Below are 41,461 nucleotides of genomic sequence, written 5' to 3' on the forward strand. Positions count from 1 at the left end.
GTCACCGGCACGAAGCGGCAACCGCGGCGCAGCATCGAGCAGGCAAAACCGACGAGATCGCCGATAACGCCGCCGCCCAGCGCTACAACGGCATCGCTGCGTTCCACCCCCAGTTCCAGCAGGCGTTCGACGACCAGTTGCAAATGGTGCCAATTCTTGCTGGCCTCGCCGGGCGGCAGCACGATGGTTTCAAGCCGGATGCCGGGCAGGCCGGCAGCCAGCGCGGCCAGATGCAGCGCCGCCACGGTTTCGTCGGTCACCACCACCAGGCGCGACCCGCGCGCGAACGGGGCCAGCACCGGGGCCGCCGCGCCGAGCAGGCCGGGCGCGATGTGGATCGGATAGGCACGGTCCCCCAGCGCGACATCGACGATCATGGCCATAACCGTCATGTTGGGGTTCCTTGCGCATTGGCGGCGGCGAGCGCGGCAACGATGGCCTCCACCGTTTCATGGTGGGGGCCGGGCTTGCTGGCGATGCGGATGCGGGCCTGGGCATAAACCGGGCCGCGCACTGCGGCGAGCGCGGTGAGCACTTCACCCGGGTCCTTGTCCTTGAGCAGGGGGCGGCTGCCGCGTCGGCGCACCCGGTCAACCAGCGTGGCGACATCGGCATCCAGCCACACACTCAATGTGCGTTCGCGGATGAGGGCGCGGGTTTCGTCGTTCATGAAGGCGCCGCCGCCGGTTGCGATCACCTTGGGGGTGCCGTCGATCAGGCGCGCAATCACCCGGCGTTCGCCATCGCGGAAATGCGCTTCGCCAAAGCGTTCGAACATTTCCGAGATGGTCATGCCGGCGGCGTCCTCGATTTCGGTGTCGGCATCGACGAAGGGCAAGGCAAGGCGCAGCGCAAGGCGTTTGCCGATGCTGGATTTGCCGCAGCCCATCAGGCCGACAAGCGTGACAGGCCGCTGCGCCGCCAAGGCCAGCAGATCAGCGGAACCCAAGGTTTTCTGGGTGGGGATTTTCGGGTCGCCGTCCATCGCCGCGAAGGCTATACACCCGCGCATGAGATGGGCAAGCAAACGCACGTTCGCCGCCGGTGTGGCCGGCTTGGCGCTGGCCGCGGGGCTGGGCTTGCCGGTGGTGGGGCAAGACCGTGAGGCCCCCAAATCGCTGCTGCCGCCGGGTTTTGACCCGCCAACTGCCACGCCTGCCGCTGGGCCGGCCAATGCGCCAGCGCCCTTGCTGCCCGGCGTTGCCGCAGACGCCCCCCCCGCCCGCACCAGCCAAGCGCCGTTGTTGCTGCCGCAGCAGGCCGGGGATACGCCGCCGCCCTTCATCGCGGAAACGGATGCTGCCGCGCTGCCGCCGGGCGCGCCGATCGGCATCATCGATGCGGCTGATGGCGGCTTTGGTGCAGACGCGTTCGGCGGCAGCAATGGCCGTTTTGTGGCCGGGCTGGCCAATCGCATTGCAGGCCCCGTCGCCTCACGCTGGGCAGCGATCACGCTGGGCCGGGCGCTGGCATCGCGGGTGCCGGGGCCGGCGGGGATTGGCGATGGCGATTGGGCGGCAGCGCGCGCCGGGCTGCTGCTGCGGCTGGGCGCGGTCGATCCGGCGCGGCGGCTGGTGGATGCGCTGCCGCTGGAACGCTTTACGCCCGCGGCCTACCGTGTTGCCGGCGACGTATCGCTGGCTGCTGCCGATCTGGCCGGCCTGTGCCCGATTGCGGCCACCGGGCGCGCGCTTTCGGATGATGTGATGTGGGATCTGGCGTGGGGCATGTGCGCCGCGATGGACGGGGATGATATCACCGCTGCCGGCGTGATCGATTCAGTGCGGGGCCAGCGTAACGGGGGGCGCGGTGCGGTACCGGCGTTTGATCTGCGGTTGGCGCAGCGCGTGGTGGTGCTGGCGGGCGGTGCCGGCCGCGCCGATGGCATCAACTGGGCCGAAGAAGAGGGATTGACCCCCTATCGCTATGGCGTCGCCAGCGCGGCGGGTGTGAGCGTGCCGGCCGATCGGTTGGCGGCGCTGGGCCCGGCGCATCCCGGCTGGGCGGTGCGCAATGCCGCGCTGCCGGCGGCCACGCGTTTTGCGCTGCTGCGCCAGGCCGCGGTACTGGGCACATTATCGGCGGAGGAACTGGCGAGCGGGGTCGCAGCGCTGGCGCAAGCCGATGCCAGCGGCGGTTTTGCGCCCGAAAGCCGCGCCGGGCGCCTGCGCGATGCCTTTACCGGCAGCCCGGCCGAACGCGGCGCCGCGATTGCTGCCATCACGCGCAGTACCGGCGGCGATCCCTATGGCGCGCTGCTGGAGGCTGCGACGGCTGCCGGTGCATTGAAGCCTTCTGCGGCACTGGCCGGGCAATCCGATGTGATCATCGCGGCGCTGCTGGCGGCGGGGAACACGGCGCGGGCGCGGGCGTGGGGGCGAACAGCGGCGGGCGCCGATGATGCGGTGCGTGCGCGTGCGCAGGCATTGCTGGCAGCCGGGGCCGGGACTGCGATGGGGCCGGCTGAATTTCGTGCGTGGCAAGCCGCCGCCAAGGCCAGCCCGCATGCTCAGGCCATATTGCTGGCTGTACTGTCGGGGCTGGGCCAGGCGCGCGGCAGCGAGTGGGACGGGTTGAAACAGGATATGATCCGCCCTGTTGCCAATCGCTGGACGGCAGCGATTGCCAGCGCGGCGCGGCGGCGCGCGGCGGGCGAGGTCGCGCTGTTGGCGGCGACCGGCCTGCAAGGCAGCTGGGCCGATGTGCCGCCCGCGCATGTGGAAGCCATCGTCGCGGCGCTGGCGGCCTGCGGTCGCGGGGCCGATGCCCGCCACATCGCCGCCGAAGCCGTGACGCGCACCGCTGCCAGCCCGGCATGACTCCGATCAGCGCCGGCCCCATCACTGATCAGCCGATACGTGATTCTGGCGCCATCGCGCTGTTTCTCGACAGCCTGGCCAGCGAACGCGGCGCGGCGCGCAACACCGTGCTGGCCTATGGCCGTGATTTGCGTCAGGCCAGCGAATGGTTGGAGGGCGGCAGCTTGGGGAACGGGCTGGCGGCGGCGGATGCGGCAGCGCTGGCGCGGCTGGCGCGGCACTGGGCACCCCTGGCGCGGGCGAGCGCAGCGCGCAAGGCATCGGCCGTGCGGCAGTTCCTTGCCTTTTTGATGGCCGAACATCTGCGCGCCGACGATCCCGGCCGCGACCTGGCGCTGCCCCGTTCGGCGCGGCCGCTGCCCAAAACGCTGGCCACCGGCGACGTTGAGCGGTTGTTTGCGGCGCTGGCGGAGCAGCTGGCGGCGCGGCCCGATGATCCTGCACGCAAGCGCACCGCTGCGCTGGTGGAACTGCTTTATGGGTCGGGTTTGCGCGCCAGCGAATTGGTGGCGCTGCCTCGCCACGCCTGCAAGGCCGGGCGCGGGCACATGGTGGTGCTGGGCAAGGGCAACAAGGAACGGCTGGTGCCGATCAGCCGCCGCGCCGAAGCCGCCGTACTGGCGTGGGAAGCGCATGTGCCGGCGGATGCGAAATTCCTGTTTCCCGCTGGCCACAATCGCAAGGATCCGGGGAAGGCCGGCTATCTGTCGCGCCTGCGGCTGTGGCAGTTGCTCAAGGCGCTTGCGGCCACTGCCGGCATCCCGCCCGCCCGCATTTCCCCGCACGTGCTGCGCCATGCCTTTGCCACGCATTTGCTGGAAGGCGGGGCGGATTTGCGCATCGTGCAGACGTTGCTGGGCCATGCCGACATCGCGACAACGCAGATTTACACGCACGTGGCGTCGGCGGCGCTGGTTGAACTTGTGAATACCCGCCATCCGCTTGCGGATCGCGGCGACCAGCAACGCCATCCGCTGGCGCATGGGTCAGATTGACAGGTGACTTTGCGCGGCCCGCCCGGCAAGGAAGCGGCCATGAGCACAAATCCCCTTTTCCGCCCCTTCCCCCTGAAGGGCATCACCTTGCCCAACCGCATCGTGATGGCGCCGATGACGCGCAGTTTCTCGCCCGCAGGCCAGCCAGGCGCGAACGTTGCTGAATATTACCGCAAGCGTGCCGCTGGCGGTGTGGGGCTGATCATCACCGAAGGCACAGCGGTTGAGCGCGCGGGCGCGGCCAACGATCCCAACGTGCCGCATTTCTTTGGTTCGGCGCTGGATGGCTGGGGCCAGGTGGTGCAGGCGGTGCACGGCGAAAGCGGCCTTATCGCGCCGCAATTGTGGCATGTCGGCGCGCTGCCCAACCGCCGCACGCCAAAGGATGAAACCGCAGAAAGCCCGTCGGGCGTGTACATGCCCGGCAAGACCAACGGCAACGCCATGAGCGATGCCGATGTCGCCGACGCCATCGCGGCGTTTGCGCGTGCGGCGGGTGATGCCAAGCGGCTGGGTTTTGACGCGGTCGAATTGCACGGCGCGCATGGTTATCTGATCGATCAGTTCTTCTGGGGCGCCACCAATGCGCGCGATGATCGCTGGGGCGGCGACACGCTGCCGCTGCGCGCGCGCTTTGCGGTGGAATTGCTGAAAGCCGTGCGGGTGGCCGTTGGGCCGGATTTCCCGGTGATCATCCGCCTGTCGCAGTGGAAGCAGCAGGATTTCGCGTTCCGCCTCGCGCCAACGCCGGATGAACTGGCGGCGTGGCTTGGCCCGCTGGCCGATGCCGGGGCCGATGTGTTCCATTGTTCGCAGCGGCGTTTCTGGGAGCCGGAGTTTCCCGAACTGGACGGCGATGAGGGCCTGAATTTCGCTGGCTGGGCCAGGAAATTGACCGGCAAGCCAACCATCACCGTGGGCAGCGTTGGCCTTACGGGTGAATTTGTGGCCGGCATGGGCGGCGAAGCGTCGAAGCCGGCCAGCCTGGATGGCCTGCTGGCGCGGCTGGAACGCGATGAATTTGATCTGGTCGGCGTGGGCCGGGCGCTGATCGTCGATCCCGATTGGGCGTTGAAAGTGGAGCAGGGCCGCCACGGTGAATTGACCGATTATACGGCGCAATCGCTGATGTCGTTGGTGTAAACCGCCGCTTGTGGCAGGAGAAGCCACATGCAGGTTGATGAAGACAATGTACCGATCCTGAAGGGCCGTTCGCTGCGGCCCAAGGATGCAGCGACCGTGCTGGTGATCCGGCGCGACGGGCCTGCTCCGCGCGTGCTGATGGGCCGGCGGGCCAAGGGCCATGTGTTCATGGCGCAAAAATGGGTGTTTCCCGGCGGGCGGCTGCATGCCAGCGATTTCCGCGTCGCCGCCGCCAGCGAATTGCACCCGGATGCCGCTGAGCCATTGTTGCGCACCGCGCCGCCCGCCCGCGCGCGGGCCTTGGCTGCCGCTGCCGTGCGCGAATTGTTCGAGGAAACCGGGCTGGTGCTGGGTGCGCCGGGCAGTGGCCGCACGAGGTCGCCGGAATGGCGCGATTTCCTGGCGACTGGCCACCTGCCGCATCTTTCGCCGCTGCGCTTTGTAGGCCGCGCCATCACCCCGCCGGTGCGGCCGCGGCGTTTCGATGCGCGGTTTTTCACGGTGGAGGCGGAGCATCTCGTCAGCCTCGATCCCGGCGCCGGCTGCGGCGAGCTTGATGAAATCGCGTGGTTCGATTGGGACGAAGCCGGCAAGCTCGACCTGCCCGGCATCACCCGCGCCATCCTGGCCGACGTTTCCGCGCGGCTGGACGATCCGGCGCGGCCCATCCCCTATCACCGTTTCGACAATGGCCGGCACCGGCTGCTGATGCTGTGACGGCGATCACCCGCCTGACGCTCACCGATTTTCGCAACCACAGCGCGGCCAGCATCGAAGCCGGCCGCGGTCTGGTGGTGATCACGGGGGACAATGGCGCCGGCAAGACCAACATACTGGACGCGATTTCGCTGCTGGCGCCTGGGCGTGGTTTGCGCGGCAGCCCGCTATCGGATGCGGCGCGCAGCGATGGCCCGGGCGGCTGGAGCGTGGCGGCCACGCTGGTTTCGCGCGAAGGCGAGGTACAGTTGGGCACCGGCACGATTGCGGCTGCACCCGAACGCCGGCTGGTGCGGGTGAACGGCGCGGCGGCCACGGCGGCGGCGCTGGCCGAATGGCTGGCGCTGGTGTGGCTCACCCCGGCGATGGACCGGTTGTTCAGCGAAAGCAGCGGCAGCCGGCGGCGGTTTCTGGACCGGCTGGTGCTGGCGCTGCACCCCGGCCACGGCCAGCGCGTAAGCCGATACGAAGCCGCGATGCGCGAACGCACCCGCCTGCTGACGGCCGACGGGCCGGCGGATCCGGTGTGGCTGGCCGGGCTGGAGGCGGATATGGCCGAACACGGCGCTGCGATTGCAGCGGCGAGGGCCGACACCGTGACGGCGCTCGCGGCTCAATTGGCCGATGCGCCCGACGGCGTGTTTGCCCGGCCGTTGATTGCGCTTTTGGGCAATGATGCGGGCGATCTGGCGGACCGGTTGGCGCGGGGGCGGGCGCGCGATGCGGCGGCGGCGCGCGCCATCGATGGCCCGCACCGGGCCGATCTGGCCGTTACCCACGCGGCAAAGGCGATGCCGGCCGCCGCTTGTTCGACGGGCGAACAAAAGGCGCTGCTGATAGCCATCGTGCTCGCTCACGCCGGGCTGGCGGCGCAGCGCAGCGGTCGGCCGCCGATTTTGCTGCTCGATGAAATTGCTGCACATCTTGATGCCAGCCGCCGCGCCGCGCTGTTCGATCGGCTGGCGGCGATGGGCGTGCAGGCGTGGATGACCGGCACCGACGCCGCGTTGTTTGCCGATCTGGCCAGCGGCGGCCCGCCCACGTGCTGGCTGGCGCTGCATGGCGGGCAGATCGTGCCCGGGTAAAGCCGTCTCCCGCTGCGCCGTTAGCGTCGTGGCGGGGCGAAGGTGGAGAGAGCATGCATGTCGGATAGCAGCTGGCCGCGCGGTGAGCGCCTGCGGTTTCCGCCTGTGCCAGTACGGGAACGCTCTCTCAGCCCGCGCCTGCTGGCGGCGGCCGAGCCGATCCTGGCCGTGGCCGGCATTGGCGCCTGGTATTACCGCGCCAACAATGACGGGGGCGGCGAATTGTGGTGGAGCGCGCAAACCCGCGTCATCCACGGCGTGGCCGATGATTCTCGCCCGGAACTGGCCAGTGCGATCGATTTCTATCTGCCCTAACACCGACCCATCATCAACCAGCGCCGTGGAGGACGCGATGCGCAAAGGCACGTCGTGGGATGTGGAACTGTGCATCTGCCGTCCCGATGCCTTGCGTCGTGCCATCGCCGGCCGCCGGCTGGTTGCCGCGCTGCAGCCGCAACAGCGCCTCGTGGATGGCAGCGTGTTGGGTTTAAAAGCGCTGGCGCGCTGGAAGCATGACGGCAAATGGGTGCCGCCAGCGGAGTTCGTGTCCATCGCCCAAGACGTTGGCCTTGCCCAGCCGTAAGTGATGGAGGCGGCGCTGGCCGGCTTTGGCACGATGCTCGATGCCGGTTCTGGCCAATGATTTTGTTGAAACGGTGAAGCGCAGCCTGGCCCGGCATCACGTTCCAGCCAAGCGGCTGGAGATCGAGGTGACGGAAACCGTGCTGTTCGATCGGTCAATCGCCGGCACCGGCCAAACGCTGGAGGCGCTGCGCGCCATGGGCTGCACGCTGGCGATGGATGATTTCGGCACCGGCTATGCCTCGCTTTCCCATCTCACCAGTTCCTGGTTGACCGCATCAAGATCGATCGCGGTTTCACCAGCGCCAGCGCCAGCGCCAGCGCCAGCGCGGCTTTCTGGTCGCCCATGGCTGCACTGCCGTGCAAGGCTATCTGTTCGCGCGCCCGATGCTGGCTGAAGAGGCGCTGCCGTGGCTGGTGCAGCACCAGCGCGCGATGGGCCGGCCGCGCGTTGGTGGCAGCGCGCGCGCCCGCTGACGATGACGCATTTTTCTCGCACGCGCGGGCGGCTGGCTCTATAGCCTGTGGGAACAGATCCGATCCCGAGGCTGACCCGTTGACCGACCCCACTCCATCCCAGATCAATGATTATGACGCCGACAGCATCAAGGTGCTGCGCGGGCTGGACGCGGTGCGCAAGCGGCCGGGCATGTATATTGGCGATACCGACGATGGTTCGGGCCTGCATCACATGGTGTTCGAAGTTTCGGACAACGCCATCGACGAGGCGCTGGCGGGCTATTGCGACCGTATCGACGTCGTGCTGAACGCCGATGGTTCGGTGAGCGTGACCGACAACGGCCGCGGTATTCCCACCGGCATCCATTCCGAAGAAGGCGTGTCGGCTGCGGAAGTGATCATGACCCAGCTGCACGCCGGCGGCAAATTCAACAACAGCGACGACAACGCCTACAAGGTGTCGGGCGGGCTGCACGGGGTGGGCGTGTCGGTGGTCAACGCGCTGTCGGAATGGCTGGAGCTGACGATCTGGCGCGACGGCGAAGAACATTGGATGCTCTTCCACCACGGCGATGCGCAGGCGCCGCTCAAGGTGGTTGGCCCGTCAAACGGCAAGCGCGGCACCCGCGTGACGTTTTTTCCGTCGCTGGGCACCTTCAAGTTCATCGATTTCGATTTTGCCAAGCTCGAACATCGGTTTCGTGAGCTGGCCTTCCTCAACAGCGGCGTGCGGCTGTTCCTCAATGATGCTCGCCATGCCGATGTGAAGCAGGTGGAGCTGTATTACGAAGGCGGCATCGCGGCGTTCGTGAAATATCTCGACAAATCCAAGGCGCCGTTGATCCCGCATCCCATCGCCATCACTGGACAGGCGGGTGATATCAGCATCGAAGTCGCGCTGGAATGGAACGACAGTTATTACGAACAGGTGTTGTGCTTCACCAACAATATTCCGCAGCGCGACGGCGGCACCCACATGGCCGCCTTCCGCGCCGCGCTCACCCGCACGCTTAATCAATATGCCGAACGTTCCGGCCTGCTGAAGAAGGAAAAGGTCAGCCTGACTGGCGACGACATGCGCGAGGGGCTGACCGCGATTGTATCGGTGAAGCTGCCCGATCCCAAATTTTCGAGCCAGACCAAGGACAAGCTGGTCAGTTCGGAAGTGCGCCAGCCGCTGGAAAGCCTGATGGCCGATCGGCTGGACGTGTGGTTGCAGGAAAATCCCGCGCACTCGCGCACCATCGTGGCCAAGATCATCGATGCGGCTGCTGCGCGTGAGGCTGCCAAAAAGGCGCGTGACCTGACGCGGCGCAAGGGCGCGCTCGATATTGCTTCGCTGCCCGGCAAGCTGGCCGATTGCCAGGAACGCGACCCGGTGAAATCCGAACTGTTCCTGGTCGAAGGCGACAGCGCCGGCGGCAGCGCCAAGAACGGCCGCAACCGCCAGAACCAGGCCATCCTGCCGCTGCGCGGCAAGATCCTGAACGTCGAACGTGCCCGGCTCGACCGGATGCTGGCCAGCCGCGAAATCGGCACGCTGATACAGGCGCTGGGCACCAGCATCGGGCCGGAGTTCAATCTGGAAAAGCTGCGGTATCACAAGGTCATCATCATGACCGATGCCGATGTCGACGGCGCCCATATCCGCACGCTGCTGCTGACGTTCTTCTTCCGCCACATGCCGACGCTGATCGACGGCGGCCACCTCTTCATCGCCCAGCCGCCGCTATACAAGGTCACGCGCGGGCGTTCGGAGGTGTATCTCAAGGACAATGCCGCGCTGGAGGATTATCTGGTCGAAGCCGGCGCCGGCAATCTGGTGCTTAGTACCGTCAGCGGCCCGCGCAGCGGTGCCGATCTGAAATCGTTGGTGGAACATGCCCGTCGCATGCGCGCGCTGATGGCCTATGTGCCGCGGCGCTATCCCACCGCCGTGGTCGATGCATTGGCCTTGAACGGTGCGCTGGCCCGGCCGGATGCTGCTGCTGCCGCCACAACCGCTGCCTGGCTGAACGCCGCCGACACCGATGGCGGCCGCTGGACTGTCTCGCTTACGGACGACGGCGGCTATCACGTGTCGCGCGAATGGCGCGGCGTGACGGATCATCATGTCATCGACGGTGCTTTCCTGTCGTCACCCGAAGCGCCGCGGCTGGCGGCCTTGGCTGCCCAGGAAGCTTCGGCTTATGCCGCGCCGTCGCAATTGGCCAGTTTCCGCATCACCAGCCCGGCCGATCTGCTCGCCGCCGCGCTCGATGCTGGCCGCAAGGGCCTCGCCATCGCGCGCTACAAGGGTCTCGGTGAAATGAACGCCGATCAACTGTGGGAAACCACGCTCGATCCCGCCGCGCGCACCCTGCTGCGCGTCGACGTCGATGAAGCCGCGGACGCCGACGACATCTTTGCCAAGCTGATGGGCGACGTGGTGGAAGAACGCCGCGCCTTCATCCAGGAAAACGCGCTCAACGTCGCCAATCTGGACGTTTAACGCCGGCCGAGCAGGCGTTTTACCAGCGCCGCATCCACCGCCAGCGCCTGCCGGGTGTCGCCGGTGGTCGTATCGCGGCTGCTGATGGTCTGCGCCGCCAGCAGGCTGTTCGCGATAGCTTCCTCCGTGGCATCGGCAGCCGCGATGAACAGCGGTGTCGTGTCTTCGTTGCCCAGTTCCGGATAGGCGGTAACGGTAGCGCGGCGTGCGGGAGTGCGGCGCACGGCTGCGCTGGTGGAAAAGGCGATGGCATAATCACCGGAGCCGTTGGAAAAGGCCGAGCCGGTGCGGGCCAACCCGGCCATCGCGCGCGCCGCCAGCCGCGTCAGGTTGCGATCGGACAGCGGCGCATCGGTGGCCACCACGATCATGATCGAACCGTCGGCAGAAACCTTTGCCGCCTGCTTGCCCAGAGTCTTGTCTCCTGGCGGCGGAATTGGCACGCCGGCCAGGATCAGCCGGCCGCCAAAATTGCTCTGCACCAGCACGCCCACCGTGAAGCCATCGGCCGTGCGCCGCGATGATGTGCCGATGCCGCCCTTGTATCCAAAGGCAATGGTGCCGCGCCCGGCGCCGACCGCGCCTTCCTGCACCGGGCCGGCTTTGGCCTCGGCAATGGCGCGGCGGGCGTCGGGAACCGTCACGGCGCGGGCGCGAATATCGTTGAGGCCGCCGTCGTTGGTTTCGCCCACCACGGCGTTGACCGAGCGCACCTGTTCGTTGCCGGGCTGACCAAGCGTGTGCTCGATTATGGCGGCGGCGGCTTCGGGCACATTCAAGGTGTTGGTGAGCAGGATGGGGGTCTCGATCTCACCCAGTTCCTTGACCTGGGTGATACCCATCAGCTTGCCGAAACCGTTGGCGACGACGATGCCGGCGGGCACTTTATCAGCAAAGATGTTGCCGGCGTGGGGCAGGATGGCAGTGACGCCGGTGCGGATGCTGTCGCCCCGATCGATCGTCACCTGGCCAACCAGAACGCCGGGCACATCGGTAATGGCGTTGAGTGGCCCGGTGGGCAGGGGGCCGGGCGCAATGCCCAGATCGCGGGCGCGGGCGGCAGCGGCGGGGTGGGCGGACATCAGGGCCACCATCAGGAAAAGCAGGCGCATGGTGTATCATGACGCAACGCCCGCAAAAGAAAAGTGCCGCCCGGCGCCGAGGGATGGGAAGCGCCGGGCGGCACCGCCGCGATGCGCCCCGAGAGGGGCAAGAGAGGCGCATTGCAAGGCTATTTTGGGGGCCGCATGTCCAGCCGGGGGCGGCAGGGGCGGGCGGTGTCACGCGATGGGGGGCAATCTGCGACACCGCCAGCCGGATCGGCGGGCAGGAGCGGCCCCTGCCCACACCCGCCGTATGCTCAGCTGGTCACCTTGTCGGCTGCGATGGCTGCCATGGTGCTGTTACGGGTTGCCTCCAGGGTATTGGCAAAGCACTTGTTTTCTTCGGTCTGAACCCAGGGGCCGACCGCGGTGCCGTGGCACACATTTCTAGAAGCGATGCGGAGGCGGGCTTCGAGGGCCTCGCGGCCGGCGGGCGAACCCAGGTTGAGATCGGCAGTGGACACATAGGCAACCTTGTGGCCGGTTTCGCTGATACCGTAGGCTGTCCGGGCGCCCGCCGGGGTGGTGGCGCCGGCAATGCACAGGCTGGCGAAAAACAGGGTGCCGGCGGCGCCGACGAGGTTGCGGGAGAAGCTCAGGGGTGAAGCGAACATGGGGGACCTCCTTCTTGGTTTTCAGCGGCCGGACTATCCGGCCGCCGATGCCAGCAGCTTTGCAACCAGCGTGCCAACTGCCCTGTAAAAATTACACCTTTTTAAATTCAATTAGTTAGCAGAAATTCTGTATTGCATGATCATGACAGTCAGGATTTACGCTGCGAATAAATGGTAGATTCAGCTATTATTCAGCATCATTTTTTGTAGCTTGGCTGGAGCCGGAGTGGGCATTTGGCTTGGCAGGAATTCCTTGCTGGTGCATAGGATATTGGTTCGTCATGCTTACCCAGCGTTCCCGATATGCGCTTCGCGCTCTGATTTTCATCGCACGGTCCGGCGGGGCCGCGCCAGTGCCGATTTCGGTGATTGCGGCCGATCAGAAACTGCCGCGCAAGTTCCTCGAAGCCATCCTGCTCGATCTCAAGAACGGCGGCCTGGTCAACAGCTATCGCGGCAAGATGGGCGGCTATCGCCTTGCCCGCCCGGCCAGCCAGATCAGTTTCGGGGAGATTATCCGCCTGATCGAAGGCCCGCTGGCGTTGGTGCCGTGCGTGTCGCTATCGGCGTATCAGCGCTGCGATGATTGTTTTGAAGAAGCCACCTGCGTGATCCGCAAGGTGATGCTGGTGGTGCGCGAGCAAACGGCGAGCATCCTGGACAATACCACGCTCGCCGATCTTTCCGTGGAACGCGAAGCCGCCTGATCAGTTGGCTGGCGGTCGCCGCAGTCGCAGCTTGCGGCCATCGCGCGCAGCCAGAAATGCCCCGCCATCCGCAGTGTAGGTGACACTGTTCACCGCTTCCAGCAATGCCAGCACGCGGCGCTCCACATCCATCACCGGCGGCGGGCAGGCCATTTTCGTGGCCGTGAACGGCCCCAGTTTCAGGTTGCCGCCATCCTGTTTCCAGCCGCCGTTGAAGCGGTTGCAGCCCGCGGTGCCGCCAACGCTGCCGTCACTGCCAGCAACGCCGAAGCGCAGGCTGCCGCCGGCCACCGCGCCGCCGCCATTGAGATCGGCCAGTTGCCATTCGCCCTCCAGGTTGCCGGCGATCACGGGCGGCTGGCCGGAAAGCGCCTGGCCCAGTTGCTGCCGCTGTTCACGGCAGCCGGCAAGAGCGAGCAGGGCAAGCGGGAGCAGGAGGCGGCGGCACATGGCGGCATCCTTGCCTTCAGTCGGCGGCCGGAGCAATCAAGTTTGGCCGCGATGGCGCCAGTTCGGCGATTATCCGCGGCTCTTGCGCAGCTCGTCACGGATTTCGGCAAGCAGTGTCTCGCTGGGCGTCGGGCCGGGCGGCAGCGCTGCGGCGGGCCGCGGCATCGCCTTGTTGGCGGCCTTCACCATCAGGAAGATCACAAACGCGATGATGACGAAGTTGATGAAGGCGGTGATGAACTTGCCATAGCCGAACAGCGCAACCCCGGCCTTTTTCAGCGCTTCATAATCGGTGGGACTGCCTGCGAAATCGGCCGGGATGTTCCCCAGCACCACGAACAGGCTGGTGAAATCGATACCGCCGGACGCGAGACCGATGAGGGGCATCACCATGTCTTCGGTGAAACTGGTGACAACGCCGCCAAAAGCCGCGCCGATGATCACCGCCACCGCCAGATCGAGCACATTGCCGCGCGCGATGAACGCCTTGAATTCCTGCAACATGGCTTCCCCCCCCTGTTGTAAATCCTGCGCGCGCACTATCTTGGGTCAAGCACTGCGCGAACGATTGCCCCTTTTTGCCACAAAATGCGGCCTGCGCAAGCCGCCGCCAACGGAGACATTTTCCATGCCTACCGCCATTCGTCGTCCCGCAGCGCTGGCAGCTTTGGCCGGCACCGCGCTGCTGCTGTCGGGCTGCGGCGTCAACACCATTCCCGCCAAGGAAGAAGCGGTGAAGGCCAAGTGGGCCGACGTGGAAAACCAGTATCAGCGCCGCGCCGATCTTATCCCCAATCTGGTGAGCACGGTGAAGGGCTATGCCGTTCAGGAAAAGGATGTGCTGGAAGCCGTGACCAAGGCCCGCGCCAGCGCCAGCCAGGTGACCGTGGATCCGACCAAACTGTCGGACCCGGCGCAGCTTGCGGCGTTTGACCAGGCCCAGGGCGCGCTTGGCCAGTCGCTCGGGCGATTGCTGGTGACGGTGGAAAAATATCCTGATCTGAAATCCAGCGAGCTGTTCCTGCAGTTGCAAAGCCAGCTGGAAGGCACCGAAAACCGCATCACGGTCGCACGCCGCGATTACAACTTGTCGGTGCAGGATTATAATACCGAAATCCGTACCTTCCCGTCGCTGATCACCGCCAAGGTGGTTTACGGCGCCAAGCCGATCGCGCCGTTCAAGGCCACAACCGTGAATGCCGAAAAGGCGCCCGAGGTGAAGTTCTGAAGCCCCGGGTTGGGGAGAGGCACGCATGACAATGCTGCGCCGGCGTAATTTTCCGGCTTTCGCTTTTCTGTTTGCGGCGCTGTGGGCCCTGTCCATTGCATTGTTCACGGCGATGCCGGCAGCGGCAGAGCCGGTGTTTCCCAAGCTCTCCGGCCGTGTCACCGATGCGGCCGGGGTGTTGCCGCCCGAAACGGTGGCGGCGCTGGAGGCCCGGCTGAAGACGCTGGAAGACACCACTGGCACCCAGCTGGTGGTGGCCACCGTGCCCGATCTGGGCGGTTATGAAATCGATGAATATGGCTATCAGCTTGGCCGCGCCTGGGGCATCGGCCAGAAAGGCACCAACAACGGCGCCATATTGCTGATCGCGCCGGCGCAGCGCAAATTACGCATCGAGGTGGGCTATGGCCTCGAAGGCGTGCTGACGGATGCCGTGTCCAGCCGCATTATCCGCCGAGCGGTTGTGCCGCGTTTCAAGGCGGGCGACATTGCCGGCGGCATCACGGCCGGAGCCGATCAACTGATCACCCTGTTGCAATTGCCGCCCGACCAGCAGGCGGCCTTTGCCGCCCAGGCCAAGGCCGCCAGCGGCGAAAAAGCTGACGGTCCGGGTTGGGGTGCCTTGGTGTGGCTGATCATCATCATCGTCTGGATGGTGATTTCGTCGCGCCGTGGGTCGCGCGGGCGGCGCAGCGGCTCAGCGATCCTGTGGGGCCCCGGCATCGGCGGCAACTGGAGCGGCGGCGGCGGCGGTGGCGGTAGCGGCGGCGGTTTTGGCGGCTTTTCGGGCGGCGGCGGCGGCTTTGGCGGCGGCGGCGCGTCTGGAGACTGGTGATGTTGTTCAACGACACTGACCGCGCCCGCATCGCGGCTGCCATCGCTGCGGCCGAAGCCACCACGGCCGGCGAGATCGTGGTGATCATCAGCACCAGGGCGCACCGGTATACCGCCACCATGCTCGCGGCTGCGGTGCTCGCGGCCTTTGTTTTGCCGTTCATCGCCGTGCTGGCCGGGTGGACGCCGTCGCTGCTGGTTCCCGATTGGGACGCGCTGGATGCTGCCACCCGCGAACGCCGCGGTATCGAAGGCTTTGCCGCGGTGCAGGCGCTGGTGTTTGTTGGCGCGCTGGCACTGGTGGCGGGCTTGCGGCTGGACCGCGCCCTCACCCCGCGCGGGCTGCGGCGCGACCGGGTTCACCATGCCGCCATCATGCAATTCCGGGCGCGCGGGCTTACCGCCACACAGGGCCGCACCGGCGTGCTGCTTTATCTCGACGAGGCCGAGCATGTCGCTGAAGTGATTGCCGATGAAGCCGTGTTTGCCCGCGTTGCGGCGGAGGATTGGGGCGAAACCATTGGTGCGTTGATCGCTGGCATCAAGGCCGGCCGTGCCGCGGATGGGCTGGTGGCGGCCATCGAACGCGCCGGCGCGGTGCTGGCCGCGCACCTGCCGCCGCGCGCTGACGATGTGAACGAGTTGCCCGACGCGCTTATCGAGCTGTAAAGGCGCGGCCGATCAGCAGGCGGGTTAGCCGCGCGCGGTGAAAACGAAGGCCGGCGGCCAGTTGCGCGGTTCAAACCGCACCGCGACGTGGGCAAAGGCAGTGCGCAGCTCCGCCAGCATGGCATGCGAATATTGATAGCCGATCAGCGGTGCTCCCGGTTTCAGCGCGCCAGCGGTGGCGGCCAGAATGCGGCCGCGCACGGCGCGCGGCATGATCGAGAACGGCAGGCTGGAGATGGCGACATCGCAGCCGCCCCCCGCCTGAATGTCCACATGATCGGCCACATGTTCGGCCGACATCGGCAACACCAGCAGCCGCGGATCATCGATGCTGCGCGCCAGGTAGCTGGCAAATTCCGGGTTGAGTTCAAAGGCGATCAGCCGCGCATCCGGACGCATCCGGGCCAGTAGTGCCCGGGTGACGACCCCGGTGCCGGGGCCGAATTCCACAGCGGTTTCCACCCGCGCCCATTCCACCCCGCCCAGCATGCGGCTGACCAGCTGGCGCGAGGAGGGGATGAGCGATCCGACCCGGCGCGGATGGGCCAGAAACTGGCGCGCGAAAAACAGCGCGGTGTTGGGGGTGGGCATGGCAGGCGGGGCGGGCGGGGCGGGATCAGGCAGCGGCTGAAGGCCGGGCGGCAACGCGCGCGCGCCATTCCGGCAGCCACGCGGTGCCGGCGGGCAGTGGCTGGCCCACCTGTGCGCCGAATTCCATAAAGCAGAACAGCAGGATATCGGCCAGGGTGAAGCGGCTGCCGCAGACGAAATCCCCAACGCCCCGGGCATTCATGTGCCCATCCAGCCACAGCAGTTTTTTCGCGGCCAGCACCTTCAGTTCCTCGCCGCCGCTTTGTGACATGACCGGGAAGCGTGGTTCGAACATCGGCCGGCCCTGCGTGGCGCGAAAGCCATTGGCCATGGTTTCGGCATAGCCCAGATCGATGATGCGCACCCACTTGCGGGTTTCGGCGCGCTCTTCGGGGGTGGTGCCGATGATTGGCGGCAGGGGCGCAATTTCCTCCAGATATTCGGCGATCACGGTGATTTCGGAAATGCAGCGGCCATCGTCCAGCTCAAGGGCAGGGGTGCCGCCAGCGGGCACCTTGGTGATGTAATCGCCGCTGCGGTTGGCGCCGGCCCTGATGTCGATGGTGACTGTGGGCAGGGTGATGCCCTTTTCGGCGAGGGCCATGCGCACCACGTGCGGGTTGGGGCCGATGCTGTCGTAAAGTTTCATGGAATGGTCTCCTGACTGAAAAAGGAAAGGCGGGGCGGCGGGTTTATTTGCCGTGCAACTGCGCGATGATGCGCTGCTGTTCTTCGCGGCCGATCGTCCAGCCGCGCGCCAGCCAGGCTGCACCGAGCGCGCTTACCACCGGCGGCACCAGGAACAACAATACCAGGCCATCGATGGCAAACGGCGTGTTGGCGCTGCCCAGTTTTGCATCAAAGCCCACCATGTCGAGCACGACGTATGCCAAACCAACGGGGATGGCATATCCGATCTTTTGCACCGCAACCAGCACTGCATAATAAAGCCCGGCGCTGCTGCGCCCGGTGGCGAGCGTTTCGGCATCGGTAACATCGGCCAGCATGGCGCGCACCAGAAACGGCGGCGCGACCGCCGGGATGCCAGCCAGCAACATGCCGGTTGCCGCCGCCCAGAAACCGGCGTTGGGGGCCAGCACGAGGCCCATGTGCAGCACGGCATAGCTGCCGATGGCCCATGCCACCGCCATGTGTTTGGATGTGCGCCGTGCCACCCAGCCCCACAAGGGCGCGCCGATCAGGCCGGATGCAAAATAGAACAGCAGCAGCAGCCGTGCTTCGTTTACCGAAAAGCCGCGCGCCGCTTCGAAGAAGAACACCAGCAGCGCACCGCCGAAGCCGGGCGGCAGGCTGGCGAGCAGATCGATCAGCATCAGCCGGCGCAGATTTGGCTGTTTCAGCGCCTGCCGGATATCACGCCAGCCGTGCGGGTGTTCGCTGGCGGCGCTGGCGGACCGGCGATCGGGCACCCCCAGTGTCACCGCCAGTAGCGCCGGCGTGAGCATCAGCGCCAGCACCAGCCCCATGGCATGCACGCCCAGCGACGCCGATGCAGCAAAGCCCAGCTGCGGCCCCAGCCAGTTGGCCAGCGGCGGCACAGCCAGCAAGGTGATCAAGGCGATCATGTTGGCGGTTTGCCACCAGCCAAAGATGCGGCTGCGTTCGTGATAATCGGTGGACAGCGCCTGGCCCCAGCTGGTGTGGGCGACCTGGGCCATCGAAAACCCGGTGTAAATCACCAGCAGGCCCGCAAAGGCGCGCAGTGGCGACAGGCCGGGCTGTGCAAAGAAGCAGAGATAAAGGCCTAGCAGCATGATCAGCCCGCCCGCCACCATCCACGGCCGAAACCGGCCAAAGCGCGTGTTGGTCCGGTCGATGCCGTGCCCGAACGCGATATCCAGCGGCAGATCAATCCAGCGCACGGCCGAAAACACAATGCCGGTGATGGCCAGATCAAGGCCCAGTGTGCTGGCATAATAAGGCGGCAGATAGATCACCATCGGCAGGCCGACGCCGGTGAGCGGCAGGCACGGCGCGGTAAAAGCGGCGAGCGTCCGGCGTTTCAACGGTCGTGATTGGGCTGCGCTGTCCATACCCCTCCCCGGGCCAGAGCGCCACAATGGGGCGGCGGCAAGCGCGGCGCAACCCTCGCGAATTCAGGCGGTCATTCCGCGCCGCCGGGCGGCAAACACGCGCAGGGCATGGTCCAGCCGGGCCAGCACCTCGCCGTGCAGGGCCGGCGTGGCAGCGGCCAGCCCGTGGATGAGTGGTTGCGGCTGGTTGAAGGTCAGCGCGGCGCCGCGGCGATCGGTGATCAGGCCGCCGGCTTCGGCAAGGATCAGGCTGGCGGCGGCGACATCCCATTCGCCAACGGTGCGCCCTTCCATCCAGGCATCAGCCTCGTTGGCGGCCAACATCGCCATGCGCAGTGCCAGGCTGTTGGGTTTGGCCACCGCCGTTCCCGGCCACGGCGACGGCCAGAACGAGGCGGTGAGATTGGCCTGATCGATGGGCAGGCGCACACCATCTAGGGTGGCGAGGCCCGACACGCGCAGCCGCTTGCCGTTGAGGATGGCACCGCGCCCGGCGCTGGCGGCATAGGTGCGCTGCTGCGCCGGGGCGTGCAGCACGGCGGCCACCACGGCACCATCTTCGACCAGCGCCACCGAAATCGCCCAGCCGGAGTGGCCGCGCAGGAAATCGCGGGTGCCATCGATGGGATCGACCACCCACACCCGGCGGCGTTCCAGCCGGGCGGCACTGTCGGCGCTTTCTTCCGAAAGCCAGCCATCATCGGGGCGGGCGGCGGCAATCACGCCGCGCAAATAATCGTTCACTGCCAGATCGGCGGCGCACACCGGGCTGCCATCATCCTTTTGCCATTTTGCCGGCAACTGGCCGAAATGCGCCATCGCGATGCGCCCGGCGTTGTCGGCGATTTCGGCGGCCAGCGCCAGATCGGCATCGCGCGGGGAAGGCGCGGGCGGGGTCAACTGCCCGCCACCATCATGCCGTCGATGCGCAGGGTGGGGGCGTTGCTGGCGTGGCGGAAGGTGAGATCGTTGGCGGCGATCATCCGCGCGTACATGTCTATCAGATTGCCGGCGATGGTGATCTCGGCCACCGGCCGGGTGATGACGCCGTTTTCAATCAGATAGCCGCTGGCGCCGCGGCTGTAATCGCCGGTGAGGCCATTCACCCCCATGCCGATCAGTTCGGTTACCAGCACGCCTTGCTTGATGTCGGCCATGAGTTCGGCCGGGGATACAGTGCCGCCTTCCAGATGCAGATTGGTGGTGCCGGCCCCCGGGGGGCCCGACGTGCCGCGGCTGGCGTGGCCGGTGGGCGCCAGGCCAAGCTGCCGGGCGCTGGCCGCGTCCATCAGCCAGCCATTAAGCACGCCGTTTTCGATGATGGCGGTGCGGGCGGCGGGCAGGCCCTCGCCGTCGAAGGCGCGGCTGCGCAGGCCGCGGCGGCGCAGCGGATCATCGATGATCGACAGCCCGGCGCTCAGGATCGCCTCGCCCAATTTATCCTTCAGGAAACTGGTGCCGCGGGCAATGGCGCTGCCGGTGATGGCGCCCACCAGATGGCCGATCAGCGAGGCGGAAACGCGTGGATAAAACAGGATCGGCATCTGGCCGCTGGGCAGCTTGATCGGGTGCAGGCGCTGCACGGCGCGGCGGCCGGCGCGGGCGCCGATGTCCTCGGGTGCTTCGATGTCGGCGAGATAACGCGCGCTGTGCCAGGCGTAATCGCGCTGCATGTCGCTGCCGGTGCCGGCCACCACACTGGCCGACAGGCCGTGGCTGGTTGAACGTTTGCCGCCGCGAAAGCCGGTGGAGGTGGCCAGCGCCATCACCACGGTGCCGGCCGACGCGCCGCCGCCTTCGCTGTTGGTGACGCCGGCGACGGCGCGGGCGGCGTCTTCGCAGGCCAGCGCGCGTTCTTTCAGGGTAGCGGCGCTGATTTGCGTTGGATCATCAACATCCAGTTCGGCCAGCGGGCCGCGCGCCAGCCGGTCTTCGGGCGCGAGGCCGGCATAAGGGTCTTCTGGTGCCAGCCGGGCCATGGCAACGGCGCGCTGTGCCGCTTCGCGCAGGGCGGCGCTAGTGAGATCGGACGAAGACACGCTGGCCGAGCGCTGGCCGACAAAGACGCGGATGCCGATTTCCTCGCCTTCGGCACGGCCGATATCTTCGAGCGTGCCTAGCCGCACGGAGATGGAGGTGGCACCGTCGCCGACATACAGCGCGTCGGCGGCATCGGCCCCGGCAGCGCGGGCGGCGGCAAGGGCGGCATCAAGGCGGGTGAGCGCATCAGCGGGAGTTAACATGACCTTGATGTAGGGGCGCAGGCGCGGCCTGTCACCTTCCGATCGCCGCGTCCTTTTGTCGAATATGTGCAATGCGGCGGACGCTGGGCATGACAGCCTGTGATCAGCACGACACGGGTGATGGGTGGGCCAGCCCTGAGTCGGCCTCTGACGAAGGCGCGCGGGCCTGTTCCCAATCCGGGACAGGCCCGCAGCTGCGCGCTAATGCGTTCAGGCCAATCCTACCGCCGCACAGGCCGCTGCCCACAGCGCGCCGGCCAAGCGATTGGAACGGAAAAGCAGCAGCGCATTGGCTGGGCGCATGTCGGCCAGCTTGACGACCTGCCAGCCCAGATGCGCCGCCAGCGGCACCAGCGCCAACACCGCCAGCGCCTGGCCCGACGACAGCCACAGCGCCGCCGCCCACAGGATCAGCGCCAGCGCGTAAAATACCGATACTCCGGCGCGGGCACGCGGCCCGAGCGCGCGGGCGGAGGATTTGATGCCGGCCAGCGCATCGTCCTCGATATCCTGCAGCGCATAGATGGTGTCGTACCCCAGCGTCCACGCGATGCCGCCGGCCCACAGCAGCCACATTTCGGGGGAATCGAACGGCGCCACTGCTGTCCAGCCAACAGCCAAGCCCCAGTTGAAGGTGAGGCCCAGCCAGGCTTGCGGCCACCAGGTTATGCGTTTCATGAAGGGATAGGCCGCCACCGGGATCAAGCTGGCGAGGGCCACGACCTGCGCCAGCCCGCGCAGTTGCAGCAGCACGGCGAGCCCGACCAGCGCCAGCGCCGCCGCAAACGCCAGCGCCGCCTTCACCGAAATGCGCCCCGATGCGACCGGGCGATCCCGCGTGCGCGCCACCTGAGCATCAAGATCGCGATCGACGATATCGTTCCAAACGCAGCCGGCACCGCGCATGGCAAGGCTGCCCAGGCCGAACCACGCGATCAGCCACGGCTGTTGCTGCAGGCCGCCGGCCAGCGCCAGCCCGGCGATGCACGGCCAGAACAACAGCCAGCTGCCCGCCGGCCGATCGAACCGGGCAAGGCGCGCATAGGCTTGGGCACCCGCCGGGAGCAGGTCGATCCAGCTTTTTACGGCATCTGGCGTAATGGGGGAAGGCGGCGTAACCACAGGCCCCATGAGCGAAGAAGACCGCAGCTTGTCAACCACACCGCGCCTGCATGTCACGGCTGCACTGGCGGCGGGCGTGCCGATCATGCTGGATCAGCCGCAATCACATTATCTCGGCAGCGTCATGCGCCGCCAGCCGGGCGACATGGTGCGGCTGTTCAACGGCCAAGATGGCGAATGGGCGGCGCGGGTGGCAAGCGTGGCCAGGAAAGTGGTGACGTTGGTTGCAGAGCGGCAGAGCGCGCCGCAGGAGCAGGTCGCCGATCTGTGGCTGTGTGCCGCGCCGCTGAAAAAGGGCCGCATCGACTGGCTGGTGGAAAAGGCCTGCGAACTCGGCGCGGCGCGGCTACAACTGGTCACCACCCAGCGCACGGTGGTGGACAAGCCCAACCTGGAGCGGTTGACCGCGCATCTGGTGGAGGCCGCCGAACAATCGGGCCGCACTGGTGTGCCGGACCTGCCCGATCCCGTCACGCTGGATCGGCTGCTGAAGGACTGGCCTGAGGGCCGCGCGCTAATTTTTGCCGATGAAACCGGCGGCGAGGCGATGGCCGCCGCGCTGGCGCGGGTGCCGGCGCCGGCGGCCATATTGATTGGCCCGGAAGGCGGCTTCACCGCGGCGGAGCGCGCCGCCATCCGCGCTCATCCGGCGGCTTTGCCGATCAGTCTGGGGCCGCGGATATTGCGCGCCGAAACCGCAGCGCTGGCGGCGGTGGCGGTGTGGCAGGCACTGCACGGTCATTGAGATGCGGGGAAGCGGTCGATGCGCTGGACAGGGACCAGATGGTCGCCGCCACTGCGTGGATGGCCGACGGGGCCAAGCCTTAAGGCGTGACCGTGATGATGCGTTCCGCCTCTTGCAGCACGCGGCTGCGCGACCAGACGAACGGCACATATTGCCCGGTGGCCCAGCGCGGGAACAGATCACGGTAATGCGGGCTGGCGGGGTCGCCGGATTGGCCGGGCGTGTTGATCGCCATGCTGTTGTCCCACGCGCCCACGTCCATCACCAGCCGCACCGATGCGCCGGATTGAACGTGGAAATTGCCACTGCTGCCCCCGGAACTTCCCATCGCCATCGGGGTGGAGCCACTGCCGCCGATGGGCAGCGGGCCAACCCGGCGTTCGGCATCGCGGCCGGCAATGGCCAGCGCCGGCGTGAAATCCGCGACGTGCAGCGCGCCCCAGCGCCATGTGGCCGGATCGGGGCCAAGCAGGCGCGTGGTTTCGGCAAAGGCACTGCCCAGCGAATCCAGCAGGATGCCCTCCTGCACCGCGCGCGGATCAGCGCCGAGCAGTGCGCCATCCTCGAGCACGGGCAGCACATTGCCGATGCTGGTGCGGCCGAAATTGCGGCGCATGGCTTCGGGCACGATGGCCTTCACCGCGGCGGGCGGCAGATGCCGGCTGGCCCAGACTTCATAGAGCGCGGCCGGAGCCGAATCGGGGCCTTCGTGGCCATCCCAGTCTTCCAGCAACGCCAGCGCTGCGGATTGTGCCGCATCACGTCCGCGCAGGCCCTGTAGCATCGCTACCGCGCGCCGTGCCATCGCCGATGTAGCGTCGTTCTGCAGTGCCATTGCATCGGTCAGGCTGAACTTGGGCCCCGATACTCCTGCTGCGGCGATCACTTCGGAAATGCGGGTGATGCGGCTGCGGTCATTCCATTCCAGGCCCAAAAGGTGCGGATAGCCGGCCGGCACGTTGTTTTCGTTGGCGGTGGCAAACCAGCCTTGCGCCGGATTGTACACCACTGGCATCAGCCGGGCATCGAGCAGGCCTTTCCAGCCATGCGCCTTGCCGGCCGGCACTGGCAGCAGGCCGTCGCCGGCAGTGCGTACCGGCACAAATCCGCCCGGCGCCCAGCCGATATCGCCGGCGCGGCTGGCAAACAGCAGGTTGAGCGGCGGCGCCCCCCAATGGTTGCGGGCGATGAGGAATTCGTCCCAATTCTTGGCGGTGAACGCCCAGGTGGCATTGAAATAGGCCGATGCGCCCGGCTTGCTCCAGGTGGCGCGCAGGGCAAAACTGCGGCCTGACGCCGGGTCTTCGTGGATGATCGGGCCATCGGCGGTGAACTTCAGTACGACGCTGCGCGGGGCTTCGCCCTTCACCTCGATGCTGTCCGCCACGCTGGCGAGCGTAGTGCCAGCGGGGTTCACCACCAGATCCTGCTGATCGATGGCAAAAATGGTCAGCGCCCACGCCGCATCCTCGTTGTGGCCAAAGCTGACGCCGGGCAGCGACGGCTCGCCCGATCCGGCGATCTTGAGTTCCGGCGTGTCGATGTGCGACAGATAGCGCAGATTGGGCACGGCATGGGCGCGGTGCGGATCATTGGCCAATATCGGCCGCCCGGTGGCACTGCGGGCCGGCGCTATCGCCCAGTTGTTGGAGCCTTCCAGCGTATCGGGATCGGTCCGGCTGGCCACGACCGCCCTGCTGCCGTCAAAACGCACATCGCTGGTGCCGAGCAGGTAATCGGCGAGCATGTTTTCGGGAATGCTGCACGGATCGAGGCCCTTGGGGATGACGACGGGCCGTGCCGGTTCCAGCTGGCGGCGCAGCGGCTCAAAGCGCACATCGCCGCCGCACAGCGCGCGGGCGCGGAGCACTTCGGATGCCGCATTGCTGGCCAGCGCATTGGACCGGATGCTCACCACCTCGTCGGCGCTCCAGCGTTCGGGGCGGCTGGCGGTGGCAGTGAATTCCATAGGCAGTTTCTGGCGGCCGGCGTCCACATCCGCCACAAAGGCGTTGATCCCGGCGGCGAAAGCTTCGGTCCACACCCTGGCCTGCGCCGGATAGGCTGCCCATTCCGCTGCCATGTCGCCGCGATACAGCAGCAGGCGGGACGCGCGATCCTGCGCGACGAACTGCGGGCCGAAACTCGCCGAAAGCCGCCCCAGCCCGCGTTTGCGCCACAGATCGATCTGCCACAGCCGGTCGCGCGCCACGGCATAGCCCTGCAGGAAAAACCCGTCGCGGGCATTGGCAGCATAAATGTGCGGGATGCCGGCGCGGTCGATGACAATCTCGCCCGGCGCGGTGAGGCCGGGCAGTTGCCGGCTCTCGGTCATCACGCCCGGAGGAACCTCCTGTGCCTGCGCGGCGCCGGCCAGCAGCAGCGCCAGCAACCCGATGGTGCGCATCATTTGGCGGCCTGCGCAGCGGCGGCCAGCGCAGCAACGGCGGGCGCGGCCTGCGGTCCGCGAATCAGGCCGCCGGGCAGCGCGCCGGTCATGGCGCCGTCTCGGAACGTCACCTCGCCGTTCTTGATCGTGCACACATACCCTTCGGCCTTTTGCAGCAGGCGTTTGCCGCCGGCGGGCAGATCGAACGCCAGCCACGGCTTGCCGAGCTGCAGGCGTTCGAGGTCGATGATGTTGAAATCGGCGAGATAGCCCGGTGCGATGATGCCGCGATCATCGAGGCCATACAGTTTGGCGGTGTCGCGGCACTGGCGGCGGATGGCGTTTTCCAGGGTTACGGTGCCGCGCGTCCGGTCGCGTACCCAGTGTTGCAGCAGATAGGTCGGGCTGGCGGCATCGCAGATGGTGCCGCAGTGGGCGCCGCCGTCGGACAGGGAAATCACCGTGTCGTCGCGGTTCAGCAGGCCTTCGACGAAATCCAGATTGCCATCGGCATAGTTGAGGATGGGGAAATAGATGAAGCCGGTGCCACCGCCCGCCGACAGCAGATCATAGGCATATTCGGCCGGCGGCGTGCCGGCGGCAGCAGCACGCGCGGCAATGGTTTCGGCCTGTGTCGGCTCATAGTTGAAGCCGTCGCCCATTTCGTAATGCAGCCCAAAGCCTTGTGCGACTGCCATCAACAGCATCTGCACATCGGATTGCGGATAAACGTCGGGCTCGGCGAGCAACTTTGCTTTCCATGCCGGGTCGCTGATGCAGGCCCATTGTTCTTCCCATGGGGCGGTATCGATGGCCTGCCAGCTCGGCTTGAACTTGAACGGGTGGACGGTGCCGCGCCACGCCATGAGGATGCCGTTGCCGCGAATGGCGATCTGGGCGACGATGTTGGCGCCTGCCGCGTTGGCGCGCGCTGTTTCGGCCATCTGTACCTGCCAGGGCAGTTCCTTGGCGATGGATTGCAGCATGGCAAAGGTGACGGGCAGGCCGGTTTCGCGGCTCATTTGCGCCATCCAGCCAAATTCATCCCATTCGCGGCGCAGGTCGCTGGCCATTTCGAACACGCCGTGGCCCACCTTGCCCATGGCGCGGCCGATGGCGATCAGCTCGTCCTTTTCGGCGGTGGTGCCGGGCACCAGCTCGCCGTCGATCGATTTGTGCAGGATGGTGCGGCTGGTGGAAAAACCCAGCGCGCCAGCAGCAACGCCTTCCGCCACGATTTGCGTCATGGCGGCGATGTCGGCCGCGGTGGGTTTTTCGTTCTTTGCGCCGCGTTCACCCATCACATAGGCGCGCACGGCGCCGTGCGGCACATGGGTGGCAACATCGATGGTGCGCCGGCGCTTTTCCAGCGCATCCAGATATTGCGGGAAGGTCTCCCAATCCCAGGTCATGCCTTCGGCCAGCGCGGTGCCGGGGATATCTTCCACGCCTTCCATCAGGCCGATCAGCCATTGGTGCTTGTCGGGCTTGGCCGGCGCAAAACCGACGCCGCAATTGCCCATCACCACCGTGGTGACCCCGTGCCACGACGACGGCGCCATTTCCGAATCCCACGTCGCCTGCCCATCATAGTGAGTGTGGATATCGACAAAGCCCGGCGTGACGATCAGGCCGGCCGCATCAATGTCCTCGCGTCCGGGCGCGGTGACCGTTCCCACCGCCGTGATGCGCCCGCCATCGACTGCGATATCGCCGGTGAAACGAGGATTGCCGCTGCCATCAACGATGGTGCCGCCGCGAATGACGAGATCGTGCATGTTAAAGAACTCCCAAGATCGTGGGAGGATGCCACAGGGCAGCGCTGGTGCAACCCTGCCGGTTTGCAGCGGGGGGCTGGCTCAGCCCCGGCTGGCGGTGTCGTCGATGGCGCTTGACCGATCGGCTTGTTGCGGCCGCTGCGGATCGGGGGGAAGATGGCCCCAGCGCTCATCGGCGGTGACCGGGGCAGGCTGGGCCTGCTCCACGCCGCAAGCGGAGAGCGCCAACAGCAGAATCAAGAGGGTGACGAGCTTCATTGGGCCAATGTGGGCAAACATGACAAAATGGCAAGGGGCCGAAACCTGCAAGCGCGGTTCGCCATGAAATCGTAACAGGCCGGCTTCATTGCCTCGCCGAGGCAACATCGCTAAGGCGCAATTCATGAGCAACAAGGTGACTTCCGCCGGCGACGACGACATCATCGACACACGCGCCCATCTGGTTTGTGTGTTCGAGGACGGCGCCAAACCCGCTGCTGATTGGCGCATTGGCACGGAGCACGAGAAATTCGTGTTTCGCACCGAGGATCATCGCGCGCCGTCCTACGCCGAAACTGGCGGCATCCGCGATCTGTTGATGGCGATGACGCGATATGGCTGGGAGCCCATATTGGAACGCGGGCGAGATGGCTCTTCAAACGTCATTGCGCTGAAAGGTGCAGACGGCAACATCAGCCTCGAACCTGCCGGCCAGTTCGAATTGTCGGGCGCGCCGCTGGAAAATCTGCATCAGACCTGCGCCGAATCCAATCGCCACCTGAAACAGTGCCGCGAAATCGGGGCAGAACTGGGGCTGGGCTTTCTGGGCCTGGGGTTCTGGCCGGACAAGGCGCGCGCCGAGCTGCCGGTCATGCCCAAGGGCCGTTATGACATCATGCTGCGCCATATGCCGCGCGTCGGCAGCCTGGGCCTCGACATGATGCTGCGCACCTGCACCATCCAGACCAATCTGGATTACGGCAGCGAAGCCGACATGGCGAAGAAATTCCGGGTGAGCCTGGCGCTGCAGCCGATCGCCACCGCCTTGTTTGCCAATTCGCCGTTCACGGAAGGGCGGCCCAACGGCTTCAAATCGTTCCGCAGCCATATCTGGACCGACACCGATCCGGCGCGCACCGGCATCCTGCCCTTCGTGTTCGAAGACGGGTTTGGCTACGAACATTATGTCGATTACGCGCTCGATGTGCCGATGTATTTTGTGTACCGCGACGGCCGCTACATCGATGCCGCCGGGCACAGCTTCCGCGATTTTCTCGCCGGCAAGCTTGCGGTACTGCCCGGCGAAAAGCCGCGGCTGGGCGACTGGAAGGATCATCTTTCGACCGCGTTTCCGGAAGTGCGGATGAAGGGCTATCTGGAAATGCGCGGCGCCGATGGTGGCCGCTGGGACCGGATTTGCGCGCTGCCGGCGCTGTGGGTCGGCCTGCTTTATGATCAGACGGCACTGGATGCGGCGTGGGACCTGGTCAAGCATTGGACGCCGGAAGATCATGACCGCCTTCGCCGCGAAGTGCCGGCGCTGGCGCTGGGCGCGGCCAGCCCCAATGGCGGCACGCTGAAGGAATTGGCGGGCGAAGTGCTTAAGATCGCTGATGCCGGCCTTGCCGCACGCGCGCGGTTGAACAGCGCCGGCGACACCGAGCAGGGTTTCCTCAACCCGCTGCGCGCGATCGTCGCCAGCGGCATGACAACTGCCGATCGGTTGCTGGCGCTCTACAACGGCGCGTGGGGCGGCGATATCAGCCGTGTTTACGAAACCGAGGCCTATTGATCGCGGCCCAGATCGCGCCCCCTGCGGCGGCCTGTGTGGCCGACAAGACGCAGTGTAACGGAAATTTAATTTTCCGCTTGATTGCACCAATTATCGCACACACAGTCCGGAAATGACGATCAACGCCGGCCCGATTTGGGACACAGGCAGACGTCGGACATGGGGAGGTCGTACATGGCGGTATTTGGTCTGCGTTCCGGTTGCGCATTGGTGGCATTGGCGTGCGGCATGGCGGCGGGCAGCGCCGCATCGGCACAGACGGCAGCAGCGACCACCACGGCCGAAGACAGCGAAATCATCGTTACCGGCAGCTTCATTCGCGGCACCCGCGAAGATGCAGCCGTGCCGGTGGACGTGTATACCGCCGACGATCTCAACAAACAGGGTATCAGTTCCCCGCTTGAATTCATCAAGCAGTTGCCGGCCGTCGGCGCAGCGCTGGGCGATACCAACCAGTTTTCCACCGCGTCGCAAGGATTTCAGGGCAATGGCTCGCTGAACTTGCGCGCCCTCGGTCCCACCCGCACGCTGGTGCTGTTCAACGGTCGCCGCACGGTGCTGGCACCGGGTGACGGCTTTGCCGATACCAATCTCATTCCGATCTTTGCCTTGGAAAACATCGAAATCCTGAAAGACGGCGCGGCCGCTACTTATGGTTCCGATGCCATTGCCGGCGTGGCCAATTTCGTCACCCGCCGCAATTTCAACGGCGCCATCTTCCAGGGCGATTTCGATTCCATCGCCGGCTCGCGCGGCAACTGGACGAGCTCGGTGCTGGTCGGTCATACGTTCGGCAAGGTCAACCTTATGGCTGGCGGCGGCTGGCAGCATCGTTCGACTCTGGCCAGCTTCGAACGCGATGCCAGCCGGACGCCGTTTGCCGTGAACCCGTCGGCCTGGTCGGTGCTGAGCACGCCAGGCACTTATGGCGCGACCTATCTGAACGGCGGCGTGCCCGCCACCACCATCGTGCGCGACGGCGGCACCGCCGGTTGCGTCGGCGTCGGCGGCGTGAACGACACCACCGGGCCCAACAGTACCGGCTTGCCTATCTGCCGGTTCAGCTTCCTGCCGTGGAACAACATCATCGAAGAAGAAGACCGCTACCAGGGCTATTTTCAGGCCGATGCCGAACTGTCGGATCGCACCAAGCTGCGTTTCGAGTTCACTTATGCGCAGACCGACACGACGATTGGCCAATCGCCGTCGTTCCCGCCCACGCAAGGCCCGCGCGGCTCAGGTTCCACCAGCGCCTTCACCGTCAGCCCCAACAATCCGGGCGTGCCGGCCTTCCTCGCCCAGAACGGCCTGCTGCCTGGCACGACGGAACGGCCGCTTGCCGCAGTCACCGCCGTGCTGTGGCGGCCATTCGGCTGGCTGGGCAATCCGTCCGAGCCAGTGCGCGGCGCCGGCCTTGGCCGTGCCGAAAACAAGAGCTACCGGGTTTCAGGCGGGATCGATCACGAATTCACCGATAATTTCCGCGGGCAGTTTTTCGCCACGTGGTGGGGATCGGAGCGTGAAGCCTATTCACGCGATATGGTCGGGTCGCGTCTCCAGAATGCGCTCAACGGTCTTGGCGGGGCGAACTGCAATGTTGCTGCCAATACGCCTGGGCGGAACGGCTGCCAGTGGTTCAACCCGTTCATCAACGCCGGTCAACCGGTTTCGATCCAGAACCTGACCAACCCGCTTTATGTGCCCGGCACAGAAAACAAGCCGGAACTGATCAACTACATGCAGCAGAACAACGGCACGCGCCAGGTTGAAGAGCAGCTGGTGATCGATGCGATCTTCTCGGGCGAGACCGGGATCGATCTGGGCGGCGGGCCGATCGCCTACGCCTTTGGCGGCCAGTATCGCGGCAACCAGTGGACCACCAGCCCTCTGCTGCCGATATCTGATCTGAACATCAATCCGTGTTTCCGTGAAGGCGATCTCAGCTGTGTCGGCACGCCGACGCAAGGCGTCGGCTCCTTCATCTTCCTCGGCGGCTCGCGCGCCGAGCGGGTGACGCAGAACGTGAAGGCGATCTTTGCCGAAGTGAAGATCCCGATCAGCGAACGGCTGGAAATCACCGGCGCGGCCCGGTTTGAAGACTATGGCGGCTCGGTGGGTTCCACCTTCAATCCCAAGGGCTCGGTGCGCTGGAACCCGACCGATTGGCTGGTGCTGCGCGGTTCAGTAGGCACCACCTTCCGCGGGCCGTTGGCCAATCAGGTGACCAACAACCAGGTCACCTCGCTGGCCGGCATCCAGGCGGCGGCCAACCAGTTCAAGTCGGTCGATATCTTCGGCAACCCGAACGATCTGGGCCCGGAAACTGCCTTCACCTATAACGTTGGCGCGGTGGTCACCACCTCCGGCTTCACGGTGTCGGTCGATTACTGGGGCTTCGACGTCAAAGATCGGATCACCACCACGCCGGGTCAGGCCATCGCCTCTTCGGTCGTCGCCAGCGCGAGCGCGCTTGCCAACTGCAGCAGCGTTTTTGCCAACCTGATCACTTTCCAGGGCGGTTGCCGGCAGGGTATCACGGTCGGCAGTGACATCTCCCGCATCCGCACCGATTGGGTGAACGGCCCCGGCATCAAGACCAGCGGCATCGATGTGGCGTTCGACTACAAGACCGATCTGGCCGGCGGCAAATTGAATGTTGGGGCGCAGGCCAGCGTTGTGCTGGACTTCACCTTCGATGATTTCGTCTTCCGCGGCGTGCTGGTGCAGAGGGGTTATCAAGCCAAGGGCTTCACCAACTATTTCCGCGATCCGCAGACCGTGTCGCCGCTGCGCGCCACGGGCTGGATCAACTACAACATCAACGGCCTGAACGCCCGTTACCAGGCCCGCTATGTTGGCGGCGTGGATGACGATCGCTGCGTTGGCCTGACCAATTGTGCCACCACCAACTTTGGCCCGACCAATTTCGGCGCCGTGGTGAAAAGCTTCACGCAGCACGATATCAACATCCAATATGATCTTCCGTTCAGCGGCGTGAAGACCCAGCTGCAATTCGGCATCGACAACTTCACCAACGCTGCCCCGCCGGCATCGCGGCTGGAGCTGTCGTATGATCCGTTCATCGGCAATCCGCTCGGCCGGGTGTTCCGCTTCGGGCTGCGGGTGATCATCTGATCATTGGCGCGCGGCTGGGGACATGACCCCCGCCGCGCGCTTCTTTTCGTCACCCGGTCCGGCAGGCGTGATCCTCGCTACCGAGCCGGCCGCACACTGCGGCGATCAAGCCGTCGCGAGGTCGTCCGCTATGACAGCTCCCGCTTGTATAGCCCCCGCCTTTACAGCCCCCGCCGCGCGCAAGCATAAAGCGCGATGGCTGCGGCGTTTGACACGTTCAGGCTTTCGACGCCGCTGATCGGCAACTTTGCCGCCTGATCGCAATTTTCCATGGTCAGATTGCGCAGGCCGTCGCCTTCGCTGCCCATCACCAGCGCTGGCTGGTTCGTGCCCAGCGCACTTTCGATGGTGGCCTCGGCTCGGCCGTCCAGTGCGATGCGCCAGAATCCGGCATCGCCGATCTCGCCCAGCGCGCGCGCCAGATTGACCGTTCGCACCCACGGTAGTTGTTCCAGCGCACCGCTGGCACTGCGGGCCAGCACGCCCGATTCGGCCGGGCTGTGGCGATCCTGGGTGACGATGGCGCGGGCATTGAAGGCCAGCGCCGATCGCATCATGGCGCCAACATTGTGCGGATCGGTGACTTGATCGAGCACGAGGATGGGGCGGTTGTCGCCGTCGTTCGCCTGTTTCAGGATGTCGCCGAGCCAGACATTTTCCAGCGGCTCCACTTCCAGCACGAAACCCTGGTGCGGCGCATCGGCGGGGCACAATCTGCCCAGATCATGATCATCGCCATATTGCACCTGAAGCCCCGGCGGGATGACGAGGGTCTTCGACGTAAGCGGGGTCAGGTAGAGTTTGCGGAAACTGCGTTCCGGATTGTCGAGCGCGGCAAACACCGCGTGCCGACCGTACAGGCGCGGGAACGGGCTTTTCTGGCCCATCTGGTTCTTGGGGTGGGGACGACGGCCCATAGCGAGTTTCCGGTGGCTGAAAAGCCGCTGCCATAGCCGCGATTGCGCAGCAGCGCCACAGTTGGCGTTACGGCCGGAATCGCACATCGAAGGCAAAGCGCAAGGCAGGTGGTGGAGGGGGTTGGATTTGAACCAACGTAGGGTAAAACCCGGCAGATTTACAGTCTGCTGCCATTGACCGCTCGGCCACCCCTCCACAGTCGCAGCGGGCGCCTGACGGAAGGCGGCCTAGTGCGTCAGGCCAGCGCGGCTGTCAACGCCCCTTTTGCGATTCCGCCTTCAATCCTGCGGCGTCAGCCGCGATCCGGCACAACCCGGTCGCGGCCCAATCGCTTGGCGGTGTACAGCGCGCCATCGGCCCGCTGGATCAACTGGTCTGCGCCTTGCCCGGCGCGATGTTCGGCCACGCCGGCGGAAAAACTTATGCGGCCCATACTGCTGCCATCGACCGCGCTGCGCAGCACCCGGCCGGCCAGGTCGGCACGGATACGGTCGATGCGGCCTGCCGCGGCCTGCACGGTTGTGCCGGGCATCACGCCCACGAATTCCTCGCCGCCCAGCCCGCCCACGCAGCCGCCGTCTTTTTCCAGCATCTCGTCGAGGTGGTGAGCCACGAAGCGCAGCACATCATCGCCCATGGCGTGGCCAAAGCGATCGTTGAACTGTTTGAAATGATCGATGTCGACCACGGTTAGCGCCAGCGGCTTGCCCGACGCATCGGCTTCGGTTTGCGCCGTTTCGACAGCAGCCATCAGACCGCGCCGATTGAGCACGCCGGTGAGCGCATCGGTAACGGCGGCGCGTTCGGCCTGGATCAGCCGATCTGCCAGCGCCAGGCTTTCGGCAGCGGCGTGTTCCAGTTCTTCGAGCAGGCGGCCGTTGGCGGCCTGCACGGTTGATGTCGCCGCGCTCAGTTGTTCCAGCAGGCCCGCCAACGCGGCGGGGTCCATCGGTCCGGCCAGGCGCTCGCCGCCAACGGCAATGGCGCGGCCGTAATCGGCCAGATCGGTTTGACCGCTCTCGATGCGCTTGGTCAGCGCTTGGGCCTGGCCGTGGGCTTCGGCGATCAACTGGTTGACCTGTGCCTCGCTCATCTGGCCCAGCAGCGTCTCGCGCAGGCCCAGCACTGTGCCCAGCGTCAACCCTGCGCCGGCAATCGCCTTGTCGATGGCCAGCGACAATTCGGGGTCATCGTCGCGAACGTACCGCCACAGCACGTCATACATGGCGGGTTCGGGCGGCAGGCCGTTCTGGATCAACAGCGCGCGGATCTGATCGTACCAGGCCAGCGGGCCGGCACCGATCGGATGGGCGACGTCGGGCGGCGCGCAGACCGCCGCCTGTGCCACCATCGGCCCCGGCTGATGCTGCATGTGATTGACCCTCCCGCGCTGATTGACCTGCCACCGGAAACGGCGGCGAGGGCCGGGAGTTTAGCGTAAATGCGGGCGGGAGAAGGACGGGGTGGGGGAGGGGGGGGGGCGGCCAAGCCGCATCCGCCGGCTGATCTTGCGCCTGTCAGGGCACGGCCCGCGCGGCGCGGCGCGGCGATGGAGCGGGTAGCGGGAATCGAACCCGCATAGCCAGCTTGGAAGGCTGGTGCTTTACCACTAAGCTATACCCGCGGTTCGGAAACCAATAAGCCAGCCCCGCCCGGGTTTCAATGTCTTCTCTGGGGATGTCTCAAGCGGGCATATTCTGGCCCCGCGTCCGGCGGCGGCTGCGCGCGCCGCCCTCTTGCGCCCGCTGCGCCGCCTCTCTATAGCCGCGTGCCTACGCACAGGAGTGTAGCTCAGTTGGTAGAGCATCGGTCTCCAAAACCGAGGGCCGTGGGTTCGAGTCCCTCCACTCCTGCCAGCAGCTCGGGTATTTTGACCGCAAATGGTTGAATTGCTTGGACGGCAGGCCCAAAGCTGAGTGTGTGCAGCGTCCATTCGGCCGGTAGCGGGGTTTCCCGTACCGGTTATTGGCGTTAGGGGCAGCAGTTCAGGCTATGTCCGATGATTCGTGTTGGATTTCGAACGGTGAAGGCGAACGCGCGTGAGTGACGGCAAGGCGGAAACGGCGAAGAAGCCCCGGGTGTCCCCGGCGGAATTCGTGCGTCAGGTGCAAACCGAGCAGCGCAAGATTGCCTGGCCCACGCTGCCCGACACTGTGCGCATGACGATCATGGTGCTGATCATGACGACCGTCCTTTCGGTCTTCTTCGTTGGCATCGACCAAATTCTGGGTCGGACCGTCAAGTTCCTGCTCAGCCTGGCTGCCTGAGGATATCTATGTCGCGCTGGTACATCATTCACGCTTACTCCGGTTTTGAAAACAAGGTGCGGGAAGCGATCCTTTCCGAAGCCCGGCGCATGGGCCTCGAAGCCTTCATCGACGCTGTCGAGGTGCCGGCCGAAACCGTCACCGAGGTGTTCAAGGGCAAGAAGCGCCAGATCGAGCGCAAATCGATGCCCGGTTATGTGCTGGCCAAACTGGCGATGACCGACGATGTCTATCACCTCGTCAAGAACACACCCAAGGTGACCGGCTTTTTGGGCCAGCAGAACAAGCCGCAGCCGATCAGCGAGGCGGAAGCCGCGCGGATGCTGAACACCAAATCGGAAGAAACGCCGGCGGCCAAAATCAAGAAGAAAGCCAATTTCGAGATCGGCGACAGCGTGCGCGTGCTCGATGGCCCGTTTGCCAGTTTCAACGGCCTGGTCGAGGAAATCGACTTCGATCATGGCCGCGTCAAGGTTTCGGTGTCGATCTTCGGCCGGGCCACGCCCGTCGAACTCGGCTTCGAACAGGTGGAAAAGCAGAAGTAATTCAGCCCATCCATCGTCCCTCCGTTCCTGTTTCCGGGACGGGCTCGTTTCGCCGTAAGGCGGACAAGGAATGTGGGAGGCCGGTTGCCCCGGCCGCTAGCACCACACAGCAAGGAGTGGCCACATGGCCAAGAAGGTTACAGGTTATATCAAGCTTCAGGTGAAGGCCGGTTCGGCCAACCCCTCGCCGCCAATCGGCCCGGCATTGGGCCAGCGCGGCGTGAACATCATGGAATTCTGCAAGCAGTTCAACGCGAAGACGGAAGGCCTTGAAAAAGGCACGCCGATCCCGACGGTGATCACCGTCTTTGCCGATCGCTCGTTCAGCTTCATCACCAAGCTGCCGCCAGCCTCGTTCATGCTCAAGAAGGCCGCGGGCCTGAAATCGGGCGGCACGACACCGGGCAAGGGCGCTGCCGCTGCCACGATCACGCAAGCGCAGATCCGCACCATCGCGGAAGCGAAGATGCCCGATCTGAACGCGAACAGCATCGAGATGGCGATGAAGACCATCGAAGGTTCGGCCCGCGCAATGGGCCTTGAAGTGGTGGAGGGCTGATCAAATGGCAACGACCAAAAAGGCCAAGGCCCTGATCGCCGCGGTTGACCGCGAAAAACTTTATGCGATCGACGATGCACTGAAGATGGTGAAGAGCCTGGCCACCGCCAAGTTCGACGAGACCATCGAAGTCTCGCTGAATCTGGGCGTCGATCCCCGCCATGCCGACCAGATGGTTCGCGGCGTCGTCACCCTGCCCAAGGGCACCGGCAAGACGGTGCGCGTGGGCGTGTTCGCGCGCGGCGCCAAGGCGGAAGAGGCCACCAAGGCCGGCGCCGACGTGGTGGGTGCCGAAGACCTGCTGGCACTCGTGCAGGGCGGCACCATCGATTTTGATCGCTGCATCGCGACGCCCGACATGATGGGTTTGGTTGGCCGTCTCGGCAAGGTGCTCGGCCCCAAGGGCCTGATGCCGAACCCCAAGCTCGGCACCGTGACCATGAACGTTGGCGAAGCCGTTAAGGCAGCCAAGGGCGGCCAGGTTGAGTATCGCGTCGAAAAGGCCGGTATCATCCATGGCATCCTCGGCAAGGCCAGTTTTGACCAGGGCGATCTGCGCGCCAATTTCAACGCGCTGCTCGATGCCGTCGTGAGGGCCAAGCCGTCGGGCGCCAAGGGCAAGTATCTGCTCAAGGTCGCTGTCAGTTCGTCGATGGGTGCCGGCATCAAGGTGGATCCGGCCTCGACGGGCCAGAATGGCTGATCGGGAGGCTTGATTCAGCCGATCGGTTGACCAACCCAACGCAAGGAAAGGGCCGGAACGGGAAACCGCTCCGGCCCTTTTTGCGTTGGGCGCTGTCCGCCATGCTTGACTCCGCTGCCCGCACCCCGTATCGCGCCGCATCCGCATGGGCCAGCAATGGCCCGTGCGACCGTCCGAGATTGCAGGTGGGATTTATCCCTTAAGCCAGTTGGGCCTGCATGAGACGAGGTTGGTTTTTTCCGGTTTGGCCCACGGCCTCATCCGGCCTGCGCCGGGCGTGCCCTGTGCAGTGACAATCCTCTTCGGGCGGGTCTGGTGCCTGTTCCTTCTCAAGAAATTGGTGATTGGCAGGCAGCAGGCTCACGAGCCGGCGCAGTTTTCGGGCTGCGTCATCACCCGTCTGCCGGGCGGCCGCCCAGATAATTCTGGAGGGCCGACCAGCAGGCAAACAGTCAAGGAGTGAGCATGGATCGCGCCCAAAAAGCCGAGACCGTCTCCAGCCTGGCCAAAACGCTGACCGATACTTCGGTTGTCGTGGTCACGCGCAACCATGGCCTGACCGTCGCGCAAGCGAGCGATCTCAGGAACCGGATGCGCGCTGCCGGCGCCAGCTACAAGGTGACGAAAAATCGCCTCGCGCGCATTGCGCTCGAAGGCACGCCCTACCAGCCGCTCGGCGATCTGCTGACCGGCCCCATCGGCCTTGCCACGTCCACCGATCCGGTGGCCGCAGCCAAGATTGCCGTCGAATTCGCCAAGACGACCGACAAGTTCGAGATCGTTGGCGGTGCCATGGGTAGCACGGTTCTGGATGTGAACGGCGTGAAGGCCCTGGCCGAACTGCCGTCGCTTGATCAACTGCGGGCCAAGATCATTGGCCTTGTCAACGCGCCTGCCACCAAGCTGGCCCAGCTGGCGTCCGCGCCGGCCGCCAAGCTGGCCCGGGTCTTTGCGGCTTATGCCGACAAGGACGCGGCGTAAGCCTTCGCATCATCTTTTGCAGACCAATTGAAAACACTGGAGACTTAAAATGGCTGACCTGAACTCGATCGTTGACCAGCTTTCCGCCCTGACCGTGCTGGAAGCCGCCGACCTCGCCAAGATGCTGGAAGAAAAGTGGGGCGTGTCCGCCGCTGCGGCTGTTGCCGTTGCCGGTCCGGCCGCTGCTGCTGCTCCGGCTGTTGAAGAACAGACTGAATTTGACGTGGTGCTGACCGGCGACGGCGGCAAAAAGATCAACGTCATCAAGGAAGTCCGCGCCATGACCGGTCTGGGCCTGACCGAAGCCAAGACCCTGGTCGAAAGCGCTCCGAAGGCCGTCAAGGAAGGCGTGTCGAAGGCTGACGCCGAGAAGTTCAAGGCTCAGCTCGAAGCCGCTGGTGCCACTGTCGAACTGAAGTAAGGCGCAGCCGGGGCAGGCAAATGGCGCAACGCGCTGTTTGCCGACTCCGGCCTTCGCCGAGGCAGGCTACGGGCGGGGCTTTACAGCGGCCCGAACTGGCCGGCGCAAGAGAAAGGGGCAGCTCCAGCCGGGGCTGCCCCTTTTCTTTGTCCGCAGCTCATGAAAAGCTCGCGCTGCCCAAGGACTGCGAGGACTACCATCATGCCCAGCCGCCTCGACACGCAGTTCCTCCATCTCGGGCCCGGCGCCGCTGCGTTGCCGCAGCCTGATTTTACCGGCGGTGCCTGGTATGAAGCCTATCGCACCCGCCATGACCAAGACGGGCCTGATGGCACGCTTATCAGCCAGTTCACGTTCACTAAAAAATTGGGACAGCTGGGAAATGCACCCACACGGCGACGAGATCGTGTTGTGCATTGCCGGGCGGATAACGCTTCTTCAGCAGCATGAAGATGGCACAGCCACCAACGTGACACTTGCGCCCGGCGATCATGCCATCAACCCGCCCGGTTGCTGGCATACGGCCGACGTCGAAGGTGAAGCCACTGCCGTGTTCATCACCCCCGGGCTGGGGACGCAGGGGCGTCCACGCTGAAAAACCCGCAATGAAAAAGGGCGCCTGCCGGCTGGCAAGCGCCCCTTTTCCCTTCAATGCCGCCCAATCAGAAGTGAAAAATCACCCCGGCCATGGGGCGCAGGCTGTTGAAATCCGCGGTTTCCACCGAAAGGCGGAAACGCGGGCCGGAGCGACTGGTGACGCCGCCAAGGCCGATGTCGCGCGGGCCGGCTTCGACGCCGATGCCCCACACCCAGCTCTTGCGATCATCAAAACCGCGCCGGTTGAGCACGTTGGTCCAGGTATAGCCGGCGCTGGCATAGATCAGCCCGCTGTCGCCCATCCGGAAACCGCCGCGCCCGCGCACGCCATATTCCCAGCGGATGTCGCCAAAGCCGCGTGCACCATGGCCTTCGACGCCGACGAATACCGCACCCAGCGGAATATTGACACCAATCAGGCCTTCGATCTGCGCCCCGTCGAGCCGCCCGGACCGGTTGCCATTGATGTCGGTGGAGCGGTCATAGCTGTCGTAGCCCCCCAAGATGCCAAAGTACGGCTCGATCCCGAAAGCATTGGTGCCGTCGGGGCTGGTTGCACGAGCCCTGGCGCCGTTGGTTGTTGATGTGGTCTGGTCAAGTGGCGTGGACTGGACGGGGGTGCCCATCGTGCCGTTGTCCATTGCGCTTCGGTCCATTGTGCTGCGGTCCATTGTGCTGCGGTCCATGGTGCCGGGCGTCGACTGATCCAGCGTGGACTGGTCTGGTACGGTTTGGCCCATGGCTGGTTGGCCCATCGTGCTTTGGCCCATCGTGTTTTGAACCGTGCTGTTTTGCTGGTTCATTGTCGGCTGTGCCCCCATGTCGCGGGTGAGGGGGGCAGTTTGCGCCGGGTTGGTCGTTGCCGGGTCAGTCATCTGGCCGGGTGCGGTCTGTGCAGCGGCATGAGCCGTCGCGAAAAGCAGCGCCAGTGCGCTGGTACCGAGGAGTGTTTTCATGATGCGTTCCTTCAATGCCTTGTGTGCGCCGGGGGGCACGGCACAGCATGAACCCGGCGCGGGGGGCGAAGGTTCCCTGCGGGTGTCGCATTGCGTCGGCGGGTGTTGCGCTTGTGCAACGCGGCGAAAACAGCGCTGGCGGTGCACTGCCCCCTTTCGCAAATCCAACACTGCGCCTATATGACACTTATCGACCAGCTAGGAACGATTCCTGTCTGGCTCTTTGCCCTTCGAGATACGGCCCGCTTCGCGATCGGGCCGCAACGGATGGAAGGGCAGCGAGATTGCATCGCCAGTAACCGTTCGACATTGCCGCAAACGCGGAGAATGCCGTGCGGTTTTTGCCGTTTTTCCTGAGCGGGCCACCGACCGGGAACCAAGAATTGAAGAAGGCGAACGACAGACATGGCCACCCAGATGAAGCCTCCCCAGGGCGTGAAGGCGTTCAACAACCGCCGCCGCATTCGCAAGACCTTCGGCAGCATTGGCGAAGTGGTGCAGATGCCCAACCTCATCGAGGTGCAGCGCGAGAGCTACGAACAGTTTTTGCGCTCCAACCCGGCGACCGGCTATGTCTCCGGCCTCGAAAAGACCCTGCGCAGCGTCTTCCCGATCCGCGATTTCGCCGGCACCGCCGAGCTGGATTTCGTGCATTACGAACTGGAAGAGCCGAAATACGACACCGACGAGTGCCGCCAGCGCGGCATGACCTATGCGGCGCCGATGCGCGTCACCTTGCGCCTGATCGTGTTTGAAGTGGATCCCGAAACCGAAACCCGCTCGGTGCTCGATATCAAGGAGCAGGATGTCTACATGGGCGACATGCCGCTCATGACCGGCAACGGCACCTTCATCGTCAATGGCACCGAGCGCGTGATCGTTTCGCAGATGCACCGCAGCCCGGGCGTTTTCTTCGATCATGATCGCGGCAAGACCCATTCCAGCGGCAAGTATCTGTTTACTGCCCGGGTGATCCCGTATCGCGGTTCGTGGCTGGATCTCGAATTCGACGCCAAGGACATCGTCAACGTCCGTATCGACCGCAAGCGCAAGCTGCCGGTCACCACACTGATGTATGCGCTGGGTTGGCACTCCGAAGAAATCCTCAACCTGTTTTACAACCGCGTCACCTGGGTGCGCGGGCACGGCATGGCCATGGATGGCAGTCGCGGTGAAGCTGGCTGGAAAGTGCCGTTCGTCGAAGCCAACTATCGAAACGCCAAGCCGACGTTTGACGTGGTCAACGCCGCAACCGGCGAAGTGGTGTTTCCGATGGGCACCAAGATCACGCCGCGCATGGTGCGAAAGGCGACCACCGATGGCCTGACCGGGCTGCTGATCCCGACCGAGGAAATCTTTGGCCGCTATTCTGCGTTCGATCTGATCAACGAAGCCACCGGTGAAATCTACATCGAGGCCGGTGATGAACTGACCGCCGAAAACCTGGAAATGATCGATCGCGCCGGTCAGGGCAGCATCGAATTGCTCGACATTGATCATGTGTCGGTGGGCCCGTGGATCCGCAACACGCTGATGGCCGACAAGGTGGAGGAGCGCGATCACGCGCTCGCCGAAATCTACCGTGTCATGCGCCCCGGTGAGCCGCCGACGCGCGAAACCGCCGAAGCCATGTTCTATGGCCTGTTCTTCGATCCGGACCGTTACGACCTGTCGGCGGTGGGCCGCGTCAAGATGAACATGCGTCTGGCGCTGGACTGCCCGGATGATGTGACCGTGCTGCGCCGCGAAGACATCGCCTCGGTGGTGAAGACGCTGGTCGAGCTGAAGGA

The 41,461-nt window shown here is 65.4% G+C and carries 41 protein-coding genes, 3 tRNA genes and 1 pseudogene; 25 read left to right on the forward strand and 20 right to left on the reverse strand.

What is annotated here, in order from left to right:
* Both ACESL8_RS04880 and ACESL8_RS04885 read right to left on the reverse strand, forming a co-directional pair.
* Nucleotides 1–392: iron-containing alcohol dehydrogenase (locus ACESL8_RS04880; protein ID WP_372916510.1), on the reverse strand; the 392-nt coding region annotated here is incomplete at its 3' end.
* Complete coding sequence (locus ACESL8_RS04885; protein ID WP_372916549.1) at nt 389–985, reverse strand: shikimate kinase; 597 nt, start codon at nt 983–985, stop codon at nt 389–391. The genes ACESL8_RS04885 and ACESL8_RS04880, both read right to left, overlap by 4 nt.
* Nucleotides 986–1,010: 25 nt before the next feature.
* On the opposite strand from ACESL8_RS04885, the gene ACESL8_RS04890 reads away from it, so the two are divergent.
* The 9 genes from ACESL8_RS04890 (at nt 1,011) to gyrB (ending at nt 10,291) form a co-directional block, all read left to right on the forward strand.
* Complete coding sequence (locus ACESL8_RS04890; RefSeq protein ID WP_372916511.1) at nt 1,011–2,819, forward strand: hypothetical protein; 1,809 nt, start codon at nt 1,011–1,013, stop codon at nt 2,817–2,819.
* Nucleotides 2,816–3,814 (forward strand): tyrosine recombinase, encoded by a 999-nt coding sequence (locus ACESL8_RS04895; protein WP_372916512.1) that lies wholly within the window; start codon nt 2,816–2,818, stop codon nt 3,812–3,814. The genes ACESL8_RS04890 and ACESL8_RS04895 overlap by 4 nt, the downstream gene beginning before the upstream one ends.
* Before the next feature lie 39 nt (nt 3,815–3,853).
* The gene (locus ACESL8_RS04900) at nt 3,854–4,957 is read left to right on the forward strand and encodes an NADH:flavin oxidoreductase (protein WP_372916513.1); all 1,104 of its coding nucleotides are present in this window, start codon (nt 3,854–3,856) and stop codon (nt 4,955–4,957) included.
* 27 nt (nt 4,958–4,984) lie between these two features.
* Complete coding sequence (locus ACESL8_RS04905; RefSeq protein WP_372916515.1) at nt 4,985–5,674, forward strand: NUDIX domain-containing protein; 690 nt, start codon at nt 4,985–4,987, stop codon at nt 5,672–5,674.
* Nucleotides 5,671–6,759, forward strand: coding sequence for a DNA replication/repair protein RecF (gene recF / locus ACESL8_RS04910; RefSeq protein WP_372916516.1), 1,089 nt, complete (start codon nt 5,671–5,673; stop codon nt 6,757–6,759). Before ACESL8_RS04905 ends, recF begins: the two co-directional genes overlap by 4 nt.
* A gap of 57 nt (nt 6,760–6,816) precedes the next feature.
* The gene (locus ACESL8_RS04915) at nt 6,817–7,074 is read left to right on the forward strand and encodes a hypothetical protein (RefSeq protein ID WP_372916517.1); all 258 of its coding nucleotides are present in this window, start codon (nt 6,817–6,819) and stop codon (nt 7,072–7,074) included.
* 37 nt (nt 7,075–7,111) lie between these two features.
* A complete protein-coding gene (locus tag ACESL8_RS04920; protein ID WP_372916518.1) occupies nt 7,112–7,342 on the forward strand; it encodes an EAL domain-containing protein in 231 nt (76 codons plus the stop codon).
* A 40-nt stretch (nt 7,343–7,382) separates the two neighbouring features.
* A complete protein-coding gene (locus ACESL8_RS04925; protein ID WP_372916519.1) occupies nt 7,383–7,739 on the forward strand; it encodes an EAL domain-containing protein in 357 nt (118 codons plus the stop codon).
* A 158-nt stretch (nt 7,740–7,897) separates the two neighbouring features.
* Nucleotides 7,898–10,291 (forward strand): DNA topoisomerase (ATP-hydrolyzing) subunit B, encoded by a 2,394-nt coding sequence (gene gyrB / locus ACESL8_RS04930; RefSeq protein WP_372916520.1) that lies wholly within the window; start codon nt 7,898–7,900, stop codon nt 10,289–10,291.
* On the opposite strand, the gene ACESL8_RS04935 is transcribed toward gyrB, so the two are convergent.
* Nucleotides 10,288–11,403, reverse strand: coding sequence for a P1 family peptidase (locus tag ACESL8_RS04935; protein WP_372916521.1), 1,116 nt, complete (start codon nt 11,401–11,403; stop codon nt 10,288–10,290). The genes gyrB and ACESL8_RS04935 overlap by 4 nt on opposite strands.
* Before the next feature lie 248 nt (nt 11,404–11,651).
* Nucleotides 11,652–12,008 (reverse strand): UrcA family protein, encoded by a 357-nt coding sequence (locus ACESL8_RS04940; RefSeq protein WP_372916522.1) that lies wholly within the window; start codon nt 12,006–12,008, stop codon nt 11,652–11,654.
* Nucleotides 12,009–12,289: 281 nt separating this feature from the next.
* Here ACESL8_RS04940 and ACESL8_RS04945 point away from each other — a divergent pair, with 281 nt between their 5' ends.
* A complete protein-coding gene (locus ACESL8_RS04945; RefSeq protein ID WP_372916523.1) occupies nt 12,290–12,715 on the forward strand; it encodes an Rrf2 family transcriptional regulator in 426 nt (141 codons plus the stop codon).
* On the opposite strand, the gene ACESL8_RS04950 is transcribed toward ACESL8_RS04945, so the two are convergent.
* Complete coding sequence (locus ACESL8_RS04950) at nt 12,716–13,165, reverse strand: META domain-containing protein (protein WP_372916524.1); 450 nt, start codon at nt 13,163–13,165, stop codon at nt 12,716–12,718.
* A 69-nt stretch (nt 13,166–13,234) separates the two neighbouring features.
* Nucleotides 13,235–13,669: a large conductance mechanosensitive channel protein MscL gene (gene mscL / locus ACESL8_RS04955; RefSeq protein WP_372916525.1), complete on the reverse strand. Its 435-nt coding sequence runs from the start codon at nt 13,667–13,669 to the stop codon at nt 13,235–13,237.
* A gap of 124 nt (nt 13,670–13,793) precedes the next feature.
* Here mscL and ACESL8_RS04960 point away from each other — a divergent pair, with 124 nt between their 5' ends.
* The 3 genes from ACESL8_RS04960 to ACESL8_RS04970 are packed head-to-tail and all read left to right on the forward strand — an operon-like array spanning nt 13,794 to nt 15,896.
* Nucleotides 13,794–14,393: a LemA family protein gene (locus ACESL8_RS04960; RefSeq protein WP_372916526.1), complete on the forward strand. Its 600-nt coding sequence runs from the start codon at nt 13,794–13,796 to the stop codon at nt 14,391–14,393.
* Between the two features lie 31 nt (nt 14,394–14,424).
* Nucleotides 14,425–15,228 (forward strand): YgcG family protein, encoded by an 804-nt coding sequence (locus ACESL8_RS04965; protein ID WP_372916550.1) that lies wholly within the window; start codon nt 14,425–14,427, stop codon nt 15,226–15,228.
* Entirely contained in the window at nt 15,228–15,896 is a 669-nt protein-coding gene (locus ACESL8_RS04970; RefSeq protein WP_372916527.1) for a TPM domain-containing protein, read from the forward strand. The genes ACESL8_RS04965 and ACESL8_RS04970 overlap by 1 nt, the downstream gene beginning before the upstream one ends.
* 24 nt (nt 15,897–15,920) lie before the next feature.
* Here the strand turns inward: ACESL8_RS04970 and ACESL8_RS04975 are convergent, their stop codons facing one another.
* From ACESL8_RS04975 to ubiA, 6 genes are all read right to left on the reverse strand, one after another.
* Entirely contained in the window at nt 15,921–16,487 is a 567-nt protein-coding gene (locus ACESL8_RS04975) for a class I SAM-dependent methyltransferase (protein WP_372916528.1), read from the reverse strand.
* 25 nt (nt 16,488–16,512) lie between these two features.
* Complete coding sequence (locus ACESL8_RS04980; protein WP_372916529.1) at nt 16,513–17,136, reverse strand: glutathione S-transferase family protein; 624 nt, start codon at nt 17,134–17,136, stop codon at nt 16,513–16,515.
* A gap of 43 nt (nt 17,137–17,179) precedes the next feature.
* A complete protein-coding gene (locus tag ACESL8_RS04985) occupies nt 17,180–18,541 on the reverse strand; it encodes an MFS transporter (RefSeq protein WP_372916530.1) in 1,362 nt (453 codons plus the stop codon).
* Between the two features lie 63 nt (nt 18,542–18,604).
* Nucleotides 18,605–19,441 (reverse strand): inositol monophosphatase, encoded by an 837-nt coding sequence (locus ACESL8_RS04990; RefSeq protein ID WP_372916531.1) that lies wholly within the window; start codon nt 19,439–19,441, stop codon nt 18,605–18,607.
* Entirely contained in the window at nt 19,438–20,784 is a 1,347-nt protein-coding gene (locus tag ACESL8_RS04995; protein ID WP_372916532.1) for a TldD/PmbA family protein, read from the reverse strand. The genes ACESL8_RS04990 and ACESL8_RS04995 overlap by 4 nt, the downstream gene beginning before the upstream one ends.
* A gap of 210 nt (nt 20,785–20,994) precedes the next feature.
* On the reverse strand, nt 20,995–21,915 hold the full coding sequence (gene ubiA, locus ACESL8_RS05000; RefSeq protein ID WP_372916533.1) for a 4-hydroxybenzoate octaprenyltransferase: 921 nt from the start codon (nt 21,913–21,915) through the stop codon (nt 20,995–20,997).
* Here ubiA and ACESL8_RS05005 point away from each other — a divergent pair.
* Nucleotides 21,914–22,651: a 16S rRNA (uracil(1498)-N(3))-methyltransferase gene (locus ACESL8_RS05005; RefSeq protein WP_372916534.1), complete on the forward strand. Its 738-nt coding sequence runs from the start codon at nt 21,914–21,916 to the stop codon at nt 22,649–22,651. The two genes, ubiA and ACESL8_RS05005, sit on opposite strands and share 2 nt — an antisense overlap.
* Nucleotides 22,652–22,730: 79 nt before the next feature.
* Here the strand turns inward: ACESL8_RS05005 and ACESL8_RS05010 are convergent, their stop codons facing one another.
* From ACESL8_RS05010 to ACESL8_RS05020, 3 genes are all read right to left on the reverse strand, one after another.
* Nucleotides 22,731–25,061, reverse strand: a complete 2,331-nt coding sequence (locus tag ACESL8_RS05010) for a penicillin acylase family protein (protein ID WP_372916535.1) — start codon at nt 25,059–25,061, stop codon at nt 22,731–22,733.
* Nucleotides 25,058–26,818, reverse strand: a complete 1,761-nt coding sequence (locus tag ACESL8_RS05015) for an amidohydrolase family protein (RefSeq protein WP_372916536.1) — start codon at nt 26,816–26,818, stop codon at nt 25,058–25,060. The genes ACESL8_RS05010 and ACESL8_RS05015 overlap by 4 nt, the downstream gene beginning before the upstream one ends.
* A gap of 81 nt (nt 26,819–26,899) precedes the next feature.
* The gene (locus ACESL8_RS05020) at nt 26,900–27,076 is read right to left on the reverse strand and encodes a hypothetical protein (RefSeq protein ID WP_372916537.1); all 177 of its coding nucleotides are present in this window, start codon (nt 27,074–27,076) and stop codon (nt 26,900–26,902) included.
* 124 nt (nt 27,077–27,200) lie between these two features.
* Here ACESL8_RS05020 and ACESL8_RS05025 point away from each other — a divergent pair, with 124 nt between their 5' ends.
* Nucleotides 27,201–28,589 (forward strand): glutamate--cysteine ligase, encoded by a 1,389-nt coding sequence (locus tag ACESL8_RS05025; RefSeq protein ID WP_372916538.1) that lies wholly within the window; start codon nt 27,201–27,203, stop codon nt 28,587–28,589.
* Nucleotides 28,590–28,763: 174 nt separating this feature from the next.
* The gene (locus ACESL8_RS05030; protein ID WP_372916539.1) at nt 28,764–31,724 is read left to right on the forward strand and encodes a TonB-dependent receptor domain-containing protein; all 2,961 of its coding nucleotides are present in this window, start codon (nt 28,764–28,766) and stop codon (nt 31,722–31,724) included.
* Nucleotides 31,725–31,885: 161 nt separating this feature from the next.
* Here ACESL8_RS05030 and rlmB read toward each other — a convergent pair whose 3' ends face one another.
* The 4 genes from rlmB to ACESL8_RS05050 all read right to left on the reverse strand — a co-directional run bounded on the left by rlmB (nt 31,886) and on the right by ACESL8_RS05050 (nt 34,266).
* Nucleotides 31,886–32,641, reverse strand: a complete 756-nt coding sequence (gene rlmB, locus ACESL8_RS05035; protein ID WP_372916540.1) for a 23S rRNA (guanosine(2251)-2'-O)-methyltransferase RlmB — start codon at nt 32,639–32,641, stop codon at nt 31,886–31,888.
* A gap of 109 nt (nt 32,642–32,750) precedes the next feature.
* A tRNA-Tyr gene (locus tag ACESL8_RS05040) sits at nt 32,751–32,837 on the reverse strand.
* A 97-nt stretch (nt 32,838–32,934) separates the two neighbouring features.
* Nucleotides 32,935–34,014, reverse strand: coding sequence for a diguanylate cyclase (locus tag ACESL8_RS05045; RefSeq protein WP_372916541.1), 1,080 nt, complete (start codon nt 34,012–34,014; stop codon nt 32,935–32,937).
* A gap of 178 nt (nt 34,015–34,192) precedes the next feature.
* A tRNA-Gly gene (locus ACESL8_RS05050) sits at nt 34,193–34,266 on the reverse strand.
* A gap of 156 nt (nt 34,267–34,422) precedes the next feature.
* Between ACESL8_RS05050 and ACESL8_RS05055 the strand changes: the two genes are divergently transcribed.
* From ACESL8_RS05055 to ACESL8_RS05090, 8 genes are all read left to right on the forward strand, one after another.
* A tRNA-Trp gene (locus ACESL8_RS05055) sits at nt 34,423–34,498 on the forward strand.
* A 183-nt stretch (nt 34,499–34,681) separates the two neighbouring features.
* The gene (gene secE / locus ACESL8_RS05060) at nt 34,682–34,909 is read left to right on the forward strand and encodes a preprotein translocase subunit SecE (RefSeq protein ID WP_372916542.1); all 228 of its coding nucleotides are present in this window, start codon (nt 34,682–34,684) and stop codon (nt 34,907–34,909) included.
* An 8-nt stretch (nt 34,910–34,917) separates the two neighbouring features.
* Nucleotides 34,918–35,454 carry a transcription termination/antitermination protein NusG gene (gene nusG, locus ACESL8_RS05065; RefSeq protein ID WP_372916543.1) on the forward strand — a complete coding sequence of 179 codons (537 nt, stop codon included), beginning with the start codon at nt 34,918–34,920 and terminating at the stop codon, nt 35,452–35,454.
* A 124-nt stretch (nt 35,455–35,578) separates the two neighbouring features.
* A complete protein-coding gene (gene rplK, locus ACESL8_RS05070; protein ID WP_372916544.1) occupies nt 35,579–36,013 on the forward strand; it encodes a 50S ribosomal protein L11 in 435 nt (144 codons plus the stop codon).
* A gap of 4 nt (nt 36,014–36,017) precedes the next feature.
* Nucleotides 36,018–36,716 carry a 50S ribosomal protein L1 gene (gene rplA / locus ACESL8_RS05075; RefSeq protein ID WP_372916545.1) on the forward strand — a complete coding sequence of 233 codons (699 nt, stop codon included), beginning with the start codon at nt 36,018–36,020 and terminating at the stop codon, nt 36,714–36,716.
* Nucleotides 36,717–37,181: 465 nt separating this feature from the next.
* Entirely contained in the window at nt 37,182–37,697 is a 516-nt protein-coding gene (gene rplJ / locus ACESL8_RS05080) for a 50S ribosomal protein L10 (protein WP_372916546.1), read from the forward strand.
* A 49-nt stretch (nt 37,698–37,746) separates the two neighbouring features.
* Nucleotides 37,747–38,118, forward strand: coding sequence for a 50S ribosomal protein L7/L12 (rplL, locus tag ACESL8_RS05085; protein ID WP_372916547.1), 372 nt, complete (start codon nt 37,747–37,749; stop codon nt 38,116–38,118).
* A gap of 310 nt (nt 38,119–38,428) precedes the next feature.
* The gene (locus tag ACESL8_RS05090; RefSeq protein ID WP_372916548.1) at nt 38,429–38,713 is read left to right on the forward strand and encodes a cupin domain-containing protein; all 285 of its coding nucleotides are present in this window, start codon (nt 38,429–38,431) and stop codon (nt 38,711–38,713) included.
* Between the two features lie 67 nt (nt 38,714–38,780).
* Here ACESL8_RS05090 and ACESL8_RS05095 read toward each other — a convergent pair whose 3' ends face one another.
* Nucleotides 38,781–39,341, reverse strand: a complete 561-nt coding sequence (locus tag ACESL8_RS05095) for an outer membrane protein (protein ID WP_372916551.1) — start codon at nt 39,339–39,341, stop codon at nt 38,781–38,783.
* 735 nt (nt 39,342–40,076) lie between these two features.
* On the opposite strand from ACESL8_RS05095, the pseudogene ACESL8_RS05100 reads away from it, so the two are divergent.
* Nucleotides 40,077–41,461 (forward strand): annotated as a pseudogene (locus ACESL8_RS05100) (DNA-directed RNA polymerase subunit beta); the annotation flags it as partial.

Origin of the sequence: Sandarakinorhabdus sp. (assembly GCF_041689835.1) — a bacterium.
Classification (GTDB): Bacteria; Pseudomonadota; Alphaproteobacteria; order Sphingomonadales; family Sphingomonadaceae; genus Sandarakinorhabdus.

Excerpts from the sequence above, each read along its gene's own strand:
- ACESL8_RS04885 (WP_372916549.1), bottom strand. The coding sequence starts at position 985 with ATGGACGGCGACCCGAAAATCCCCACCCAGAAAACCTTGGGTTCCGCT.
- ACESL8_RS04890 (WP_372916511.1), top strand. The coding sequence starts at position 1,011 with ATGAGATGGGCAAGCAAACGCACGTTCGCCGCCGGTGTGGCCGGCTTG.
- ACESL8_RS04895 (WP_372916512.1), top strand. The coding sequence starts at position 2,816 with ATGACTCCGATCAGCGCCGGCCCCATCACTGATCAGCCGATACGTGAT.
- ACESL8_RS04900 (WP_372916513.1), top strand. The coding sequence starts at position 3,854 with ATGAGCACAAATCCCCTTTTCCGCCCCTTCCCCCTGAAGGGCATCACC.
- ACESL8_RS04905 (WP_372916515.1), top strand. The coding sequence starts at position 4,985 with ATGCAGGTTGATGAAGACAATGTACCGATCCTGAAGGGCCGTTCGCTG.
- ACESL8_RS04915 (WP_372916517.1), top strand. The coding sequence starts at position 6,817 with ATGTCGGATAGCAGCTGGCCGCGCGGTGAGCGCCTGCGGTTTCCGCCT.
- ACESL8_RS04920 (WP_372916518.1), top strand. The coding sequence starts at position 7,112 with ATGCGCAAAGGCACGTCGTGGGATGTGGAACTGTGCATCTGCCGTCCC.
- ACESL8_RS04925 (WP_372916519.1), top strand. The coding sequence starts at position 7,383 with ATGCCGGTTCTGGCCAATGATTTTGTTGAAACGGTGAAGCGCAGCCTG.
- ACESL8_RS04935 (WP_372916521.1), bottom strand. The coding sequence starts at position 11,403 with ATGCGCCTGCTTTTCCTGATGGTGGCCCTGATGTCCGCCCACCCCGCC.
- ACESL8_RS04940 (WP_372916522.1), bottom strand. The coding sequence starts at position 12,008 with ATGTTCGCTTCACCCCTGAGCTTCTCCCGCAACCTCGTCGGCGCCGCC.
- ACESL8_RS04945 (WP_372916523.1), top strand. The coding sequence starts at position 12,290 with ATGCTTACCCAGCGTTCCCGATATGCGCTTCGCGCTCTGATTTTCATC.
- ACESL8_RS04950 (WP_372916524.1), bottom strand. The coding sequence starts at position 13,165 with ATGTGCCGCCGCCTCCTGCTCCCGCTTGCCCTGCTCGCTCTTGCCGGC.
- mscL (WP_372916525.1), bottom strand. The coding sequence starts at position 13,669 with ATGTTGCAGGAATTCAAGGCGTTCATCGCGCGCGGCAATGTGCTCGAT.
- ACESL8_RS04960 (WP_372916526.1), top strand. The coding sequence starts at position 13,794 with ATGCCTACCGCCATTCGTCGTCCCGCAGCGCTGGCAGCTTTGGCCGGC.
- ACESL8_RS04965 (WP_372916550.1), top strand. The coding sequence starts at position 14,425 with ATGCTGCGCCGGCGTAATTTTCCGGCTTTCGCTTTTCTGTTTGCGGCG.
- ACESL8_RS04970 (WP_372916527.1), top strand. The coding sequence starts at position 15,228 with ATGTTGTTCAACGACACTGACCGCGCCCGCATCGCGGCTGCCATCGCT.
- ACESL8_RS04975 (WP_372916528.1), bottom strand. The coding sequence starts at position 16,487 with ATGCCCACCCCCAACACCGCGCTGTTTTTCGCGCGCCAGTTTCTGGCC.
- ACESL8_RS04980 (WP_372916529.1), bottom strand. The coding sequence starts at position 17,136 with ATGAAACTTTACGACAGCATCGGCCCCAACCCGCACGTGGTGCGCATG.
- ACESL8_RS04985 (WP_372916530.1), bottom strand. The coding sequence starts at position 18,541 with ATGGACAGCGCAGCCCAATCACGACCGTTGAAACGCCGGACGCTCGCC.
- ACESL8_RS04995 (WP_372916532.1), bottom strand. The coding sequence starts at position 20,784 with ATGTTAACTCCCGCTGATGCGCTCACCCGCCTTGATGCCGCCCTTGCC.
- ACESL8_RS05005 (WP_372916534.1), top strand. The coding sequence starts at position 21,914 with ATGAGCGAAGAAGACCGCAGCTTGTCAACCACACCGCGCCTGCATGTC.
- ubiA (WP_372916533.1), bottom strand. The coding sequence starts at position 21,915 with ATGGGGCCTGTGGTTACGCCGCCTTCCCCCATTACGCCAGATGCCGTA.
- ACESL8_RS05010 (WP_372916535.1), bottom strand. The coding sequence starts at position 25,061 with ATGATGCGCACCATCGGGTTGCTGGCGCTGCTGCTGGCCGGCGCCGCG.
- ACESL8_RS05015 (WP_372916536.1), bottom strand. The coding sequence starts at position 26,818 with ATGCACGATCTCGTCATTCGCGGCGGCACCATCGTTGATGGCAGCGGC.
- ACESL8_RS05020 (WP_372916537.1), bottom strand. The coding sequence starts at position 27,076 with ATGAAGCTCGTCACCCTCTTGATTCTGCTGTTGGCGCTCTCCGCTTGC.
- ACESL8_RS05025 (WP_372916538.1), top strand. The coding sequence starts at position 27,201 with ATGAGCAACAAGGTGACTTCCGCCGGCGACGACGACATCATCGACACA.
- ACESL8_RS05030 (WP_372916539.1), top strand. The coding sequence starts at position 28,764 with ATGGCGGTATTTGGTCTGCGTTCCGGTTGCGCATTGGTGGCATTGGCG.
- rlmB (WP_372916540.1), bottom strand. The coding sequence starts at position 32,641 with ATGGGCCGTCGTCCCCACCCCAAGAACCAGATGGGCCAGAAAAGCCCG.
- ACESL8_RS05045 (WP_372916541.1), bottom strand. The coding sequence starts at position 34,014 with ATGCAGCATCAGCCGGGGCCGATGGTGGCACAGGCGGCGGTCTGCGCG.
- nusG (WP_372916543.1), top strand. The coding sequence starts at position 34,918 with ATGTCGCGCTGGTACATCATTCACGCTTACTCCGGTTTTGAAAACAAG.
- rplK (WP_372916544.1), top strand. The coding sequence starts at position 35,579 with ATGGCCAAGAAGGTTACAGGTTATATCAAGCTTCAGGTGAAGGCCGGT.
- rplA (WP_372916545.1), top strand. The coding sequence starts at position 36,018 with ATGGCAACGACCAAAAAGGCCAAGGCCCTGATCGCCGCGGTTGACCGC.
- rplJ (WP_372916546.1), top strand. The coding sequence starts at position 37,182 with ATGGATCGCGCCCAAAAAGCCGAGACCGTCTCCAGCCTGGCCAAAACG.
- rplL (WP_372916547.1), top strand. The coding sequence starts at position 37,747 with ATGGCTGACCTGAACTCGATCGTTGACCAGCTTTCCGCCCTGACCGTG.
- ACESL8_RS05090 (WP_372916548.1), top strand. The coding sequence starts at position 38,429 with ATGACCAAGACGGGCCTGATGGCACGCTTATCAGCCAGTTCACGTTCA.
- ACESL8_RS05095 (WP_372916551.1), bottom strand. The coding sequence starts at position 39,341 with ATGGGCACCCCCGTCCAGTCCACGCCACTTGACCAGACCACATCAACA.